This window comes from Pseudomonas sp. SJZ103 (assembly GCF_007828335.1).
Taxonomy (GTDB): domain Bacteria; phylum Pseudomonadota; class Gammaproteobacteria; order Pseudomonadales; family Pseudomonadaceae; genus Aquipseudomonas.
Genome location: NZ_VIUN01000010.1, coordinates 1 through 55316 on the forward strand (window position 1 = coordinate 1; position 55316 = coordinate 55316).

Genomic DNA, 55316 nt, shown 5'->3' on the forward strand with positions numbered 1-55316 from the left:
TTGAATTCTTCGGGATAACGCGGGTTGCTCATGGCACCTCCTGATTGGCCTCATTTTAAGGCATGGAGGTGTCTACGAAACCCGGGGCGATTCAGTATGACGGTGTAAATAAACTTACTACCCGATCACTCATAGCGTTAGAAGCGGGAGAAGCAGGTGGTTGGTGGGTGCGTACCTGGGACACACTCCATCTTTTTTTTGCAGGATTGTTTGATGTGAAGGACGACACGGGAGAAGTAAAGGCCTGAATCTGGATTGATGATATCCAGCCGTGATTCACCTCACTGACAACCTCAAATGATTCATGTTTCCTCTACAGGCAACGGAGTATATCGGTGAGACCGCTGTGGCATAGTTCAGGGTCATTGTAAGTTGGTTTACCACCGGACTCGACAGCTTGGGACGAAATTGGCTGTTGGCGATTCTAGGCATGGTTGGCCTAAGCCTTATTTTTGGTCTCGTTGATTTCATGACAGACCGTACGGGCTCTGTTAATCAAAGAAATCAGAAGCCTATAAAAGCTAAGAAACGGTCTTTTTTTAAATCCTGGCGAAGGGCAGGACTGGTTCTGTTCGTTGGTAGTTATGGTGTTTTCATCATCCTGTGCTTGATCTCAATGTCACTCGCGATGGTAATTATGCCCTTTAGCGATGCAGGACGAGAAACCGCTAGGGAAGACGTTAAGCAGGGTTTTAGTGATTCCCCCGTCGTGACTCTAAAACTACCCGGATCTGAAGAAGTCATCCAGTTCCGGATCATCCAGTGCTCGGATAAATTCTGCGGGCTTTTTGCTAACGGCAGGGCATATACCGTACCAGTATCAGCCGTCACCTGGGCGGTCTCAGGTATGCCGGGTGTCAAAACTGGCGGTTGATCTAAGCGATGTCCGTTCTTAATAAAATCGGATATGCGCTACTCATGGAACGGCTGAGAAACGCTGCAGCTGCCCACCATCAACATTACGGTACGTACTCATTCATCGCCGTCTGACGCCCCTGCGAGCGGCTCGACCAATTCTGGGCCCTGATTACGAACACTACCCACAGCCTTGCTTACCTTGTACCAATGAAAATCGGTAGCAGGCCGGCAGTGATCCATCGCGATTTCCCGCGCACGTTCAGGTGAAATATCTGAGGCGATCCATTCGCGGGCGTGCTCAGGAGCCAAAACCAGCGGTTTCCGATCATGGATATCTACCATCCCTTGATCGCTGGCGGCGGTGATGATGACGAAGCCGTCGCGAGGGTCTGTATCCAGGCCCTGGTGAACTTCAGCTAAACCAGCGAAGAACATCGGAGCCTGCTCTTTCAGGGTTATGAAGTAAGGCTGCTTTTTCTTTGGATCAGCCGGATCTTTGACCCACTCAAACCACCCGTTTGCCGGTGCAAGCACGCGACCGTTTGGCCAGAGCTGATTGAAAAACTTCCCAGTCATGACTGTTTCAACCCTGGCGTTTATCGGGTCAGGACGCTTTCCTTTCGCCCAAAATGGTGACCATCCCCATTTCACCTTATCAACGCTCAATTGGTCGTCCACTGGCCGAATAATTTCCACCCGAGTCGAGGGTGCGACGTTGTATCGCTCTACTGGCCAAAGATCGTAGCCGTTGATCACCAACTGCTCTGGCGCGAGCTCCTTCAGGTAGTGCGCCTAAGGGAAGCACAGAGAGAAGTGAAAGGTAGTCACCCCCCCAAACCGTCAACTGAAAGAATTGGTAAGGTGCAACTGGAATTGTTGCACTCATAGAGACCACTCATTTTATCCAGGGAGTGGCACGCCATACCCCATCTCCCGGCCGAAAAAAACACAAAAAAAGGGCCTAGATTTTCATCTAAGCCCTTGATTTTGTTGAGTTCGCGGCGGGAAACCAGGGATTCGAACCCTGGGAACGCTATTAACGTTCGCCGGTTTTCAAGACCGCTATGTAAACTTAAGCAGGGCGCAATCTGGAAGGGAGAAGGAGTTCCGTTACACTCAGCAAGCGAACGGGCCACAAACCCTGCTCTATAAGGGTTAGGTTTTCAGTTTCGGAACTGATCTTGTGACCTTGCAGCATCCTGTCAAACGAATAGGCTAACCACCAAGCGGAAAAGGATCGTTTGTGTAAAACATTTAAAAGACCTGTTATTTCCTTTGCCCTGGTGGTTTGCTTTGTTTGATATCTTGCCGCGGGCGTCTCCCCTGAATGATGCCGTATGCATCCTCCAAAGCACGCATCGCCGTCATAAGATTATTTCGTATAACCTCTTCACGCTCTACGGCGTCAGATGCCTCCTGAGTTCTATGCGATGAAGCCTTCCGTTTTGCCAGGTTCCCGAAGCTCCCTATCACCATGGGGGCAAGCTCCACATCAATCAGCCATGGTGACCGCGTGCGAAATGGAATAGGTGAGCTCCGTCGCCCATCGTGAAGAATTCGAAGCTCGACGATCGAAATATCCATAGGCATTTCAGTATGAAATTGAAGGCCGTGATTAAAAACAGTCCAGCCAAATCCATTGAAGTTTCTTAGCGCAGACTCCTTACCTAGAATTACGGCACATACAAAGTAAGCAGTTGCTACAGAGCCATCAGGGCTGGCGTGCTTCGCCAACTCCAGAAACTCGAAAGAGCCCGGATCAATTAAACTTATCAAAAAGCCCTGCTTTAATGGATTAACCGATTTACCGGACGCCGACCTCTGAATCTCTTCCATAACAAGATCATATCTTTTTTCGCGACTGCTTATTCCCCGCAACTCATGAACAACTTGGGGAAGCGAACGCCGAAGCAAATCGCGCGCATTCGGATCATCGTATCTTTCAATCCAAAGTTGAATTTGATGCGCAAGATTTTCAGATGCAAAGCCTTCGAAGGCTCCACGCGCAGATAGATTTTGCAGAAACTCACACAAATACAAAATCTGCGCTAGCGCCGGATTATTAACTTCATTTGCTGTCAAAGCACTGGCCTCTAGCCAACGATCGACAATTGTAACTAATGATGCGCCGTACCCGCCCCTTAATACTGCCTGAGCACAAACGAACGATAACGTCCGACGAACACCATCCATACCCATCAAGCGAAGATCTGCGTTGGAACCGGTGACAGTTAACAACTCTCCGATAATTAGTCCTACAAACCCTAACGCCGCAACATTACTAAGAGGTTTTTTATCGAAAACTTTGCGATCAGTGAAGTCTTCTATCGCCCATGTATTCATAAAAGACGTAACAGGCACCACCGCACTAGGCAATGCTAGCATCCGTGGAAGCAAGTTGCCCAAGACGTCTTCCGAGGCAACTAAAATAGATGGAAGATCAGTATTTGGACCACTACTTTCTTCCCAGATAACGCGCACCTCATTCATAGAGAGAGGGCGGCCGAGATCAGCACTGTCTATCGCACGCGATTTTGCGCGTAAGTCTCCCATGCGCCCAAGGCTACGTACTAAATCACCAGCATCGACATTGACAAATCTAAATTTTTTCATGATTTTTTTCCGAATATTTTCTTGACGGAAATTTTCTCTTCGTTTTGTTTCGCGAGTGCGGAGGCAAAGAATGGATGAAGAGGCTTTTCGTGATAAATAGTCAGCGCAGTTTTGGCTCGCGTAACTGCCATAAAGGCGACCCTTCTCTCATGCTCTTGAAAGTCGGCAAATTTGTCTGCAGCGACAACATGTGTACACCGAAACTCCAGACCTTTAGAGGAATGAACAGTGCTCACCCATACCGAAAAGGTAGGATCAAAGTCTCTATCCATCGCATTAGTAACCACGCCGGCAAGATCGGCAGAAGTAAGAAGCTGCTCAACTACCTGTTTAAGCTGAACGTGATTCGGAACCAGAATACCAATAATCTGGTTGGGATACACGGCCAACTGCTTCAGTACTCTAGGAATTAACTCTTCAATTTGATCGGGCAACTCAAAACCTGGAACGACCTCAACATCACCAGGATCCCCTTTGTATTGATGAGTTCCAAGCATTGATTTGTGATCAAATTTTCCAGCCATAATTTTGTCGGCGACCTCAAGAATTGCCGGAGCTACACGATAGTGAAACTGCAAGGTTATAGACGAGCCCCACCTGTGCGTTTGAAGCCATGTCGTTCCAGTGGAACCAGAATTGTAGATACCCTGCCGTAAATCGGCGGCGCAGCACAAGTTTTTCGCGAAATACTTAAATATCTGGAGGTCCTCTTCTGAATAATCTTGCGCCTCATCAATAAAAAGCACCGGATAAGTATCACGACCTGCACCGGACTCCATCAACTCACGTATGGCAGACTTTAATACTGCATCTCTTTCAGGGTAAGTTTCTCCAGCTTTTCGTCTTGGCAAGCAAGCATGATCGCCCAATAACTGCTCAAGCAATTTGCGCTGAGTTATCACACGATTTTCGGGGAACGAATAAAGACCAGCACCTGTGCGCACAAACTTCTGTAACAAGCTGGTAAAGCAGATTATATAGAATTCTGAATCAGGTGAAGCCAATATCAAGTGATTAGCTCGCAACAAAAGCAGATTTGTCTTACCGCTTCCAGGAGGCCCCGTAAGAATCAAATCTTTAAAAAGGTCCTCCCCCAAAACCTCAAGCTGCTCGTCGAGCAACTCATCTTCATCGACCCACCAAGTATTCGACACTTTAGACCTCCGCTGTCTATTGACTAATTAGCTCTTCAACTATAGTGATAATCCATTCCTGAAATACATCTGAGAAGCTTTCCAGGCTCTCCAGAGTAGGTCCAAGATGAGTCCATCCAACCTCTGTATCAGCAAGTCTTTTCGAGGCCCTAGCATACACGTCAATAGTATTTCTGTCTTCGTGAAGTGCAACAGCCACTTGAATTCTAAATGGCAAATCAAGACCTAAATTCGGCGCAGGACTGAAAGTATAAGTAACAGCAGGGTTCGGATATACTAATCCATTAAGATCTGTGAGCCTCGTCGGCATGACACCACTAAGTTCAACAAGCGCGATATCAAATTGCGTTTTGGCATGCTTTACAATTGTCGACAACCGAACTTTATTTAAACGCTGAGTCTCAGAGTCATGAATAACGTTAACCCGACCCAAAAAATCACCGAGTTTAAGCTTCCGTTGGAGAGCCTCTTTTCTTGAGTTAAGCGTAGGTTTATGCTGCCCTTGATCCGAGAAAATGAAGTCGTCCCAGCGGACCAACTCTAGTCTCTCAATTGGATTTTTTAGAAGACATCGAGTCGCAAGGTTACATAGATGAGGGTCAACCTCCTCACCTGCCACGACAACCGCTTTATTATCAATAGCAACAACAAGATCAGCATGTCGCGATGTTGAATCATCAAAGATCGGTTTGCGGGCGATCATATCATGTAAAACAGCACCAATCTGATAGAAGGTTATGGCTCGCCAACCATCCAAAGTATTCTCTTCACGGCCATGAATCATCTCAGGCGGACTATATTGGTGGGTACCAATGAATGCTTTTGAAGCTTGAACAATCGTAGCTGAATCGTCACCATGCGGTTTCATGACTCCGAAGTCGAGCAACATCAACGACGAGAAGTCGTCACTTACGTGAATATTGCTCGGTTTGATATCGCGATGCGTGAAGCCCCAATTTTCAAGTTGAATCGCGGCACGGGCCAACTGTTCAATTAGTACACAGATTTTAGAGCGTGGAATTAAATTAAGTACATCGGAAAGCGGACGACCTGCAGCCAGATCCATCGCTACAAATAGCTGCCCTGTCTCCTCACAACTCCCGGCATCCAGTACACGAACGATATTTTCGTGTTGCTTATCTATGAGCGACCGCTCTCGATTTATTCTGATTATTTGTGCGTCACGACCATAATGTTCAATTAAACCTGGGTGAAATACTTTTATAACTGCTATAAGGGCGTCCTGCCTAGCCTCCATAACCACGGCCGACTTTCCATGAGACAGATATCGTAAGAGTTCCCAACCAGCTAGAGGGCCACCTTTCAAAAGCGAATCTGAAAAAACTTTGGCTTCAGCAGAATCCATTTTGCGCCCCTAATATAGCTAACATATGCTGTAGCGGAAATGCTCTGCCACGACCATAACCTCACACCCGCTACTTGCGGCTTCCTCCAAGCCACCATTATCACAATGAACAAAGCCAAGCGAGTCCATGTCGTCTCGAATCTTCTGAACAGTAGTCCCTGGTGCGCTCCAATAAAACTGGTAATGCGCAAAAAGATCCTTGCACATCGAGCTATAGCAAACCGAATAGTCGCCAATAGGCTCAATCAAAATGCGTGATGATGAACTCGTTAGGTAGCCTGACGCGATCAACGCGTCACCCGTGCAGAAAAGCGCCCTTTCGCGATAGCCAACACCGAAGCGATCCACGAACCACTCGTTAAGAGCCTGGTGGATCGCCAGAGGCATATCCCTTGGTCTCCTTGCCCTTTGAAGGTTTGGATTGGGGATTATTCCAGTAGCACTAGGTAGGTATCTTGTTGAATGTGCGCGAAAAAGTCTTGGAACGTTTGAGACCATTTCTCACTCCTTGGTGATTGGTAGAGACATCCGGTTTCTCCTAGCTTGATGCGTTTAAGCGCTTATCTCACGGGTCAAGCATTCCGCTCAGGCATCAGTATCATCTCATACATTGATCGCAATCAGATTAGACAATCTGAGAAGGAACGGAGGGACGATCTCTTGGTATCTCTCGCGATCGAAGCGCTCTCAGGTGCCTACCAGTTCAGCCGCCTTTACTTACCTTTGCCCCTTAGGCACAGTCGTCTCTTAGATAATCAACCAAATCGGAGTTGATCGGAACCACAAATTAAAAAGATCTGCTATCTTCAGTTAGCCACAATGGTGACGGCTAACAGGCCGACAGCGAAGGTACAAGAAGGCATCTTAAGGTCTACAGAAAGCCAAACTTCAAAGTAGGCTTCCTAGAGCCAAATATCATATGCTTGAATCCATGGAGGAATATTGATGTCAAACTCTGATCTACTCCCCCCACTAATATCAAAGCTATATGAAAACCAACTGGCTCTCGAAGCTTCAATTATGGAGCTTTCAAAATGGATGGAGCAGCGTGGATCTGTAAACGTGTCTGACAATATACGCGGAGCTCTAAACACTCTCGACGAAAACGAAGAGTTTATCAAGGTAACTCTGGCTGCCCTCATAGCGCCCGACTGATGTCGCCGCAGCACGATTATGCGGGCCTCCATAGCTTTTCAGCTTAACGAGCAGAGAGCCGACCTCCATCTAGACGTCGGCCACCGCAATTAAGCCACTGATAACGGCGATTCCAGAAATATTTGAGATCTTACATCACACAAGAATTGGATAACGCAACTCCTGAAACACATCTAAAGACTCGCAAGCATTCCGCCTGATAGCGGATAATCGCCCTACACACCAGAAACTTAGGTCGATTACCGTATGCATTATCCTTCCTTAGTAAGCGTGCTCCCATCAATATCCAAAATACAGATGGGAAGCAGTAGCTACTGCTCAAGTACGAATAGGAAGGGACACGACAGGCTCTAAGGCCTCAAGCAGGACGTGAGCATCAAGAATATCTTGATGCAGTTGCGGGTGATTAGATGCTGACACTGTAACCACGAGTGCATATCGGATCTTTTCGGCACTGCTCAACGCAGCTCCTCCAGCATCACGAGCATTATAATGGACATCAAATACAGGTTCTAGAAGACTGCTACCACGAAAATTGTTTTCATTGTGCAATACCGTTTCCCACTTCCCGAGATCCGATCTCAGCTCCGCCTCATTTTTGAACACAGCCGCGGGAAAAAAGCTATAAGGTGTTGCGCTTTTTGAAGCGCCTTTCCTCTTTTCCTTATGAGGTCTAAAGGTAATACCCAAACCGGCCTTTGTGTAAGCACCCGCATCTTGAGGATCGACAGGACTTGCGTAGCAAAATGTAGCTCGCAATGTCACATTACCTTGCAACCCTAGTAATGGAAGCGGTATAGGTGCGCGCAAAAATTTCCCGGGCCGTAACTCTCCCTGGTAAATAATGCGAGCAACACCCTCGCCACAGGTTATTAACTCATTTAGTTCATTAGGAACGCGGCCCCAGCCAATATCATCAGCGCCGAGCCCACCATTATTTTCACATCCATGTATGAGAAGAGCTTTAATGGTAAGAGGATGAACATCCGCACCTAATATGGCCCGAATACCAGTTGCTGATCTAAGTGCTAAAGGAGCCGCAAAGCTCGTACCCAATGTAGCAGAAAGGCTGGGACGAATACCCGGAGCCACCACATGAAAATATTCTTTGGGGGAGCCACCAAATGCAACCAAGTCAGGCTTTCTTCGACCCGGGCTCCGGCCTGGCCCCTTGGCACTGTAGGATGCTCGACTCCAACCAGATGTGGAGTGGTCCGCGGCGCCGACAGATAGTGCGTTAACACTGTCAGCAGGCACCTGTATACGATTTAATAAAGCCGCCTCATCCCTTTCTCCATTATTGCCCACGGCCACAGTCATGAGCGTCTCACCATCGCTCAAAATAGTGTCGAGCACCGCCGTCCAAGCATGTACATCGCCGTCCTCGACAGATAAATCTGGACCTAAACTCAAATTGACAAACTGATACTGACGCGAGAGCAATACCGTCTCTACGTGACCAAGAGTGCGATATAGCTCATAAGGATCCTCTTCATTTGATCTGGCATCTAAAACTCGGTGGTGATCAATTGGTGCATAGGGGCGTAACGCCACCCCGTTAGGCTCAATTGGACCGAATAAAAATGCCGAGGTCACCCCTAGCCCGTGATCTAGAAATCCCGGAACATCATAAGCATTTTCATCAGACAAAAAATAACGTCGTACATAATTATCAATGACGGTACCCGATGGAAGACCACCATCGAGCATAGCTACTCTAGGCTCTCTGGATAATGGCTCTCCCCCAGGCAACTGAAAACCTACTGTGAGAGGAAGACTCCTTGCAATCGGGCGAGCGCCCCGTATCTTCGGCATAGAACGTAGGACACGTATTAATGTAAACTTTGCCAATTCACTTAAGCGCCCAGAGTCTCCTTCTATTGCCAGAAATATCAATCGTCCTGCTTGAAACTCGAACTCACCATTTACTTTAAAACCACAATCAGCGGCGTAGGTGGCAAACAAAGCCTTAAGATAACTAGGGCTCATATCTTCAGGAATATGAAGTCCGGCCTCGAATACATAGCTATCAACTGCGTCAGTGACTTTTACTCGATCATCAACATCCATAGCTGAAAACGATTCAATTTGAGCAAACTGCGCTGCTGCTGGCGTACCATCTACTAGCCCGCTCACGATAGATGTAAAGCTACGAAGAGAAGATCTATAGCCTGCAACGAACATTTCTGTCGTTTCAGCCTCTTCAGTTGCTTTGATTTGAGTCATCCGGCGCGGACGAATACGAATAGTCCTTGATCCAACGGAGCTTAAACCAGCCTGCTCGAGCAACTGCTTTGGAAAAAATGACTTTGCCAAATATGCAGGGTGCAACGTCAATTTAGCCACTACAATGTCATCAACACATGCTTTGGCTGGAAGACTAGAGAAAACATTATTCGCTTCTTCAATTTGTGGCAACAACGCTTCTTTGGCTTGGGCAAGAGTGTATGGATGAGCCTTCGTAGGCTTCCCCTTCTTAGGTGCATCAATCGGATAAGTCAGCAACTCACCCCTTCCAATCAAATAACGTGCAGCCATTATTTATGCCCTCTTCCTTGTCTTGGGGATGGTCCAGCATGTTTACGAATTGTATCCCTAGCCACACCTGTAACTTGACTAATTTTGGTATGCGAATGCCCAGTTTTTGCAAGCTCTATCGCCAGTTTCAATCTATCAGACTTACTAAACTCTGCCTGACCCTGACCTATAACATCACTAATCAGCTCATCAATTGGAGCAGTTTGCAACACATGACCTCGACGAAGCGCGTTAACTGTACGCTCTACATCTGATAACGAGCTTCCATGTAAAACCTTCGCAAGAACAGGCAACCAGGGTTGAAACACATCTAAATCTCTTTCAAAAAATCTAGGCAATGCCGCTTCTATTGCTTTTTCATCGGGCGCTCCGAAGTGAAGCACCGCATCAAACCTGCGCCATAAAGCCGGATCTACAAGCTCTGGATGATTAGTTGCAGCCAATAAGAGCCCCGTATCAGGCCACTGATCCACTTCCTGCAATATTACGGTTACAAGTCGCTTTAGTTCACCAATATCAGATTCATCACTACGCTTTTTAGCAATGGCGTCTATTTCATCAAGAAGCAGCACTGCTGAATGTTCCTTAGCATAATCGAGTGCAGTTCTAAGATTATTCCCACTTTTACCCAACAAGCTACTCATGACCGCCGTGAGGTCAAGAACCCAAAGTGGCTTACCGAGGCAGTACGCAATCCATCGAGCAGAAAGTGTCTTTCCGACACCAGGAGGACCTACCAACACAGCGGATCGTGTCGGGCTAATACCTCTAGAGATCAATCGATCACTCATCTGCCTTTCACGAATCACGCCCTCAATTGAACGTAACAAGGCAGTCGGCAACAGAGGTGCCGACAGCCCCTCACGATCATCAAAAACGCGAATCAGTGCCAAGCGAGAATCACTATCAACTGGTAGTTCGCTTGGTTGCACAATACTAGAAGAAGATTCTCGGCGAAGAAACGAACTGCCTGCCGACCGTGTTTGGGTGCTTTTAAGGCTTTTATCCAATCGTGATGCCAGCTCTGGGTGCTGACGCCGATACTTTCTAACTAGCTTAGCCAGTAAAAGCCTAACGTCCTCGTGAGACTCACTCGAAGCAAGCCTTGCCAAACTGGCGAAATCACTCTCAAGTTCAGAAAGCTCGCCTACCGCTTCTTTAATATCTGCTGCCTTCATTACAAAAAAGCCCCTATCCAATTGGCTAATTCTAAGCTTGCAATGCAAAACTCGTCAATTGAAGAAATCCCTCACCGCCTAGCTGGGCATCAGCCAGGCGTTTAGCTGTATTTATATACAGCATTCTGGAGCCTTCCCTACCGACGATCAATTCAGGTGAAGGCACCATCCGATAAGCGGTTTATGAAAATAAACCTCCGAATGCTGCCGGATCCCAATTCATAATCAGAAGCTCCCTGCTAATCTCAGCCTTTCCCTGCCGCTGGTTCCCCAAGCTGTAACGTATGTCCAACTCCTCGACATAGAAGCCTTCAAAAACGCGCCGGATGTCCACATGGTCGTTGATGCTGATCATTACCTTACCTTTGCACCGACGCATGAAGTCGGCCATGCGCTTGTAGTTTTCAAACGAAAAATCCACGCCATAGCCTGCTGTTTGCCAGTACGGAGGATCCATGTAGTGAAAGGTGTGGGCACGGTCATAGCGCTCGGCGCAGTCCAACCAGTGCAGGTTTTCAACATAGGTGCCGGACAAACGCTGCCAAGCTGCTGATAGGTTCTCCTCAATCCGCAACAGATTGATCGCCGGGGCCGTGGTCGCAGTACCAAACGTCTGCCCCGTCACCTTGCTAGCAAAGGCATGGTGTTGCAGGTAGAAAAACCGAGCTGCGCGCTGGATGTCAGTGAGGGTTTCAGGGCGGGTCATCTTCTGCCACTCAAACACCTGGCGGGAGCTTAGCGCCCATTTGAATTGACGCACGAATTCCTCAAGATGGTTCTGCACGACTCGGTACAGCGTCACTAGGTCGCCGTTGATATCGTTCAGAACTTCAACCGGCGCGGCCTGGGGACGCATGAAGTAGAGCGCGGCGCCGCCGGCAAAGACCTCGACGTAACATTCGTGGGGTGGGAAGAGAGATATAAGGCGATCGGCCAGGCGGCGTTTGCCGCCCATCCAAGGGATGATGGGTGTAGACATATAAAAGCAAGACCTTTGCTGTATGAATAAACAGTGCTAGGCTCATTTCGCTTTGTGCACGAAGCAGGAGCCTTGGCTGGACTTGCAGGGGAGTTCTGCGGGAAAGGTGGCCGTGTTGGATGTTGACGCATCCTACCCGGCCGCTCCTTTTACTTCGGTTTAGAAACTTCTTTTGCGTACGCCTGGCAGGCTTGCAGGGCGATCAATCCTTGGTCGCCGACATCGGTGATGCCGATAATTCGTTGAGCATGCGCTGGGTCAAGTTGGGCTCGACGGGCTGCATGAACCACGCCGAGGGTGCCGGGGGTGGCAGACACGTTGCAGCCACTGGCTGGGGCCTTGGAGTCGAGAAGGACTGACAGCCGCACATCAGCAGTAGCAAGGCGGTCACGCAACAGAGCTTGATTACGTTTGGCATCGGACAGTTCTCGGGTGTGCTGTTGATCGGAGACGGCGAGTTGTTGCTCTGTGGCCAGGCGCTTGTCCTGTTCGGTCTGCTGCTGGCGGAGCGCGGCGTGGGTCAGATTGTTTAGATCGTCAGCCTGAAGCGCGGCCTGGCTCGCGAGCTGCCCCGCGTAACGCCAGGCTTGGACCTGCCAGGCCGCACCGAACGCAATGGCCATAGCGATCAACAAGACTGCCAATTTCTGTGGCGTGGTCAGCATTGCTCCTCCTCCCAATCAGGCAGGTCGACGGTCTGCCCGACCAACTGGTGGGTGCAGTCATCGAGAAACTGAATACGCCCGCCGGTCACGAACGAATGGCAAACCCTCGAACCGTCCGACCAGGTGTATCGGACCAGAATGCTCGGCGTGAACGTTGGCGCCTCCACATTGCCATTCCACCCCCACCGTGGCCCTGGTCCATTCCCATGTGAAACACCATGCGCGATGTCGCAACCTGGGCATGAAAAATACAAACGATCCTCTCCGGCTTGCGCCAGGCAGCGGGACACTCTCCGTAATGCCGTCATGACAGCGCTCCACCCGCCAAGCGGTACTGCTGGATCAGATCATCAAGCCGGTGTTCCCGCTGGCCATACCCTGCACCAGGCAGGCTTGCCCAAATATTCCGACACTTTGCGATCGCGGATTCGACCCGGCCGGCATGCACGTCCGGTAGTGCACGACATTCGCGGATGTGCTGCAAAGCCAGCAGGTCCTGGCTGATCGGGCTGAAGTCAGGTAGGGCCAGCAGCGTTCGGTAATACGGCCAGTCCTTGAGCATCTGCTGATACCGGCCCGAGGCGTTTGAGGTCAGGCCCTTGCTGTTGATGACCTTCGAGCGGCGTCCCTTTGCGAAAGGGTGATCGCTGAAATCTGTGAAGACCTCAGGCTTTCTGTCGATGCCCGTCACGATGACGTCGTAGCCATCCAGGGCAGTGGCCGGCGATGTGCTGGTCCCCTCGGACCAAGCGAGCATGTCGAGGAAGGCCAGCGCATTGCGGCTGCCTGCCTGGGTGGTCGATAGTCGTGCCATAGCCTTTTCTCCAGACGAAAAAAACCCGCACAACGGCGGGATCAGAGGTAAAAACCAACTCAATCGACTGAGATGCATACGGTGCTGTATTCAAACGAATTGGCCAGAAAACCCATGGCGATGAGAAGTTCCGTCCCGTTATTAATTGACAGCCTTTGCGGTGGGGCACATCGCTATCATCTGCGCCAAATTTCGCCACGAAGGAGCACGTAAATGGTGCAAAGGCCCGCCAAAACTACCAATCGCCACGGATGGGTTTGGGTCTATAAGAAAATCAGACGCTTTGGATTCTCTCGGTTTACTGCTTGCTACAGAGCAACCCGTTACGTTCTCACAGGAGATACAGGAACTTTCCGATTCAAAAATGGCTGGGAAAAATTCCGCTTCCGCCGCTAATTACGGGTGGTGGTGGACTTGAGGTTTACCTGGCCAACTATGGGAAGGTCGACGGCGCCGTAAAGGTGTCACCAGCAAACCGGCCACCTGCCGCGAAAGCGGCATCCCATAGCGCTTTGTCGAGAGCGTCGACGTCTGCATAGGTTCGCCCCGACACGGTCAGATCCTCGCAGTAGCCGCGATAGAAGATGTCCGAGGGGCATTGATTGGTCAGCGCGGAACCCGATCCACCATTACCGAAAATAACGCTCCCGGCCGCTGCCGCGACCGTATCACCGCTACCAGCGGACGCTCGCATTGAAGAGTACCGATTGGCTAAGGCGTTGGCACCGCCGACGACGTTGTAAAGCCCGGAAGCCTTGCCTGTATTTCCGGCTCCACTCATGTACCCCAGGAAGTTGCCGCCGCTGCCGATCTCCATGTACCGGTGACCGGTTGCGAGTGCTGCACGTGTCCGGTGCGCCCACACCGAGAAATAGAACAGGTGGGTCTTGTTAGCGATGATGTAGTCGCGGATCGCAGCTGCGACATTGATCTGTGAACCATGGCCACTCACCGTGTTGTTCACCTGGCTGTAAATGGCGTGCAGGCCCTTCTTGGGCGTCCGCTCGAACAGAGCGTCAGCTGCGACCGCATTGCTGCTGAACACCCCCGCCAAGCTGCTCTCAGTACCCGCACCGAGCACCGCTGCCGCTTCGGCGTAAGCGATATTGGGGATAACAGCACCCGCTGCCGGCACTCCGCTCACACCACCCAAGCTATGCCCCAAGTCGAACAGATACAGCGACCCGGCACTTAGCAACGCGTCGGAGCGCAGAATGGGCAACGTCGTATCGGTGAAGGTGATGCCATCCAGTACGGTTTTTTGTCCGGCCATTACCAGGACCTCCGGTTAATTTCATAGGCAATGCGACGAGCGATATGCCCGTTGCTGATCGTGGTGTTGTGAATGATGTCCAGCCGCAGCGAACGCGGAACCACGCCCTTAGCCACGTCGTCGAGATCGTCGGCGCTGCCGTCGTTGAACTGCATCAGCCACTCGCGGATCTTGATCACGCGATCGCCGTACTCGGTGGTCGCCCAATCTTCCAGCGCGACACAGCTGTTATAGGTGGCGGTACCAACACCCTCCCCCGTCGACGTGCCCGGTGTCGGGTTACCGCCAAGCGGCGGCGTGATGATCAGATAACGCTTTTCAACCGTTTTCTGCACACCCACCATCGCCCGGATGTCGGCCTTGATCTGCTCGATGTTGTCGAGGTTGTTGCGGCCCATCCAGATGATCTCGGTGTAAAACCCATCACCGGGAACGTCGGGCACAAACGGCGACTTGGGCGCGCTGTATCGGGCGTCTCCGGCGGTATCCCGAGCAAACGTGTAAACGTCCGACTCGTCGCCTGTCTCACTGTGCGTGCACGTCAGCGTGCCGTGGATGCCACCCAACGTACCTTTCAACGTGTAGGTCCCCGAGTTGGTCGCAGGCGTGGACAGCAGCAAGGTGCTCAAGGCTGTAATCGTCACCGAACCCGAGGCCGGGATCTGGTTGTCCGTGACGGTCAGCAGTGCGGTACCAGCACCGAAACGCGCGGCGATCTGGCGAGACGTCTGGCCGCCAATGCCGCCATTCACAATGGTCCGCGCACTGATCAGTGGCGCCAGTTGCTCCCGCCAAGTGACCTGGCTGCTATTGGCTGTCAGGGAATCTCCCACACAGAGCAGATCGTGCACCGGCTTGAGGTACTCAATCCCTGTCACATCGGGAATATGAATATCAAAGTTGCCTACGGTTTTGCCGGCAGTGGTGATGCCCAGGGCAATGCGGCCAACCGCATCGACGACGGCCCAGACATAACCGGACTCTGGGCTCAGTTGAACCGCAATGAAACCAGACAGATCGGCCCCCAGCGCTTTGCGAGGGACGGCACCGGTGCCGAGCAAGAACTTTCCGGTAACGGTCCCGTCCACTCGAAGAGCCAGCCCAATCCGGCCCAGGGTATCGATCACTGCCCACGCGTATCCCGACTGAGGGTCCAAAGCCTTGGCGATGAATCCGTCGAGGTCGAGTTTCAGCGTGTTGCGATCGACAGTGCCGTCACGCAGCATGAACTTGCCAACGAGCGAACCATCCACCCGGCACCCCAGCGCCATGCGTCCAACCGAATCGACCAGCGCCCAGGTGTAACCGGACTCTACGGCCAATCGAACAAAGCGCAACTCCAAGCCGTTAAACGTGCCGCTCTCAACCGCAGAGGTGCGCACGTCGATCTCTGCGATGTAACTCACTGACGGATCATCGGAGACGTGCCTGGCCTCCGTGGCACTGACCCGCACATACAGACTGCGCGATATATCTGGCGAGGTGGGTTCGACGTAAAAAGACTGGCCGTCGACCGTCGCCAGAAGACCTGCAGCGACGGTGGCATGCACTTTTCCATCGACCATATCGCGGTTGAGGCGATCAATTTCCGCATTAATCATATCCACCGGATCACTGGTACCGATGCCCTGCAGCAGCGGCGCTCGGTACCCCGCATAGCCGATCTGAATATCGATGCGGGCCGCTGTGGTGTAGAAGAACACCCGCGCACTGGCATCGGCATGCATGGGGTTGGCCAGGACAACGGTCGCCGCTGCATCGGAAAACAGCGGCGCCAACGTCTCACTCCCGGAGACAAGCACCCTCACCGTTGCTCCAGGCAATAGCACGCCGTCTTCAGCCCTTGCGGCAAAGAATTGAATAGGTTGCATGATGAGTCTCTATCAGGTGTTGAAGGTGATCGCCGGGGCGAAGTTGAGTTGACTGCGCACACTGCTCCAGGTGTCGTACGCTGCAGCGCAGAGGTAATACGTGGTGTCTGGCGTCAATCCCGTGATCTGCCCGGTGCGTGATACGCCTTGATAGCCGACCGTTCCTGCGGTTGCCGGATCAAAGTCCTCCTCTGTCGAATACACAAACACATAGCCCGCCGTGTCTGCAGCTGCACTGGCGGCGCAACTGACATCCGCGGTGGTGGTGCCCGTGAGCGTAGCGGCGGTACCGGTAACGGGCGACGGCGCCGTATTGGTGACCAACACCGACACCAGCGGTGCCTGGCCTGCAGCGTTGCGCTCGATAACCTCCACGCGATAGCTGCGAATGAGCGCGCCATCCACCAGCGCATCTTCACGTTGGTACGTGAATGCCGTGCTGGTGGTCGCCACCTCTCGCAGGAGGGCATTACTGCCCGCGTGACGAACACGTACCAAGCGATCCTCGGCACGAGCTCCGGCCACCCAGCTGACGGTGAAGTACGGCGCCTCGAAGGCACCCACCAGGGCGAGGTTTTGCGCGGTATCAGGCGCTACCCGAGCCGGAGATAATATGACGCTGTAGGCCGTGACATCCGCCAGATCCTCAAGCGCTCGACCGAACACGTTAAATGAGCGGAACTTGACCCATACGGTCTTGCCGACCTGGTCGGACGTGTAGCTGTACTTCCAGACCGCATCATCCAACCGCACGAATGGGGAACCAGCCGAGTGGCTGGACACCGATGTGCTAAGGCGCCCGCGTCGCAGATAACTCAGCTCATAGCCTCCGATGCCCGTGAGCACCGCATCGCGGTAACTCAAGAGCTCGCCGGCCACCCAACACAGCGTGGCGCCACTGTCCGCCTCTGCAGTAGTGGCGGCAGCCAGCTCCGTCGCCGCTGCCAGTTGTACCGACAAAGTGTTGACCGTATCGGGATCGGTTCCAGCGGCCAGCGCCGTCGTTAGTTGCCCCATGCGCGCCCTGCCGTAAATCGTCTCCGCTAACCGATAGCTGTCGCCATCAGCGCTGATCCAGATCTCACAACCGCCCCAGGCCTCACCCACACCGGCAACACCGCCCCAGATCTGCAATGTGCCGGCGGGCAGCAAGCTCTCGGGTGGGTTGAACATGATGGGCGCCAGGACAGGACCAGGGGCAACGTTCTGATTGCCCTGATAACCGCTCTTACTCTGCACCGGGTAATTCGGGGCACTGCCGACACCCAGCAACGCATCCTCGGCCACGATCGCCAACTTACCCAGCTCGTCCTCCTCAACCGAAATCAGCCGGACCAGGCGCTGATGCAGGTTCAAGCCAGGCTCAGTGATCGTCACCAGGTCCATGGGTTCGAGGAGCACATGCTGCCAGCCGAGGGAGAACTCATATTCATTGCGCACATACAGCTTGCGTTGCACCAACAACTGCGCCGCATGGGCGCCGATGGCGATATTGCAGATCTCGTATGCCTTGATGGTGTCCATCGGCTTGGAGCCAAACTGCTCAATGGCAGCCTGATCAGGCGCACGCACCACGTCCGTGTTGTACTCGTGATCGCGATCGAGGATTTCCAGCGACACTTCGTTGTAGCTGTCGGCCTGACTCTTGATCTTGAGCGAGACCGGCGGCTCACCGTCCTCTGAAAGGAAATCGTCATCGGTCAGATCCGCCACTGGCGTGATGTTCGGAAACCACGTCACGCCATTGCCCGTGACGGCCTGGTCGCCGTAAGGGATCACCTTGAGTTGACCAGCAGACCACACCATCTCGCTGTTGGTCAGCTGCAACCAACGCGTGATCGCCTCATTCGCCGGCGCCTGCTCGTCGAGCACCGGACTCAAGAGTAAGTTTTCCGCCAAGCAATAGTTGCGGTAGTTCGACATATCCGCGACCCATGCCGGGGTAAAACCGATACCGTCCAACGGATCGAGCAACAACCCGGGTAGGAAATCGCCCGGGTTGGCATCCGGCAGCCCGGGCACCTGATAACGCCCGTCCACCTCGAAGGTATGATTCTGGACGCCGGCGTTGTCGTTAAGCAGGTACCTGCTGGAAAAAACGTAGGCCGTGTCAGCGTAAGCAATCGCTTCGGCCGGGTGGCGAGTTTGAAGAAACCCCCACACCGCCTGATCATGAGTGCCACTGGCATAGTTCAAGCCAATCTGCGCCAATGAGGAAAACACCTCCTTGTCGCGGAAGACTCGGTGTATCGCCCCCAGCGGGCCCCGCCCGACGGCCAAAATGATAGCCGCGTAGTAGGTGTAGGTCGTGTCTTTTTGGGTGGCCCCGCCGCCGCCTTTACCCCCCGACTTTTTCGTCGTTGTTTTGGCGACTGCTTCGAAGTCACTGTAATAAATGAGGTTAGGGCTGATGCGATTGCGGCCGGCGATCCAGGCGATCGGCTTGCCACTCGCACTGCTCTGGATCTGCAACGCGTTGATACGTGTCGCACTGTTGGAAATGGTGCTACTGCTGCCCCCCATCGCTGACTCCATATCGGTTAAGTGTGTAATAACGCACGGTGTGGCTGGAGAGCCGCTCCTCGCGCATGTCCGCAAACTCGACGCCGATGTCCCGATAGGCGTGAATAATGCGGTGCTCATCGACCACCACCGCGCCATGGCTGAAGGTCCGGCCGAATTTCCAGACCGTAACATCGCCACGCTGTGGCGTATCGATCTGCCGGCCATACAACTCCAGCCAGCCCAGATAACGCTCCTCACTGCGATGCAGGTGCCAGTCCTGGGCGTACGCGCCTGGATCAATCGAGGGAATCAACCCGGCGGCGTGATACACCTCAATCAGCAACCAGGCGCAATCGACACCAACGCCGAGCAGGTGCTGCCGGTGTTGGTACGGCGTGCGCAACCAACGCTCGGCCTGCGCGACCACGGCATCACGCTGCAGCACTTCGAACGGGCTCATACCGATGTCTCCGCGACAGGAATGAACGGCATACCCCGGTACCGCGCCCGGTTGCCGAACTTGTTGGTGCAGGCATCCAGCGTCCGGGGGCAACCCGGGTAAATCAGAAACTGATCACCCGCCACTGGAACACCTGGCAGTCCCAGGATCATCGTCACAGCGCCATCTGCCGTGAAACGGCGTACGGTTCTTGTCACACCTGCATTGGCACCGTTCACAAAACGAATCACGCCCTGGTCGAACCAACCCTGAGAGGCGGGCACATTGGAGTTCACACGCAGGGCCGTGCTGCCGTTTTGGACCACACCCACGGTTTCAAACAGGGCACGATTTACTCCACAATCGGCGCTGTACACCGTGCGCAGGCAGGAGGGCTGATAGACGCCCCGGGGCACCTTGGTATCCAGTAGCTCGATCGGCGACTTCACTGTCACCGTCGCCTGCTCGCGGTCGGCAGGATCCACCTCGGCGACACGGCCGATAAAACGTGTGACCGTGCCCACCACGGGCGAACGCCAGTCCGCCATAAACGCTCGAACGAGATTCAGGGTGGCCCCGTCAAAACCGCCGCCGGCAATGAATGGAAGCAAGGGCTCGCCGAACACGGTGTCGTCCATGCCGGCGGTAAAGGTCACGTTCAACGTGTCGACCTCAATCCCGCGCACCGCACGTACGCCGGTGCGCTTGATCAGCGGCCCGCTGGCCGAGTAGTTCTGTCCGGCATAGAAGATCTGCAAACCCGCATCGGTGTAACGCAGCACCTGGCCGCTGGCCAGGGCAATCGTGTACAGATCCGCCATGACGAAACTACGCGCCGTGGCCAGAAAAGCTTTCAGTTCAGGTGTGGCATCGATCATGGTTTGATACTCGTGAACGCGATGTTTTTGAGTTCCCATATCGCGCGATAAGGCTGAGCTCCGTCGAGAGAGTCAGCCTCGAAAGCGCAGCGAAAATAGAACGCCCCGCTCCACACCAACGCCGCGTTGACGGGCGGGGCCACCGTAAAGGTGATGCGCCCCAGCTCATCCACAGTGAAGGCTGAGGTAGGAGCACCACTGACAGTGACGACGTCCACATTGACGACGCCGTACACAGGCTCGACCCAGTGACCGATCTCCCGGGAAAGCTGAAATGTTCGCGTGGTGCCGTCCCCGGTGCCGAAGCGCTGAAGCGTTACCAGGTGATCGCTACGATCAAAGAACAGGAACTCACCGAATTGCCCTTTGCGCTGATTAAAGAACTCAATCAGCCTCGACCATTCATCCAAGCCGGGGCGCTTGCGCACGGCGTTGTAGCTCAGTTGGAAAGACCACAGCGGCGCAGGGTAGTACGCCGTTGTCCGGCGTCGACCACTGGCAGCTTTCTGCACACCAGTACTCCACTCAGGCGCCTTTTTTGAAAGCAGGGTTTGCCCGGGCAGGCGCGGCAGAACGCCTTCAACCGCCGCGCCCATATCGGGGTAACTGGCGATCCAGCGCGCCGGCCAAAAAGGTCCTAACGACATCTCGCCCCCCTAAGTTTTGATGGCGCCGTTGCGCCGCATTTTTTGCATTTCTTCAGCCAGCACCCGGGCACCACGCCGAATATCAGCAGGTGACATCCGGCCGCTGCTGTCGTGGTAGTGATAGCTGTTGCCAGAACCGCCCAACTGCCCTTCCCCATTGGCTACCTGGCGGATGACATTGGCGTATTGCTTAGGCAGCACCATTTCCTGCTCGTGGAGTTGAGTCATGGGGTTGGTACCGGCGGGTATGTCATAGCCACCCTCGGCCGAAGCGACGTTTTTCACCAGGCCGAATACGAATGCACCGGCAGCCACTGCTGCCGCCGCGCCGAGGATCGGACCAATGATCGGAATGGCCGACATGGCTGCAAAGGCACCGGCCATGGCCTGCCAGGCACTGGCAATGATGTTTTTGATCGTGGCTGCGCCCCAGATCGCTACGGACATAGCCGCACCGCCTGCCTCTGCAGCAGTTCGAACGCCAACACCCACCACCGTCGCACCGGTTTTAGCCGTCTCACCGAACATCCAAGCCATCAACGGCTTGGTGACCATGTTCTCCACGAACGCGGTCCCGATGCTGGTGAAGATCCCGCGCAAAAGGCCCTGAGTGCTCATGGTGCCGCTGATGATCCCGGTAAGCCCGCTCGACCAGCTGGTACGCAGGCTGTCGACCATGCCCGTCCAGTTGCTTTGCGACTCGAAAGTTTGCTGCCTGCCAATCACCGCCATGCTGTTGCGGTGGGTTTGCTCCAGCGCCAGGATCTGCTGCTGGACCTGCTGCAGGGCGACCGGGTTACGATCAGGATCCTGCTCCAGCAGCGCTTTACGCTCGGCCAATGCCTGGGCTTCGATCGCATACCGTTGCTTTTCAAACTCAGCCTGGGCTTGCAGCAGTTGGCCTTGGGTAATCAGGTTGGTCTGCAGATCCAGCTGGGCCATCTGTTCGGCATTGGCAATATCGGTAAGCCGCGCCTGCTGATCGGCAGCCAGCTGCTGCTGTTTCATGTTGGTGATTTGCTGCTGCTTTTCGCGCTCGACAGCGACCACCTCTGCCGCAGCCTTGCGGTATTCCTGGCTGTCCTGGCCATAGAGTTGCCGGCTGCGCTCCAGGGTCTGCTGAGCGATCTGCAGACGCGCGTCCATATTGTTGCGGTACTGCTGCGCCTGGGCTTGCAGATCGGCAAAGGCTTGGCCTTCGTCCTGCCGGCGCAACGCATTCAATGACGCAAGGTAATTACGCTGAACACTCAAGCGTTCGGCCGCGCTCAAATCCGTACGTTTGAGAATGCCCTGCCAGTACTGCATTTCCTGCTGCTGAGAAAACTGCAGGAAGGTGCCTTGCTCTGCCTGCTGCTGGGCGTGAGCCACTTTCTGTGCATCCAGCGTTTCTGCCCATTCACTGACCCGTGATTTGGTCCTCGCCGGCGCGCTCACCGGGTCATCCGCTTTTTTAGGGGGCGTAGTGGACTCAACCACTTTTTTCCGATGCTCGACGGCTGCCGCGTAAGCCTGTTCCAGTTTAGTTAACTGGGCGATCTCAATGCCGTAAGCGGTCGGACTTGTCCTGCCCTGCTGTGGTGCTTTGGTCAGGGCTGTATTGCCGGTCGCGGCCATCTCGGCCACTTTGCGCCGCTGCTCTTCGATGCGAGCGGAGCGCGAACGCATGCCGGCATCCACCTCCTCCAACTTGTTGGACACCAACTGCATGTTTTCCAGCAGCAGGCGCTCTTCGACCAGCGTGGCTTCCAGCTGGGCCTTGCCGCCCCCACCGCGCGGGCCGGCAACGACGGTCCCTAACATCGCTTCGTAGCGCGCGACGTTAGCCGCCACTTCATCAACGGTAAGACCTACTCCCGTCATGCCTTTCAGCAGATTGTTGAACCAACTGGCAGTCTCCGACAGCCGCTTATTCAGGCTGATAAAGACCGGTTCAAGGATGGTGCCGATGGTGACCTGCAGCTGGTTGCTTTTGGAGTCGAGTTCGGCCTGGCTGCCGGTCAACCCATCGGCCGCCTTGGCAGCATTACCGACCTGGGCCTCGGTCTCTTTCATGATGCCGTTGTATTCGGCCGTGATCTTTTGCGAGTCCGACAACTTGTCACGACTGGTGCCGATGCTCTTGGCGTACTCGTCCCACATTTTGGCAACATTTTTGGTGACGCCGGCATTGTCCACCAACACCGAGTTTTCGTTTTTCAAGCCCTCGGTGGCCGACACCACAGCTTCCGACATGCTGAGATTGGCTTGCCGGTTGAATGCTGCAGCGTCTTTTAAGCGATTGATCACCGCCACCGCTTGGTCGACGTTGTAGCCACGGCTGAGCAGGTTCTGCAGCGCTTTGGCCGCGTCACCAACACTGAGCAAACCACCGGTGGCGAGCTTGTTAGCCTCATCCATGGCCCGGCCGATGCCAATACCGGCGTGGTTGGCCACAGCTTCAAGGCCACGATAAGCCGCCTCCTGCTGGATCGCCGCGTCCTTGCTGTCGCTGACGACTTGCCCGAGTTTGAAAGCGCCCAGACCGAACACGCCCACAATACCCGCCGCAACGCCCGAGAGGCCCGAGCGCATGATGGTACTGACGCCGGAGAAAGCTTCATTCACTGCCGGACCAAAGCGAGAAAGCCGGGTCTGACTGCCGACCATCTCGGTGTTGATAGCCTGCAGCTCGCGACTAAATGTCGTCCGAGCGTCTCGCATGTTGCGCTCGATACTTTCAATCGCACGGTCGAAACCCTGAGTACCGGCGGTGAACTGGTACGCAATATTCCTATCCATACACACTTCCGCTAAATAGTAACCAGTTGAACAACAAGCCTTTTTCAAAAGGAAGGACGCGCCCACCCAAAGAAAGGGACCGAAGGAATAGATTATTTCTATTCACGAAGCGGGTTTGATCACCGCGTAAAGGGCATTAAAGGGAGAACGATAATTTCGACAAAATCTAACACTGCATTTCAATATGAATACACAGCACCTACTATCGAAATGCCACCACTCTAATAAAACTAAAAAAACTAGCTAAAACTTAGGAGCACGCATGAAAAAATTGGCTATCGCATTTACTTTCGCCGCCATAACAAGCGGCTGTACTCAACTGGGGATAACCGAGCAGAAAACGGTCATCCACAAAGACCTAAGCGACAATGGAGAGCTTTCGATCGCGTCAATCCCAACTCAACTTCGCGGCGCATACGTAACAAAAAAAACTAATAACTCGACACTTTACACTTACTGCGCAGAGCCCTTCGCCGATGTTGCGGCTTCTAACTCACTGAAAGCAACGGCTGACGCTAACAACAAATTAAATACGCTGATCGACGCCCAAGCCTCAAGAACCAATAGTGACGGGTCGAACCAAACAGCCTCAGCAAAAACAGATCAGCAAATACAGCAGGTGGTGAACGGCACCTTGGAAACTATCAACACCATTGTAAAATTGGAGGGGCGTACACAATACGTTCTCCTTGCGAGAGAAATGATGTATCGCACATGCGAAGCCGCCACTAATGGTTGGCTTGGTAATACGCCTGAGGATATTGCCAAGAATGTATCCAAGGAGCACACCCAGGTCGTGGATGCACTTACCACAATGTTAGCCGCAGAGAAAGAGAAGGCCGTAGCAGAGTCAAATACCGCCGTTGCTGCGGTAGTTAAAGCAGTAGAGTCAAAGAAAGTAGACAAGTCCGTTTTACAAAAAATGACTGCTGCCGATGCTTACGGAGTGATGCGCAAAGCATTACTAGATGAACTGGTAAAGTGCACTGAAAAAGCAAAAACTGAAAAAGACAAGTCCGGATGCCAATCGAAATTTAACGACCAGTACAAAAAACTACGCTGAGGAACGAGCCATGCCAGTATTTATAGAGCAGCTTGAGCATATGTTGGACAAAGGGAGCGAAGCGCTTTTTGATCTTGCCGGAGGGCTTTACCCTGGAAAAATAGCAGCCTTAGTTGATGACTATGTAGTTATTGAACTAACGTACAACGATAAAGTCGTGATGTTGCATAGACACATAAACGCTGTAGGTTTCATAACGGGCACTGGCCTTGAAGATTAACGGCCGCTCGCATTGCACGAGAAGGTATCCAACGCACTCCGTAGGTGCTCAGGTAATTCATCACGCAGGTCGCCAGCTAAGCTGGCAAGATTGCTCGCCAGATCGGGAGCGTTTGTAACGTCCTGCCTCGGTGTATACCCCATGTAACCGGCCACAAGGATGTGAGCTGGGGGGTGATGATGCCAGTATTTAGTCATATGCCCTACCATGACCATGTCCCAATCACGCCGAAGCGTGACCGGGCTCTGGCCAGTACTGGCAATCAGGTGAGCGTAGAGTTGGCCCCAGTCGAAGGGGCCTGGCCTTCCCCCGGTGTCGGCTCCATAACTTCCAGGCCCGAAGCGCTCATAACAGCATCCAACGCGTCACGCATGTTGCGAAGGTCCAGAAGGGCTGCCACCTCTGCCCGCTCGATGTCTGGGTAGTTCCGACGCAGCGCTGCATGGGTAGCATCAATCACCGTCGCGATACTGTCCCGGTCCATGTTGCCGGCCATCACCGCGTTGATCCGCTCCAACAGTTGCTCCAGATCCCCCAGCGCCAGGGGTGGGATGACGAGCGTTTTCCCTGGAAACGGGAACGAAACGCCGGGGACATTCACGACCGTCATTCGTTGGCACTCCAGTAGCACACCTCGCCGAACTCATCCGCGTAGCCGGTGAATTCAAAGTCCGGGATGGTGTAATCGTCCTGTTTGGTGGCAATCCCCAGCTTGTTGCTGACAAAATTCGGCACACGCACGTACACAGTCTTGCCCTTGTATTTCAGGACCAGCTCGCCCTGGAACACCGGCATGTCACCCATGGGCAGGTTTTTCACCGACAGGCTTTTACCCGTCGTAACGGTGTAGCGGTAATCAATGAATACCGACTTGGCCACGTCTGCAGCGGCAAATGCATATTCCCCCGTGGCGGCATCAAAGGTGTACTGCCCAACTGTCGGTGCGCTCAGTACCCGTACGTAGGGGATCGCACCGGCGCCCCGTACCCCAAGATCACCCGAGAGCGTCCCGCCGGCTGGAGGCTCCACGGTGATGGTGGCCCCTGCCGGCACCACTGTGGGCTCCGTGGAGTGATGAACTAACACCTGGCCGGTGGTCAGAGTCTGCCCGAACACCAACTGATTCCACTGCAGCAGGCTGATCTGGGCGGACTTTGCCTTGCCCGTCAGCTTGCCCTGGCCCCGTGCCGCGTCGACCGCAAACTGCTCGCTGCCGAACAATTCCTTGGAATCAAACGACAGATCCACCGAGGCTTCTTGCATGATGCCTAGCAGGATGGGGGTCGGTGCGGAAATGGCATTGCCATAGGCGTCCATCAGCGGAGTCGCGTAAAACAACCCGCTGCCGAATGCGATTTGCATAATGTGTTCCTCAGTAAAAGGTAGGTCCGGCCGTCAGGTCGCCGGTGTTGCACAGGTAGGTGAATCGGTAACGCACCATGCAGTTGCCGGCGGTGTTGTCGCCTTCGTCCTCGATCCAGTCGATATAGAAGCGCTGCACCCGATCCGCCTCTTCAAAGGCTTCCTCTGCCATCAGGACCGCATGCACGGCCACCTTGACCAAGTCAGCTACCTGATCCCAGGCAGCACCTGTGACCGTGTCCTCCCGGGCGATGATTTCCACCGTCAGCTCGAACTGGTTGCGATCCAATGCAGCGCTTTCGCGTTCACAGGTTTCAAGGTCAGGGCGCAGCACGATCGCCGGAGTCATGTCCCGTTTGATTGCCTCAGTCCGACTGCGATACACCCGGTCTGCCGCCAACGTACCGGCGCCCAGAATCAGCGCCTGCGCCTTTGCGACGATGCGTTCTTGAATCGAGGGCATGAGGGTTAAACCTTGGTGAGGGAGGCCAGGCTAAAGGCGCCGTCATCGATCATCCGGCGGTCACGAACGCGAAAATTCACGCCGGCTACGGTGATCAGTTTTGGGTTGTCGATGCCCAGGCGCTCGGCCTCGGCGGTGATGACCAGGATCTCGTAACCGGTCGACTGGCTGTTGATACCGCCCATGCCGTGGATTTCGTCCGGCATATCCCGCGCGGCCAGAAACGGCTGACCATCAACCATCCCGCCAACGTCGAAGTCCTCAAGGAAGCCCTTGAGATCTTCGTCAAACATCAGGGCTCACCTTGGCGGGCTTGCGTCCGCCCTCACCCGCAGCGGAAGGTTCCGGTGCTGACTCGACCACCAACACTTCCAACTGGTGGCGAAAGCGCTGGGCCACGTCATCAGGCAACTCGATCACGCCCCCCGCACCGGTCAGTTTGTCATCTGGCCCGCGAAAGGAGCCGGATAGCACCGTGTAGGATTTATTCGGCATTACGCTCTCCTGCGACCTTGTCCAGTTTCGACAACCGCTGCCCCAATGCCTTGTCCGGTTCGCCGGGGATCACAATCACCTCCCCGGCTTTGAACTGAACAGGCGACACAATGGTGTAGCGGCCCTTCTTGTTTGCGACCGGCTCCAGGTTGTGCGCACGCGCACTGGCCTGGGCCGCATTCAGGATCAGTTCACCCCCATAAAGGGTGATCGTCTGTTCCACGCGGTATTTCGGCATATCAATGCCCTCAATGAGGTGTCAGGCCGAAAGGCTTACGCCACCAGTTGGTTAAGAACGGCGTACTGCCAACGGCCAAAACCCACATTGCGCCAGGTGTCGACACCGTATTGATGGGCATCGTTGTCGAACTCGAACTCCGAGCCTTCGGCCTTGGCCTTCATGGCCACGTCGGTTTCCTGCTGGCGGATGAACGCTTTCAAACGACCGTCCGTGCGGAAAGTCACGAATCTGTCCTGCCAGGCGTTGAGTCGCACGTTGCCCACCACGCGAACAACCACGTTGTCCGGCATGACGATCTCGCTGATGTTGGTACCGCGCGGCACGCTGAGCGCCGTCTGCGCAACGCTCAGCAGGTTGAACGGCACCATCACCAGAAACTCGCGTGCCAGTTCGTTGATGGGTTCGCCCTGGTCATCCTTGAAGCTGGTCAACTGGGTGACCGATCGGGCAACCGCCTGCTGAAACTCCTCAACGCTCGGCCGGCTGGGCGTCCCGTGAAGTGTCGCTGGCAGTTCGGAGATGTCGGTGGTGATCTTGTTGGACTGCACGCCGCTCTGGCCTTCTTCGTGGTCGGTATCGAAGAAGTACTGGCCGTCATAGCAGGTCTGGCTTTCACCGTTGAGCAGCAGCACCGACAGCAGTCGCGCCCAGTGCGCGTTGGTGCGGTCGGCCAGCTCGCCCAGGCGGATGCGCAATTGTCCGGTTTTATCGCGGCGCAGCTCGGTGACCAGCACTTCGAGGGTGGCCTCAAAATGCAGGTTTTCGATTTCGAGATCAGCGCTGATAAAGCCCTTGGCGTGGCGACCACCAATCCATTCACGCAAGGTCGGCACCATGCCGATCCATGGATAGGTTTCTTTGGCCTGGTCGGAGTCGAACAGGTTGGACACGGCGTCGATCCAGTTCGACCCCACATTCTGCTCGAGCAGTTCGTAAAACATGCCGATGATGGCACGACTGGAAAGTACTTCAGCACCCATGGGTGATTCTCCTGAGGAAGGATACGGTCAGAGAAAAGTATTAAAAACGGGTTGAGCGAAGCGTCAGGCCGCCACGGGGACGGCCTGGGCGGTGAACTTGACGATGCCGACGCCAGTACGCACGAACCGGTGAACATGCCCAATCAGGCTGTTACCGGCGGCGGTGAGCAGAAACGTGCCGCTGTCGCTGGCATACACCGGTTTGCCGATGTCGGTGATTGCCAGCGCAGTGACGGGCAGTTCAACTTTGCCCTCTTCGCGAAGACGCACACGCGCTGCTGCAGCGGCACCGATTCGATTGTCGACGCCGCGATCGGCGAAGCCCACGAACAGATCGCCTGCCGCCAGAGGTCGCGCAAGGCCGTTGGCCGCGACAATGCCGACCGCCGAGCCTTCGAAAATCTGCACGCCGGCCGCAACCGACAAATCGTTAATGCCCCCGATCTCGTATGCGCGGGGGGTATCAAGTGTGAGAGGCATAGGATTCTCCAGAGCCATGGGTGGAAAGGGGTTACCCGGTGCTTACTTTTTCAGAACCTTGACCAGGCCCCGCTCGGTTGCCTTGCGGTAGCCGTGATAGGCCTCGAAGGTGCCAAACTCGGCACGCAGTTCCTTGTCGCCGTCCCAGGTCGCCTTGGCGCGTTCCTCCAGCGGCGCCTCGGGGTCCTCCTTCACCGCCTCAGGGGCTGCCGGTGGCGTCAGCACGTTGGGCACTGGCGCAGGCGCCTGGGTACGAATGTCGGCCAGGGCACCGGCACGTTTGGTTTTTTCGGCGCCGATAACCTGCGCCGCCGCTTCGGCACCGCTGGTTTTGCCGTCGAACTTGAGCGTGGCAATCAGCTCTTCGTGTCCGGGCAGCGCGGCGGCTTCCACCGCCTGGATGCGTTCGCACTCAGCGCGGGCACCGGCGGCGGCACCAGCGGCGTGCGCGTCGTGTTCCAGGCTGGCGAGCAGCTCGGCATGATTCGCGGCCAGGTATTCACGGTTAATTACGGGTTTATCTGCAGTTGGAGCGGGTGCGTTACTGTTGGTGGTAGTAGACATAGGTCTTTCTCCAGAAGAACTGCTGTTGAACTCAGCGATGAGTTGTTCAAGGGTGGATTCACGGTCGGCCATACCCAGTGCCACGGCATCGGAGCCAATACGCATATCGCCCTGGCCGAAGTCGGCCAGAACGGTTTCAACGCTGAGGCCACGGTAATTGGCGACGTCCTCGACAAAGATGTCAGTCAGCCGGTCGACATGGGCCTGGGCCACAGCACGTCCTGATTCAGTGCTGAAGTCAGGGCGCTTTTTCGGGCTCTGGCTGCTGACGATCTCAAAACTGCCGTCGTCGTCGCTTTTGCGTACCGTCAGCACCGTACCGATGGAGCCCACGGCGCCGGTGCGGCTCATAACGATTTCATGGGCTGCTGCAGCTATCCAGTAGCCAGCGCTGGCCGCGTTACCGGACACGTACGCAACCACCCGCTTGGGCGAGGCGCGGATCATCTGGCCAAATTCAGCAATGCCGCTGGCAATACCACCGGGGGTATCCATCACCAGGATGATGGTGTCGGTGCGCGGATCGTCGACGGCGGCGGTGAACTCCTTGGCCAGCACATCCAGTGACGTCGCACCGGACAGCGCCGTAAACAAGTTGGCGTAGCGGAACACCGGGCCGGTGACGGGCAGCAACGCCACATTGCCGCGCTGGGTCACCGCGCGGCTGTTCTGCAAGGGTTTGCCCTGCCTGGCCTCCAAGGCTTCCGGGCCTTCATGCTCCCTGCGGGCGATGGCGGTGATGGTCTGCAGCATGTCCGGGGTGATGGCCCAGGGCTCACGTGATACCAGGTCGAACGCCGTCACCCGGTGCACGGGAGGTGCATCGGTTGGGTTGTCGCTCATAGTTAGGTCCGTTCAGGAAGATCAGGATTGGCCGCAGGCTCATCTTCGGGGCGAGCCGTTGGTGAGACAGACAGGCCGTCATCGCGCCTACGCTTCACTTCAAGCGCACGCTGTTCGTGGTTCTCTTCCCAGTCGCTACCGTCGTAAAGCATGGATTCCTTGGCGAGCGTGCTGACGCCAATATCGATGCGCTTTTCGGCGGCATTGATGTCTTTGAGCGGATCAACAGTGCCAGGACCATCACCCACCCATAGCGACCCGCTGTACGCATAACGCAGCAACGGGTGATCGAAAAACCCGGGAGCCTCGATGTCTCCCTGTGCCACGGCCTCTTCAAGCCAATGCTCGTACACGGGCTGGCAGAAATGCTGGCCCAGGAAGTCACGGCAACCGCGAACGAACTGCCAAGCCTCCATCACCGCAGCACGCGCGGCGGTGTAACTGGCGGTAAAGTGCTTAATCAGCACCTCATAGGGCAGCTCAAGGGCCATGCCGATCTGCCGGAGCATGGCGAGCACGAACGGATCGAATGCCATGTTCGGGCGACCGGGTGATGCGGTATCGATCGACGCACCGTCATCCAGCTCGGCGACAATGCCGCCACTGAGTGAGCCGTCCCAACCGCCCTGGTCCCGGCCGGCGGGTTTATCGCCACCCACCGGGGTGTTGCCGGTAACGGCCGACGCCAGAGGACTCAGATTGCCGCCCTGCCCCGGCTTGATGAACACAGCGAAGAACGCAGACACCACCGCCGCTTCCAATTCAGCATCGGTGTAGCGGTCCAACTGCTTAAGTTTCTCGATCACCGGTGCCAAGTACGGCACACCGCGTGGCTGGCCCACCCGACGGCGCCGGTACACATGCAGCAGCACGCGACCGCCACGCTCATTGAAGAACGGACGGTCATCCCAAACGCGCTCTTTGACGCCGAGTGCCCCGGGGTGACTGCGCAAAATGTGAGCCTTGATCGGTGCACCATCGGCGTCACGCTCAATGCCGGCGGTGAGGGCTTCCGTGTCGGCCTTGTTGCTAGGGTTACAAACCCGGTCGGCCTCAATCAGCTGGATGCACGCCGAGTAATGCTGGCCGGGTTGTTCTTTGTGAGTCAGCAATGTAAAGACGTCACCGCTGCTCAGCACAGATCGCCAGGTCAGATCCTGCAGACCATAGAAATTCTGCTCGCGGGTGATGTCGCAGCTGGTGGTTTCCGCCCAGGACTTGAACAGCGATTCGGTTTTGCGCTGCCACTCCCTGGCCTGGTCTTCGTCCCAGCCTAAAATCGAGCGATTGACCACCGACTTAAGCGCCAGGCCGGTGCCGACCGTTTTCGTCGTCACCGTATTGATCGCACCACCACCGATGGGGTTGTTGCGTTCAAGGTCTCGGCAGCGTTCGCGAAGCGTGGGCAAGTCGGGCAGCAGATCTGCTGCCGCACTGCCTGCCGTCGGGGTCCAGGCGCTCAACGTGCGCTTGGACTTCGACGCGCCGCTGTAACCACCCAAGGCGGTCATGGTCAACCGGGCGTGCATGCGCTTGGCGCCGCGCTCGGGGCTGAGCCAGGTGATGGCCTTATCCAGCAGCGTCGGCTCTGGCACTTTCGGCGAGCGGCTCATCGCGGCGTAATCCCACGCAGGACGATCCCACGAGGGCGACCGCTCTCCAGGCGATCAACTTGCTGTTGCCAGTAGTCGATCGTCTTGGTGATTTCGGCAAGGTCGGCGTATTCCAATTGCCGGGTGCCGATGCGGTAGCTCTGCTTTTGGCTGACCTTCATGCTCGCATCGAGCCAGGCTTCCAGCTGGCCCTGCGCTTGTTCCAGGGTGATAGCCATGAATTAATTCCTGCGTTGGGAGAGCACGCGCATTGCACTACGGCGCCCAGAAACAACTCTCCCGCCAGAGGGCGGGAGATTGGGTGGTTCGACTGGTGGTGTCGGTTCCGAACTAGTCCCGTCCGTTTCGGGAACAGGTTCAGCCTCGGATTGATCCGGCTCGGGTGGGTCAAACAACGCACCCTGACGGATCTGTGCATCGAGCCCAGCCCAGTCTTGCTCCCGCATCAAGTGCGTTTTCAGAGAGCGGGCCGCGTGCAACGCGTACGTCTCGCAGTCGGTACCTTCGTTGGGTTGGCCGGCCTTTTTCTGCCAGACCTTGCGGTAGTGGTGCCGCCGGCTGGGCGCCTTCACTTCGGCGGTGATTTGCCGGAAATAATCCGGGCGCACCGTTTTGTAAAAGTGCATCCGACCAGGGCCGTCACCGGTCAATGGCAGACGGCCCTCAATCCACAGATCCTTGGCCCGCGAGGTACCGACAATGTAAGGGCGCAGGCCGTACTTAGAGGCCTTTTGCTCTTTGTCAGTGTCGACGCCCTGCCGAGGTGCGCTGAAGATCTCCCGACGCTCATCGTCGCGTGTGTTGCCGCGCTCGCTCGCGCCCTTGATCGCCATCACACCATTGCGCTGGTGCTTACGGCAAAACGCATACGCTGCGTCCTGGGTGATGGTGCCGTCCGAGGTATCCAACGAAGTAGCCAGCACCCTCAGCTTGGCGCCGCAGGCGTGTGAAATCGGCGCAAACAGCATCTTTTCCAGATCCAGCCAGACGCCCTGGTCAGGCAGCACCACCTCGCCGTAGATCTCGCCCCAGTAGATCAGCCAGGATTCCTCGCCTCGGCCCCAGGCCCGCATCACCACCGCCAGACGATCGTGCTGCACGTCGACACCGGCGGTGATCACCAGGCCCCCCATGGGCACAAACATTTCCGGGTAGTCCTCCGCTCGCTCAGCCAGTTTATCGGCCTCAGGCAGATCGGATTTGTACTCGTAGGCACGGCCCTGTTTCTGGTTGACGAACTTGATCAGCAACGACAGGTTGCCAATCGACGCCTGGTGTTCGGCGTTGAGTTTCTCCCGCACGATGTCGGCCAGGCTGGTACCGGGCAGGCACGCGTACAGTTCGTTCAGCTCAATGAATCCGGCACGACCGGCAAAGGGTTTGGTGGGCACCCAACCGCAATAAGGGTCGCCCGCGTCAATCGCGTTGAACACCGTATTGCGGATGTTCTCTTTGCGCTGGTAGTCGTCCCAAATCTCGCCACAGTGAGGGCAACCGTAGCCGGCGGTCTCTGGATCGGCACGGCCGTAGATCTCGTGTGGCTGGGCGTCCTCTTCAATGTCGAGCCACTTGATATGGGCGAAATCCAGCACATGCGACTTGTCGCACGCGTGGCAGATGATCGGCAACACCCGGCAATCGGTCTGGGCCAGGCGCGCTTCGGTCTTGCTCGCGCCCTTGATCGCCGGCGTACCGCCCACCAGCATCTTGGAGCCGGGGTAGCGCTTGCCGCGCTCCTCCAGCAGGGCGATCGCATCACCCTGCCCCTTCACGTCGTCGCTAGTGTCGTCAGGTTCCTCCACCACCGACAAGCCCACCGAGGACGTGGACTTAACGTTGCCGGGAGAGTTCGATGCCACCAGTTTGAGGAACCCGCCCGGGAAGGTCTTATGGTCCCAACGGTTGCCAGAGGTGCGGCTGACGTCGACCGGCATCAGCTTGGCCACCTCAGTGTTGGCCGTCACACCAAACTTGAGCTTTTCGTCATGAAAGTTTTTGCCGTCTTTTTCCTTGGCGAACAGGATCATGATCGGACGCGGCAGATTGTGGATGAACTTGAACAGGTAGCCGATCAAGAACCATGTCCAGCCGATCTGCGCCGCCTTCATCAGGTCTACCTCGCTCACCCGTGGATCGTCCAGAGCGGCGGCAACGCCGAGAAAGTAAGGCGTGTATTGGAAATCGTACAGGCCATGCAGCACGCCGCTTTCAGCCGGCAGGTAAAACTCGGTACTCAGGTAGTGCGCGGTCGGAATGTCACGCGGCGGGTTGAATTTCCCCGCTGCTGCCGACAAGCTCCGCGCCAAGTTTTCGCGCGTAGCCTGCAATTCGCTCGGTCGTAGGTCCAGCAACTTTGGCCACCACTGTTCGATCTACCGTGAGTTTCTGCACGTTCTCGATTTCCTGAATGATGCGTTCAAGGCCGCCCAGGTATTCCCGGTTTGCGAAACTGGCCCAGTCAGACAGCGCACGCTCTGCCTCACCGGAGGGGATCAGTGAGCGCAGTTTTTCGTAATACACCAACCGCCCGTTGGCTGACTTCTGCTGCAGGTCATCGATCCGCGCTCTGTTGAGTTCCTCAAGCTGGCTGCCCCCGCGCCCAGCGGCTTTCGCGCGCAAGTCGCGGATGTAGGCCGTTCGGATCTCGTCCATGCTTGCCGTTTGCCAATCCAGAGTCAGGCCCTTCAGCACGTCGCGGGCATTACGCTCGCTCATGTCCAGGTGCTCGGCGATTTCATGTTGGGTTGGCATGGTCTGGTCCTGATGCTGGGAGGGAAGCGGAACCCCCCATGTCGGGTTGAATCTGCAAAAAAGTCGGGGTTCGAATTACCCCGATGGCCCCGCTGCCTGGAAGGACCCATTCATTTTGGGTCGTAGGTCGACCTGTCAAGCCAAAACCCCGACAAATCATTGAAAAATCGCCACTTTTTGAGGAGAAATGCACGAAGCCGACAAGAGGTCAGCCTCGCTCCATCTCCCGTGCCAGGGCACGTCGGAACAGCGGCTCGAACTCGGCCTCCGCTACGCGATTGGCTACCCCGTAGAAGTCAAAGCGCCGCCGATACGTCGGGCGCTTGACGAAGATCAGGATGGGCCGAGCCCCGTTGCCGATCCGCTGCCAGATACCCAAAGGGCCGGTGCCGTTACCAGGCCGACCCACGAAATAGTCCGGTGCGTTGCGGTTACGGCGTCGGCTGCGCTGAGTGCGGTTGGCCATGAAGCCCGACACCCGCTCAGCTGCTCCGAGTGCGGACAGGATCTGTACGATCTGGCCGCGACTGATGTTGCCGTTGCCATCCATCCTAGCGCGCCGACCAGGGACGGCGTACATGTCCGCTGGCATCAAGCCGTAGTGGATCAGCGCTTTCTCAAATCGCTTGTGTGGCCGGTTGCCACCGTCAATGTGCACCGGCAGGTACTTGGACGCGGGCACGCCTGAGCTGGCTTCGTCCTTGATCCATACACGGGCAAACAGGCGGCTGGTCGTGGCACTGCGCTTGAAGACCGAGTTGAGCGTCCACCGTGTGGGCCTATCGAAGACTCGCTCAAGCTCGGCCTTCTCAGCTGCCTGAACGCGTTCGGCGGTGAAGGTCAGCGCTTTGGCAGCGGCTATTGGCACCTTCGACTTGCTGAGCCCACGCATCTCCCTGACGATCTTGTCGATGTTGTCACGCATCTCAAGTCGCATCATGGTGATTGCCTCTGGATGTTTATGGTCCAGCTTCACCGTTGGCTTGTGCTTCACGCAGACCAAGGCGCTTGGCAGCCCAGCGCTCGTACAGCCCGATCGCTACGTCTGCGCCTGCCATGGCTGTCAGGCATCCCAGTGCGCCGGACGTCCAGATCGACATGCCCGCAGCGTATAGAAGCATGATCGCCGAGACCCCGCACACCACGCAGGCGCCGGACCGAAGGGCCAATCGGCGGATCAATGCCCAACCACGCGTCCCTTCCTTGTCCGCTCGCCACATCTCGCCCGACACACCGCCCACCAAGGCCAAGACGATCACTAACCAGATCGGCATTTCTGCCAGCGCTTGCTGTTCGTTCGTCATTGCCTCGCCCCTTACACGAAAAAGCCCTGCACTGGGCAGGGCTTGAATGGGAAGTTAGTCAGATTAGGTTTGAGGGATGGGGACCTCATCAACGCTAATGCAGTGCTCAATATCCGTGATTTTCTGGAGAGCTTGCTCAGCAGTTGAATACGCGCCAAACATTCGCCCTTGATAAAAAACAACCCATGCAAATTGGATGTCCGCTTCACCAGAATGCCCAACGACCAACGTCTTGAATCTTTCAGCCAAGTCGTCGACATGCATCTGTGCCATGCCACGCAAAACCATGACGCTCTCCCTGTGTGTAGTCAGAGGCCCTATTTTTCGGCCTTCGACAATGTGAGCGCAAAAAAAAACCGACTCAATGGTCGGGTTAAGACCACTCCTCAGTCCAGCCCCCAAATGAGAGGGATGGAGGGCGGACTGAGGAATGGCGGCGCAATCATATCAGAGCTTGCTGAGAATTCATCATCGCGTCGACGCGCCAACAAAAAGCCCTGCACTAGGCGGGGCTCAAATCATTATCATGCTAATGGATGGGAAGCACATTGCTGTGCCGACTCAACCTTTTGCTTCTGTCGAGGTAGTTGTATCCAGCGTTGGTAACACGCTGAATACGTACATTCGGAGCCTCCCCATCAGCGTTGACACAGCCCATGTCGACAAGCAGCTCAATGTGGCCATCCACAATAACGGCAGACCACCGGCCTAGCTGCTCAGGGGAGAAGCGACCACGAATGTCCTTCGCTGATGCATCAATCCTCCACTCCTCTGAGTCCTGAATGCACACCTCTAGGATTTTCACCAACAGCCTCTGATCTCGCTCCATCTCTTAGCTCCAAAGGAAAATTTATCTGTACGGAGTCGTACGCCTGAGGAGAAATGAAAAAACCCGGCGCGAAGGCCGGGTTTTTGGTGAGGTCGCTGGTTGCGTACCTCTTTGAACATGACTGATTTATACCCCTCCAGTCCGGTGGCAGCAAGAGCTCAGCGCTGCCACCCTGCAATCAACGGCAATCAACGGCAATACACCAGCAATCAACGGACATATAACGTCACTGGCTCTAGCGCCGCAGGCATGGACCCTCTTGTCCCACTGATCTCAAGAGAGGCGCGACGTCTGAAACACCGATAAATCAAAGCGGCGCCCTTCCGTCCTACTATTTATTACTTTTTCCATGTAAAGGGAGAATTAATAAACGCTGCGCGTGTGCGCGCGCGTATGTGGGTGGGTGCGTCACATGCGGGAAGATTGAAAAAAGGTGGGACGGTGGGCCATCATCAATTAACACGCGGCGCGCAGATGGCCCACTAGCCAAAACACTAGCAGGCCATACAGGGACGGGAGGCGCCATCAGGCTACGCGCTCCAGCAACATGCCTGCGATTTCCAGATGTGCCGAGTGCAAGCGCGCATAGAACTGCGTCCGACCACACCCGCAGTGCGCCCATTTCTGGCGTTCCACACTTTCACAGTTCAGGTAATGCTCCTGCACCACTTGGGCCAGATGCCAGGACAGGTGCTTGTTTACGATCACCTCGATGTCTGCACTCCATGGCAGCAACATCTTTGAACCGCCGCGTGCGCCACGAATCAATTCACCCCGGCAATCGATCAACTGACCCAACATGCTGCTGGCAGATCCGTCAGGACCGCCGCCGTGCATATCGAGCGCCCACAGCTTTAACATCTCATCCATTTCAGGAATCAAAATGCAGTCTCCTGTCTGGGCACCGCCGATCCTCGCTTCCACTCCGGCGGTTTCACATACTCATAGCTGCGCACACCACGCACACAGTTACCCTTGCGCCGCCGGGGCCAATTCATCCGATGCATAATCTTGCCGATGCGCATTTGTTCGGGTCTACCCCAGTGGCTTGGGTCGATGTTAAGCGCATGCTCAAGCAAGTGCGCGCCTGTCACCGTATCGCCAATATGCTTGTCGGCCAGGTAGCCGACCACCAGGTCTTCCCACATATCAGCCTGATAACGCTGATCCTGCTCAGCCGCAAACACATCAGCCTCATCGCGCTCCACCCACCATATGTCACCTGCGCGAAAACAGGCTAACGCTTCGGCCCAGAGTTGATCTCGGTCGGTTCTCAGGCCCTCAAGATCAACTTTTGTACACATCACCGGCCAGTAACGGCGGTTGCCCGTATCGTCCTTCAGGTACTCATCCTGGTTGGTCGTGCCGATAAAAACGCTCTGCCGGGGAACATCCAGCATCCGCCGGCCATAGCTCTCGCGGTAGGTATCGATGGGCGATGAGACGAACTGCTTGGCTTTGGTCGACTCTGCTTTGTTCAGTGAGTCCAGTTCGGCCATCTCCACAATCCACTTGCCCCGGATCGCCTGATAGGCGTCTTTGCTGCTCAGGTCAAATGACGTATCCATGAACCACTCGCCACCCAATACCCGCGCAGCCGTGGATTTCCCCTCGCCCTGCAAGCCTTCCAAAATCAACATTGAGTCAGCCTTGCAGCCAGGTCGACACACGCGAGCCACCGCAGAAATCATCCAGCGCTTGCCCACCTTGCGGGTGTACGAACTATCCTTAACACCCAGCCGATCCTGCAACCAACGTTCAAGGCGTGGCAGGCCATCCCACTCAAGGCTTTCTAGATACTCGCGCACCGGGTGGTAAGCGTTGTCATTCGCCACCGCACTTACAGCCTCAACCACGTGGGCAGTCTTCACCCGCAGCCCGTAAACATCAGCAAGCCACAGCGCCACCCTAATATCGTCCAGATCACTCCAGTCGCCCTTGCCCCCACCATATGGAGGTGTACGTAACTTGCGGGTCTTTGAACTGAACGAATCCCAGGCGATTACCCCGGACCAGCGTTTATCATTACCCAGAATCAATGCCACATTGAACGGATGTACGATCAACCCGCCTTTTTCGGAATACTGCAGCTTCTCGCGCCATCCCTCATCAGCAGACGGACGCACCACCGCTAGTACCTGACGGCGCACCGTATCTAGGCCCTCAGCGCAGTGAAGATCGTTGAAATCGGTCCAGCCGTCTTCCCGGTTGTTGTCGAATACCGGTATAACCACCTGGCCACCAACCACCACCGCCGCATTGCCAGCCTTGATTACCCCCGCGTTATACGGGTGCCCATTCACCACTGTCTTCCAATCATCATCTGCGCAAAACACCAGCTGCCGGCCGGGATACTTTGTGCGCATGGCTTTTGCCACCGGCAGCAGGTTGCCGGCGTCAAAGCAAATACATACCGTCAGCGAGGTCGCCATGTGCAGGCTGGCGCCGGTCGCGTATCCCTCAGCAATCAAAATCACATCGCCCGGCTCGGGCTCTGGGCCGATCAGATGAAACGCCCCTTCTTTCGCCAAACCGTACGGCCAGTAGGTTTTGTTCCGACCTGTAGCAGCCTGCTTTTCCGGGTACAGCACTTGTAGCCCGACAATATCGCCTTTCACATTGCGCATCGGCACAAAAGCCGTACCGCTTTTCGCCTTGTAACGCATACCGATACCGACTACCCGCTTGGCATCCAAATAACGCGAACCGCCCTTTTCAGATAGGTGCTTCCACATACCAGCAGCGCGCCGGGCGGCAGTGCGATGCTTTCGATCCTCGGCCAAGGCGGCCTTACGCTGCCCCTCCTCGGCCCTGGCGCGCATCACCGCTCGATCTTCAGCGCTCAGCCGCCCGCCCTTAGGCTTGATCTTCTGCCAACTGCCTTTTTCACCCTGACGCCAGTCGCCAAACGCGCCGCAATACAGTGTTTTGCAGTCACCAGTCAGATGGTCATAGATCACATACCAGCCCGTTTTCTCCGGGGCCTTATCACCGTCGCACTCGCAACGCGTTCGCTTACCAATCACCAGTGGCGTTTCTGGTTTAAGTCCGTAGCCCTGCAACTGGGCCAACACATCATCAAGTAGTTCGTGATTAGTCATGCCCGTACCCCACGCCGATCTACCAGGTCCTGGCAGTCAGTGCAGCGCGTACAGCCGCGATCAAGCATTGCCAACCGGCGAGCCTCTAGGATGACATCCCCGCAGTCCACGCACTCGAGCGTACATTGGCCTGGATTGGGAGTGGGCCGGGCGGCCATGGCCACTGCGAGATTAAGAGCAATGACGTTATCTGCCACATCTGCGTTGTCAGACATAGTGCAGATCCTCCGCATGCATCTTGCGGAGCACCGCGCGCAACTTGAACACCGCCTGCACCATGCGCTCGGCTAGCAGTTCAAACTCAGCCAGTTCGTCATCGTCCAGTTTGTCATCGGACAATGAGGTCGATACATGCGTGGCTAACTCCCCCTCACGAGAAAGCAACTCGCCAATGCCTGCCATTAGCGACTGCGCCGTGTCGGTGTCGCTCAACTCGGAAACGTCGATTCCCACCCAACCGATGGGATGCAGCAACGCGTCTACGATGCGCGGATCGCGCGTGGCATCCAGCACCAATTCAAGATCGCCAATGTTAGGCGTGTGACTGGTGTTGGTCAGGCTCAGCTTATGATTGAGGGTGGTGGCGTTGCCGCCGTCGATAGCGGCAATGGCAGTGGCTCCGCCCGGATAATCACGTGCGGCGTGAAGCAAAGCTTGCGGTAGAGTCAACAGCGAACGCCGTGCGCGCTCAATGGAATTGAACTGTTTACGGTTCATGGCAAAACTCCAAAAACTCTGCCAGTGACCGCTGCATGCCTGTTTGGTACAGTTGTGCTGTGGTCACTCACAGGTGGTCGCATGCAGCCGGTTGCTCTGTGGTAGAAAACCCGGCTGCACCCCGATGGCAAGGCACACGCTCCGCAGTGCCCTTCCGTTGCAGCCTGCAGACCGTGGTGGGTTAGCAGGCAACCCAGGGCATCCGTGCCTTGGGGGGCGGTGGAACGGCGCGTTGTATTGGTTTGCTCCGCGCCGCTCTGCCTTTTACTTCGTCAAGCGGCCTGCTGGCTTGACGCTTTATCTGTCGCCCTGAGCTTTCCATCTGTAAGCACTTGAACCTGGTACTGGCGTGACTGCGGCGGCTCAGAGCCCCATTGCGATACTGCAGCGGGGGAGACTTTCAGAGCCGCAGCCACTTTAGATTTCCCTCCGAAGAAGGCGATTACTTCTGTCGTGAGCATGGTGCTCTCCTGTTTGCCTGCCCAATACAGTAAGTACACTTAACTTATTTGGCAAGCAAATGAAGGACTCCAAACAAAGTAAGCCTTAAGCTAGCTTAATGAATACTCCAGCAGAAAGAATCGCATACGCCATTTCCAAGTGCGGAAAGAAAGCCAGCGTCTTGGCCATAGAGTCCAACCTGAGTGCTGCCAGAATTAGCCAGTTAGCCCAGGGAGACGGGAGCCTCAAGGCTGAAAATCTTTTCCTATTCGCACGCGCTACCGGGTTCTCAGCACAGTGGCTTGCCGAAGGCATAGGGGACAAATATGACGCCGGCGCCCTCGAGGAGGGCCATGTGCTGATTCCCCAATTCACCGCCAAGGCGGGTGCAGGCCCGGGTCACACAAACCACCACATAGAAGACCTCGGCGGCCTAATGTTTAGGAGAGACTGGCTTACCCGAATGGGCTTGAAGGAAAAGAACCTCAAGGTCATCTACAGCACAGGAATGAGCATGTTCCCGACCATTGCTGATGATGATGTGCTGCTGATTGACGAAGGCCAGCGGGAGCCATTGAACGGCAGAATCTATGCAATTCAGCGCCCAGACGGAGACATCAGCATCAAGCGCTTAGTCCACACGCTCACCAACGGTTGGATAATTCGAAGCGACAACGAGGACAAACGCGCCTATCCGGATGAGAGCGCTACCGATACAAGCATTGGTCATCTACTCATCATCGGACGGGCCGTATGGCACGCTGGAGCCCTCTAGCTGTAGGTCTCTTAACAAAATAGCTTAAGCATCCTTGACTTAAAAAGTTAAGAGAACTTTAATTGCCTCACTCTCCCACCACAGAGCGAGGCAATCCCCATGCAAACCGCAACCTTGCACGTACTCCCAACGTGCCCACCCAGCCGTATTTTCGAGGTGCGCCGCCTAGCCGTAATCCACGGCTGCACCTTCGCACCCACCAAACGCAAAGCTGCCACCAGCCACATGCCAGCGCCCTTCAATCCAGATGATGGAGGGCGCGCAGCATGAGCAGACTGTCTCTCAATGCCGGTGCGTATATTCGCCTGCAGGCCCAGGTAACCCTTAGCGGCACCTTCAATCACACCCTTCACTCGCGTGATGGCGGCCAAACCGTAACGGCTAAGGTCGAGATCTATCAGTGCACCGCCGGCATCACAGTATTGGTGCAGATCTGCGGGACGCTCAATTCCGTCACCCTCGATAAGCACCGCAAAAACAACGCCACGCGTGTCGCTAGCTTCATTGAAGGTATCGCGAACGGCCTCAGCCCTACCGGCGTGCCCGATGTAGATGAGCATGAGGCTGTCGGTGATATAGAGGCCATCCTACGTCTGGCAATTCGACGTGGGCGCGGCATTTACCATCTGATCGCTGACGAACTGGATCCCTCTGTACAGATCCAGCGCAACCCACGTGGCGGCTACATCGCCAAGCTTGAACTCGACGCCGCCGGATGCGCGCTCACCCTGCCCGCCGACAACCAGCGCGCCTACGCAATCTTGGCTGAAAACCTCAACCAATTCCTGCAGGGCTACCGCAATAGCCTCGCAGCCGCCGCGTGAGGTGTCGTCATGAGCCTATCCCTCAAACGCGTAGCGGAACGCCTAGGTTTGGGTCACCGCGAACTGATGAAACGCATGCGCGACAAAGGCTTGCTGGATCAACACAACCTGCCAACCAACCCTGCCTTGACCAAAGACTTTTTGGTCACCCGTGAGAGTCGCTGGTTTCACGAGAAGCATGGCATGCAATACAAGCGCACCACGCGCGTGACCGACATTGGTATTTCCTGGCTGGCCAGGCAGATCGGCATTGAGCGCCCAGCCCCACCCGCCGTGCCTGACCCGCGAGAAGTCGCGTAATGAGACAGCCTGAAGCATGGCCGCGCCAGTACGCCCGCCAGATCACGGCGATGCGAACCCGAGAGGAACGCATTGCCGCGCTGGCAGAAGTACCGGAGCACCTACGCGATCTGGTACGCACGCACGTTGAGATCGCCTGGAACCACCCCCGAGGGAACACACATGGACCGCAAGCTGATTGACACCGTACTGATCGAGCTGCTGAACCTGCCCGAAGAACGTCGTACGCCCGAAAAAATTCTGGCCAACCTCACACTGGCCGCCACAGCCGCCGGCGTTTCCCTCACCATCACCGGCGCACCGCTGCAAATGGAGCACCTACAACTAGCTGCAGCTCTCGACCAGCTCGTCATCGATCTCGGCCCCAACTACCGGGCGCGCGCCATGCTGCGCCTTGGCTACGGTATTGAGGGAGTTGAGCTAGGTGCCGTGCTGGAACCGCTAGACAGCACCTCTCCACTGCCGCGTTTCGTGGCGTTCGGCAACACAGCACGCACAGCCCTGGCAGCTATCAACCGCGATATTCGAGCCAGTAACCAACCCCATGCCAAAGCAGCGCCGCAACGTAAGCCCGGAAAGCTGACGCTCGGCACGCTCAAGGCCCAAGTAGATAAGGCGAACGCAGCATGACGGCTTCCTTACAGCGCGAACTGCGCCTGCCGATAGCGCCCAGAAGTCAAACCGTTGACCTGCTGTACCGAACCCTCGGGGATCTGCTCGTCCCCGTCGAACAGGTACGTGAACGTTACTTCAGCAATCTAAACCAAGACAACTTCACTCGCGCACTGACAAGTGGCCGTGTAGCGCTGCCCATCACCACTCTGGATACCAGCGCTAAGCGCCCCCGTTTTATCGATATCCGCCATCTGGCGATCTTCATTGATACGCAGGCCGATGCCGCAGATGAGGTGCTGACAAACACTCAACCCCAGCCAGACGAGAGATGACATTTTAACCGACACACTTCGATAACAGCTGAACCACCGCAACCGCTGCACCACCAGCCATGCGGAACACAACACTAGGAGCAAACCAGATGACGGCATTAGAAACTCTCGCCTTGATCAGCTTCGTAATTGCACTCGCCATCCTGTATTGGGTCGGGTACCGAGGCGGCTTAAAGGACGGCTGGAGCGAAGGCTACGACGACGGCCACGCTAAGGGCTACATCCAGGGCATTGAGGAGGGCGAGTCGTCGTCCGCAACTGCTCTCGAAAACGCCACACGGCGATGTGAGCGCCTGGAACTGATTTTGATCAGGGAACCCCAGGACCGTCAGATCCTTCTGGCCATCGCGGGGAAACTCAAGCTGGCCGCCGATTTCTTCCACGCCATCAAATCGGAAGGCCACGCGACTCAAGCACTCATGTTGCGCGACCACGCTTTGAGCATGGCCGACGAGTTGAATGCCTTCCGCCAGGAGGATGTGACATGAGCCGCGCCATCCCGATGCTGCGGCTGACGCCTCAAGCCGCTGGAACGCTACAACAGCAATACACAAAGGCGATCAAGGAACTGCACGACATAACTCGCCGCAACCGAGAGTTCGACCGTCAGTTGAGAGCGCTCATCGGCTACAACAGGCTACGCGATCTGCACAAAGCAACAGACGACGCCCTGCTGCTGGCCGACCTCGTGAAGGAGGCAGCATGAACTGGATCCTCACCCACACCGGCAAGCGTTTTGACCTGTTCGAACCTGACGCCGACATGATCGATCCACGGGATATTTCCCACTCACTGGCACACCTCTGCCGCTTCAACGGGCACACCCGCGAGTTCTACAGTGTGGCGCAACATAGCTGCATCGTCGCCGAGCTGGTACCGGAAGAACACAAGCTCGCTGCCTTGCTCCACGATGCGCCAGAGGCGTACCTAGGCGACATGACCAAGCCACTTAAGCAGTGGATACATGCATACCAAGACTTCGAAGACTGGGTTTGGCAACGCGTGTGCCAGCGCTTCGACATCGCTGCAGAACTTCCTGCTTGCGTTCACCAGGCCGACTTGATTGCGCTGGCCACCGAACGCCGCGACCTCATGCCAACCGATCCGGCTATCTGGGATTGCTTGGTCGGCATACAACCCATGGCTGAAATCATCCGGCCATGGCCTGCCGCAGAAGCCAGACTTACCTATCACCAGCGCCTGATGGACCAACTCACCATCGAACACCGGAGGAAAGCGGCATGAAGAACCAACAGGAAAACACCGGCGCCGAGGCCGCTTTGCTCCGTATTACCAGTGGTGTCGACACCTCAGAAACAAACAGTCTCTGCTGCGCAGCAGCAGGCATTATTGCTCCTTCCAGCGCACCAAACGAGGCGCTTATACCCCTCGAAAAGCTGCGCGGCGCAGCGGTCGATGATGCAATGCTAAACGCTCAGGAACGCCCACCCGCGCAGCCTGTCATGGGGTATACGCCCCGTTCAGCCGCCAAATCCATAGAGGCTGAAATTCTTTCGGACGAAGAGCTAGCCGACCTTACGGGCTATAAGCAGCGTGCCCATCAGCGAAAATGGCTTAGCGACCGTAATTGGGTTTTCATCGAAAGCCGTGGGGGCCGCCCTTTAGTCGGGCGTATGTACGCTCGCATGAAGCTCGGCATGACCAATCCAGCGCTCGTTGAACAGAGCGCGCCGCCGATGCGACCAGTTTGGACGCCTGACTTCTCCAGAGTGAACTGAGATGCGGCCTCGGAACGCGGAAAATAGGGACCTGCCGCCTGGAATGGTGCGACGTAAACGTCCTCGCAAGAACGGCAAAGTGTGGGTCGGCTATTACTACAAAGACTCAACAGGAAAGGAGATCCCGCTAGGAGGGGACCTGAGTAAAGCGCGATTGAAATGGGCCGAGCTTGAGGCCAAGGAAAAGCCAGCAGACCTGACGATGATGAAGGGGATCTTCGATCGGTACGCCCGCGACGTCATTCCGAAAAAAGGAGAGCGTACACAAAAAGACAATCTGGCCGAACTAAAACAGCTACGTCCCACATTCGATGGGGCTCCCATTGATTCAATCACGCCGGCAAATATTGCCGGGTATCGCGACGCACGCACCGCCAAGGTTAGGGCCAACCGGGAAATCGCCCTTCTGTCACACGTGTTCAATATGGCACGCGAGTGGGGCCTCACTGAGCGGGAGAATCCTTGCCAAGGAGTGAGGAAGAACAAGGAGGTGCCACGCGACTACTACGCCAATGCCGTGGTTTGGGATGCGGTTTATGGGATGGCTGGGCCAGAGCTTAAAGAAGCAATGGATCTGGCCTATTTGACCGGCCAGCGCCCCGCCGATGTGATCATCATGCGTAGCGACGATACCGAAGGCGATTACTTCCTGGTGACTCAGGGCAAAACCGGGCAGAAACTCAGAATTCTGATGCGAACAGAAGCCGGAGAAAACAGCCTCGGGAAATTGGTTAGGGAGATAACAGAAAGGAACGTACGCCACCCTTCCAAATACTTACTGATCAACAAGTACGGGAAACGGATGACGAAGGGCATGTTGCGCTTGCGCTGGGACAAAGCACGGGAGAAAGCGCAAAAAAATGCTCTGGATCAGGGCGACCCTATGCTCGCGGCGAAGATCGGCGGATTTCAGTTTCGTGATATTCGGCCCAAGGCGGCATCGGAAATCGTCGATATTGGCGACGCAAGCCTGCTCCTGGGGCACACTAAACAAGAGATAACTAAGCGGGTCTACAGGCGGATTGGTGCGACCGCCAAACCCTCCAAATAGGCAAAGTTTCGGAACTCCTACCCGAAAGTTTCGGAACGCCTCTCAAAAACCGTCGTGTTCCACCCAAACCACAGAAACACAAAAGCCCCGCATTGCGGGGCTTTCGTTTGAATCTTGGCGGGAAACCAGGGATTCGAACCCTGGAGACGCTATTAACGTCCGCCGGTTTTCAAGACCGGTGCATTCAACCACTCTGCCAATTTCCCGTTTATTCCGATGACGCGATGAAGCGGTACAGCAAGGTGCAACTGGAGATAGCCTTAGATAAGAACCCTGGGAACGCTATTAACGTTCGCCGGTTTTCAAGACCGGTACATTACAACCACTCTGCCAATTCCCCTTGTGCGTCACAGGATTATGGTAGCCCATCCTGTCTCAGCGGGCGCCATAATACCCGAATGAAACACACTGTCAAACTCTCGCCATAGCTTGTTACAGAGCGTCTGTTATGATCTTTGCGACTGAACGTTTCAAAACCGAAGGAGTGTCGCCATGCGCGAACAGAATTACGCAGTGAATGGTAACGCGCAGGCTGAGCAGCTTGAAGTCAGCCGCGTATTGCGCAACACCTATGGCTTGCTCGCCCTTACCCTCGCATTCAGCGGCGTAATGGCGTTCGTGGCCCAGCAGATGCACGTCGGCTACCCGAATATCTTCGTCGTACTGATCGGTTTCTACGGACTGTTCTTCCTGACCAACAAGCTGCGTGACTCGGCCTGGGGCCTGGTATCGGCGTTTGCCTTGACCGGTTTCATGGGCTTTATCCTCGGCCCGATCCTCAACCGTTACCTCGGCATGGCCGGGGGTGCGGAAGTGGTCAGCTCGGCGTTTGCCATGACAGCCCTGGTGTTTGGTGGTCTGTCGGCCTACGTGCTGATTACCCGCAAGGACATGAGCTTCCTGGGTGGTTTCATCACCGCAGGCTTCTTCGTGTTGCTGGCGGCGGTGGTTGCGGGCATGTTCTTCCAGATCAGCGGCCTGCAACTGGCGATCAGCGCGGGTTTTGTGCTGTTCTCCTCCGTGTGCATCCTGTTCCAGACCAGCGCCATCATCCACGGCGGTGAACGCAACTACATCATGGCGACCGTCAGCCTGTATGTGTCGATCTACAACCTGTTTATCAGCCTGTTGCAGATATTCGGCATCATGAGCCGCGACGACTGATTTACTCGCTGCATAAAAAATGCCCCGTATCGACAGATGCGGGGCATTTTTGTTTTCACTGCATTAGTACTGGTTGGGTTCCATTTCCAGCTCGACCTTGAAACGCTGGGTGATGTCCCGCTGGATACGTTGGGCCAGGTTGGCAATATCGTGCCCTGTGGCGCCGCCATAGTTGACCAGCACCAGCGCCTGCAGGGCATGCACACCGGCATCGCCGTCACGAAAGCCCTTCCAGCCGGCCTTGTCGATCAGCCAGCCTGCCGCCAGCTTCATCTGCCCATCCGCCTGGGGGTAGGCGACCAGGTCCGGATACAGCGCCTGTAACTCTTCAGCCAGGGCCTTGGACACCAGCGGGTTCTTGAAGAAGCTGCCAGCATTGCCAAGCACTGCCGGGTCAGGCAATTTTTCGCTACGGATGCTGCAAATCGCGCGACTGACATCGCTCGGTGTCGCCTCGGTAATCCCCTGCCCCGCCAGGCGCTGCTGCACTGGGCCGTAGTCGAGCTTGAGGTGGCTGACGCGGCTCAGGGCGAAGCGTACCCGCAGGATCAGCCAGCGTCCGGTTTCGTGCTTGAACAGGCTGTCACGGTAGGCAAAGTTGCATTCCTCCAGGCTGAAGTCGCGCAGTTCGCCCGTCTGGCGGTCCAGGGCGGTCAAGCCGGCAAAGACGTCCTTGATCTCCACGCCGTAGGCGCCGATGTTCTGCATGGGGGCAGCACCGACGGTGCCGGGGATCAGACTGAGGTTTTCCAGGCCGCAGAAGCCCTGTTCCAGGGTCCACACTACAAACGGGTGCCAGGCTTCGCCTGCTTCGGCTTCGACCACCACCTGCACGCCATCATCCTGCAACACACGAATGCCTTGGGTGGCCATGCGTAACACCAAGGCAGGAATGTCCTGGGTCAGCAGCAAGTTGCTGCCACCGCCAATCACGAGCAAGGGCAACGCCTGGGTCGACGCATAGGCCAGTGCCTCGCGCACATCGGCATCACTGCGGGCCTCGGCGAAGAATTGGGCACGCACATCAATGCCAAAGCTGTTGAATGGCTTGAGCGACACCTGCGCCAGCACTTGCAAGGTCATAACCGCCCCTTCAATTCGATCACCAATAAATCACACGCCTGCTCGATCAGGTCCAGGACCCGTTCGAAGCCTTGTTCGCCCTCGTAGTAGGGATCTGGCACCTCGTCCACTTCAGCGTCATAGCGGCGCAGGAACAGGTCCAGCTCCGCCTTGCCCTGGCCGGGCTGCAGGGCCTTGAGATTGCGCAGATTGCTGTTGTCCATGGCCAGGATCAGGTCGTAGCGCGCAAAGTCGGCGCGGGAGACCTGCTGGGCACGCTGGGCCGACAAATCGTAGCCGCGTACCAGCGCCGCACGTTGGCTGCGCTGGTCCGGCGGGTTGCCGATATGCCATTCGCCGGTGCCGGCGGACGCTACGCCGACCTGCCCCGCCAACCCGGCTTCGCGCAATTTATGGCGCAGTACGCCCTCAGCGGTGGGCGAGCGGCAGATATTGCCCAGGCAGACAAACAGAACCTCCATCAGGCCCCCAACAGGCGACGGACGCGCTCAAGATCTTCCGGGGTATCGACACCCGCAGGCGGTGCTTCCAGGGCGTCCCCCACGTGGATACGTACGCCGTGCCAGAGGGCTCGGAGTTGCTCCAGGGATTCGGTATTTTCCAACCAGCACGGGCCCCAACTCACGAAGTCATGCAGAAAACCGGCACGATAGGCGTAGATGCCGATATGGCGACGGTACGGCACGCCTTCCGGCAACAGGTCAGGGTTCCTGGCGAAGGCGTCACGCGCCCAGGGCAAGGTCGAACGGCTGAAGGTCAGCGCCAGGCCGTTGACATCACTGACCACCTTGACCACGTTCGGGTTGAACAGGGTGTCGATGTCTTCAATCGGCTCGGCCAGGGTCGCCATACGCGCTTCACCATGGGCAGCCAGGTTGGCGGCCACCTGGTCGATCACGCCTGGCGGGATCAACGGCTCGTCGCCTTGTACATTGACCACGATGGCGTCTGGCGCCAGGCCCAACTGCGTGGCCACTTCGGCCAGGCGGTCGGTGCCGGAGTTGTGATCTTCACGGGTCAGCACCGCTTCGGCGCCGAACCCTTTGCAGGCTTCAATGATGCGCGGGTCATCAGTGGCCACCACGACACGCTCAGCGCTGCTTTTGCAGGCCTGTTCCCACACCAGCTGGATCATCGGCTTGCTGCCGATCAGTTGCAGCGGCTTGCCCGGCAGACGTGTCGAGGCGTAGCGGGAAGGAATGACAACGGTAAAGGCTGTGGTCATTTATCCAGGCGCTCGTCGGTGGTCAGGGTGCGGGCTTCGCTTTCCAGCATCACCGGGATGCCATCACGGATCGGGTAAGCCAGGCCGGCGCCCTTGCTGATCAGCTCGGTTTTATCGGCGCTGAGCTTGAGCGGGCCTTTGCAGATCGGGCAAGCGAGGATGTCGAGCAGTTTGGTGTCCATGAGTGTTTCCTGGATAGCAGCGTTTAAGGCAAAAGACGGGCGGGCAGCAGGCGCATCAGCTGCGTGTCGAACCAGGCGACGAACGCCGGCGACGGCACCGCATCCACCGCAAGGTACCACCAGTCGGGCTGGGCAAAGGCGCGGCACTTCACCGCGTCCTTCTCGGTCATGACCAGTGGCAATGACGGGGTAAAATTCAAGACCTCGGCGCTGTAGGGCGCGTGGTCGGCAAAAGCATGGGGAATCGGCTGCCAGTGTAGCGTTTCAAGGGTGTTGAAGAAACGTTGCGGGTTGCCGATACCGGCGACCGCATGTACCTGCTGCCCCTCTGGAAAGTGCGCCACCGACTTGCGCTCGCCACTGTGCAGGTTGACCAGTGCGGTGGGCTGCAGGCAAAACGCAAAGCCATCGTCGCGATCCGAGCCGGCACCGTTGTAGAGCAGCGCATCAACACTGTGCAAACGCTCAACCGGTTCACGCAATGGCCCGGCCGGCAGGCAACGGCGATTGCCCAGGCCTCGGGCGGCGTCGATCAGCACCAGTTCCAGGTCACGGGCCAGGCGGTAGTGTTGCAGGCCGTCGTCGGAGAGGATCAGGTCGAGGGTCTCGCTGGCGAGCAGGGCCTTCACCGCACGACTGCGGTCGGGATCGATCATCAGGGGCACGCCGCAGCGTTGCACGATCAGCAAAGGCTCGTCACCCGCCACCGTGGCGCTGTGGCTCGCCTCGACGCGCCATGGCAACTGCGGTGGCTTGGCGCCATAGCCGCGACTGACCACACCGACGCGCAGGCCACTGCGTCGGCAGTGCTCGATCAACCACAGGATCAACGGCGTCTTGCCGGTACCGCCCACGGTGATGTTACCGACCACCACCACCGGCACCGGCGATTGATAGATCTCGCCCTCTCCTGCCAGGAACCGCGCGCGCTTGCGCTGCACCACCCGGCGATACAACGATTCCAGCGGACGCAACAACGCGAGCCCCGGATGGCCCTCGTACCAGGCCTTGAGCAAACGATCGGACATGGCCATCAGGGTTGGCTCGCCGCCTCGACAGTGCTCATGCGCAGATGGCTGAAACCGAGCTTGCCGGCAGCGTCCATCGCGGTGATCACGGCCTGGTGCTGGGTCTTGCCATCGGCACTGATGGACAACGGCATCTTGGTATTGCCGCCGGACTCTTTTTCCAGGGCGGCGATCAGGCTGGCGAGGTCGTTTTTCTCCAGCAACTGGTTATTCACCGAAAACGCCCCGTCGGCGCTGATGGCGATGTCCAGTTGCTTGACTTCCTGGTCTTCGGCCGGCGAACCACTCACGGCTTCCGGCAGGTCGACACGCAGTTCGGTCTGCCGGGTGAAGGTGGTGGTGACGACAAAAAACAGCAGCAGGATAAACACCACGTCGATCAACGACGCCAGGTTGATGTCGACATTTTCCCGTCGCTTGCGGCGAAATTTCACGCTTTGCCCCCAACCAGGTCCACGTCACGGTCGCCCTGCACCACTTCCACCAGCTTGATGGCTTCCTGCTCCATACCGACCACCAGTTCATCGATGCGCCGCTGCAGGAAACGGTGGAAGAACACCGAAGGAATACCGACCATCAGGCCCGCCGCTGTAGTAATCAGGGCCTTGGAGATGCCCCCGGCCAGTACGGCCGCGTTGGTGGTCAGGCCCGAGCCCATGAACGAGCTGAAAATATCGATCATGCCCAGTACCGTCCCCAGCAAGCCGAGCAACGGCGCCATGGCCGCGATAGTGCCGAGGGCGTTGATATAGCGCTCCAGTTCATGGATTACCCGGGCGGCGGCCTCTTCGATGCACTCTTTCATGATCTCGCGACCATGCTTTGAATTGGCCAGGCCGGCGGCGAGGATTTCACCCAGCGGCGAGTTGGCGCGCAGTGCCTTGAGTTTGTCCTTGTCCAGCTGCTTGTTCTTGATCCAGCCCCAGACCTGCCCCAGCAGATGCTCGGGGGTAACGCGACTGGCACGCAGGGTCCACAAACGTTCGGCAACGATGCCGAGTGCGGCGATGGAGCTCAAGATGATGGGCAACATCATCCAGCCGCCAGATTTGACCAATTCCCACACAGTGAATGTCCCCTCGAAAAAGTGCGTCACTTTACCATATAGGTTCGGCGGCGGGGTTCGTCGGCCATGGACCCGTCTGTCCCAGGCGCCGGTCTTTGGTAAGGCTGGATCAGGGTAACGTTTCGCGCCAAAAACGGCGTTGACTACGCGCAACAGTCGGTGGCTGGAAAGCCCCTAGTTGCACACGCACCGCGCCCTGCTCGGCACTGTCGTATATCTGGCTGCCCAGTTGCTGGTAGCGCTCCACCACCTGCGGGTGAGGATGGCCGAACGCATTGCCACGCCCCCGAGAAATCAGTACCGACGTGGGTGACAGCCGCTGTAGAAAAGGCCATGACGACGAACTGCGGCTGCCATGGTGAGGGGATTGCAGCCAATCGGTGCGCACGGCCAACGATGAGGCGAGAAATGCCCGCTCGGCAGCCCGATCAATATCCCCCGTGAGCAGCAGGCGCTCACCATTGGCCTTGACCTGCAGAACACAGGACTTGGGGTTGCCATCCGTCGCATCAGGCCACTGCCACAGCTCGAATGCCACACCGTCCCACACCCATTGCTCACCGCTGACACAGGGCTGGGTTTCGAGAAACGCGGGCAAGCCCTCGGTTTCACCGCCCACGACACGCCGGATCGGCACCCCTCGGGCAACAGCCGACGCCCCGCCGGCATGATCGGCGTCGGCGTGGCTCAGCAGCATCATATCCAGCGTCCCGACGCCGAGCTTTTTCAACGCGGGCACTACCACGCGGGCACCGAGATCAACCGTCCCCGAACGCGGGCCGGCATCGTAGAGCAACGTGTGATGGCGGGTACGCAGGATCAAGGCCAGACCTTGCCCGACATCCAGTTGCACCACCTCCACCCGCCCATGGGGCACCGGCTCGCGGGGTGGAAACACTGCCAACAACAGCAGCGGCCAGCCCAGTGGCCGAAACGGCACGCCTTTGGGCAGCAATAAAAGCATCGCGCCGACCAGGCTGATCAGCCAGTACCCCAAGGGCACCTCGGCCGGTATCCAGGCAGGCATTTGCCCAGCGAGCCATGCCAAGCCCCGGAACAACCCGTCAAGCGCCCCACCCGCCAGCCACAACAAGCCTTCCCCCAGATACGGCAGCGACAACAATGCGCTCCCCAGCAACGCCAGTGGCAACACCACCAGGCTGATCCACGGCACGGCAATCAGGTTGGCCAGCGGCGCACTCACGCTGACGGGCAAACCGAGCACCAGCAACACAGGAAACAGACCAACGGCAATCAAGCACTGAGGACGTGTCCATGCCTGCCAGACACTCCACGGCCCCAACCGCCCACCAAATCCCACGACCAGCACCGCGACAGCCATAAAGGACAGCCAGAATCCGGGTTGCAGACTGGCTAGTGGCTCCAGGATCAGCACGCCATTGAGTGCCAGCAACAACGGCCACCAGAACCCCAGATGACGAAAGCGCAAACGCCATAACAGCACCAGCCCCACCATGACGCAGGCCCGTTGCACCGGCACGCCAAACCCTGCCAGCAGGCCGTACCCCAGCGCGGCGGCAAACGCCAGGCCACACGCCCACGGCAGCCACGGCCAGGTGCGGGGCCAGCAGCCGTAGCGTGCAAGTAGCGCGACCAACCCGTAGATCAACCCCGCCAACAAACCAATGTGCTGGCCGGAAATCACCAACAGGTGCACCGTACCGGTGTCCTGCAACACCTGCCAGTCTTCGACCGCCAGCCCGGAGCCATCCCCCAGCACCAAGGCTGCCAGGCCCGCCTCGCGGCCTTGGGCGTCCACCGCCATCAGACGTTGCCGGACAGTGTCACGCCAGGCATGACGAGCCGGCGCCAGGCGCTCACCATCCTTAACCGAGCCGGTGGCACCAATGCGCCGGGCCAGCAGCCAGGCCTCCTGATCAAAACCGTGAAAGTTGAGCAGCCCGGCAGGCCGTTTCAGCGTTACGGCCAGACGCCAGCGCTCGCCACTGCGTACCGACGGCCCACCGTGCCAGGAGACACGGATACGCTTGGGCAGCCGGGCGTTGCGCGCCTGGCTGTCGGCCAGCTCAAAACGCACACCCGTCTCTGTCTGCTGCGGCAACCCGGTTACACGGCCTTCCAGCCATCGCGTCTGGCCATCCAGCACCGGCCGTAGTCGATCATCCAGTGCCCACTGCGCACTGATGCACGCCCAGCTCAAGCCCAGCAGGAAAAATGCCAGTGGAGACGTACGAAATGGCAATAGCATCAATGCCAGCACCAGCATGGCTATCAGCCATCCCGTCGGCGGCAACGTCGGTAGAAAGCGCAAGGCAAGCAACCCCAGCGCGAGCGCGAACATCCCTGTCTTCATGAACCCTCCTTTTCAAGTGATCCACTCAGTCTTAGACGAGGGCCCAGGACGTCCTATGATGTTTTGTCACAAAGTCTGAATTTTCTGTTTATAGAATGCGGGCATACTTGCCCCTCGAACTGACCTGGACCCCTTATGCCTCGGCGCTTATTCAAACGGTACATGCCCGACCCCACCAGTATCAGGGAACACAAGTCATTACAGTTTCTTGGCACGTTGCTGCACGACCCGAACCTCTGGCACCTGAATCGGCACTCAGTGGCACGCGCCATGGCGGTGGGTTTGTTCGCGGCTTTTATCCCGATTCCGTTGCAGATGCTATTGGCGGCGGTGCTGGCGATCATCGTGCGCGGCAACATGCCCATCGCCGTCAGCCTGGTCTGGCTGACCAATCCGATCACCATGCCCGTGGTGTT

At 56.6% G+C, this 55316-nt stretch carries 62 protein-coding genes and 1 tRNA gene (1 of these 63 running past the window's edge); 16 read left to right on the forward strand and 47 right to left on the reverse strand.

Annotated elements, in window-relative coordinates; all coding sequences use genetic code 11:
• The first annotated feature begins 415 nt into the window (after nucleotides 1–415).
• Entirely contained in the window at nucleotides 416–874 is a 459-nt protein-coding gene (locus FBY10_RS20355; protein WP_145337711.1) for a hypothetical protein, read from the forward strand.
• A gap of 98 nt (nucleotides 875–972) precedes the next feature.
• Here the strand turns inward: FBY10_RS20355 and FBY10_RS20360 are convergent, their stop codons facing one another.
• The 5 genes from FBY10_RS20360 to FBY10_RS20380 all read right to left on the reverse strand — a co-directional run bounded on the left by FBY10_RS20360 (nucleotide 973) and on the right by FBY10_RS20380 (nucleotide 6378).
• Nucleotides 973–1614, reverse strand: coding sequence for an SOS response-associated peptidase family protein (locus tag FBY10_RS20360; RefSeq protein ID WP_256663564.1), 642 nt, complete (start codon nucleotides 1612–1614; stop codon nucleotides 973–975).
• Between the two features lie 510 nt (nucleotides 1615–2124).
• Nucleotides 2125–3471: a hypothetical protein gene (locus FBY10_RS20365; protein WP_145337710.1), complete on the reverse strand. Its 1347-nt coding sequence runs from the start codon at nucleotides 3469–3471 to the stop codon at nucleotides 2125–2127.
• Complete coding sequence (locus tag FBY10_RS20370) at nucleotides 3468–4625, reverse strand: ATP-binding domain-containing protein (RefSeq protein WP_145337709.1); 1158 nt, start codon at nucleotides 4623–4625, stop codon at nucleotides 3468–3470. The genes FBY10_RS20365 and FBY10_RS20370 overlap by 4 nt, the downstream gene beginning before the upstream one ends.
• Before the next feature lie 16 nt (nucleotides 4626–4641).
• Nucleotides 4642–5991 (reverse strand): protein kinase, encoded by a 1350-nt coding sequence (locus FBY10_RS20375; protein ID WP_145337708.1) that lies wholly within the window; start codon nucleotides 5989–5991, stop codon nucleotides 4642–4644.
• An 18-nt stretch (nucleotides 5992–6009) separates the two neighbouring features.
• Entirely contained in the window at nucleotides 6010–6378 is a 369-nt protein-coding gene (locus FBY10_RS20380; protein WP_145337707.1) for a hypothetical protein, read from the reverse strand.
• A gap of 558 nt (nucleotides 6379–6936) precedes the next feature.
• Between FBY10_RS20380 and FBY10_RS20385 the strand changes: the two genes are divergently transcribed.
• Nucleotides 6937–7146: a hypothetical protein gene (locus tag FBY10_RS20385; RefSeq protein WP_145337706.1), complete on the forward strand. Its 210-nt coding sequence runs from the start codon at nucleotides 6937–6939 to the stop codon at nucleotides 7144–7146.
• A 318-nt stretch (nucleotides 7147–7464) separates the two neighbouring features.
• Here FBY10_RS20385 and FBY10_RS20390 read toward each other — a convergent pair whose 3' ends face one another.
• From FBY10_RS20390 to FBY10_RS20455, 13 genes are all read right to left on the reverse strand, one after another.
• Entirely contained in the window at nucleotides 7465–9684 is a 2220-nt protein-coding gene (locus tag FBY10_RS20390; protein WP_145337705.1) for a S8 family peptidase, read from the reverse strand.
• The gene (locus FBY10_RS20395) at nucleotides 9684–10862 is read right to left on the reverse strand and encodes an AAA family ATPase (protein ID WP_145337704.1); all 1179 of its coding nucleotides are present in this window, start codon (nucleotides 10860–10862) and stop codon (nucleotides 9684–9686) included. Before FBY10_RS20395 ends, FBY10_RS20390 begins: the two co-directional genes overlap by 1 nt.
• Before the next feature lie 181 nt (nucleotides 10863–11043).
• Entirely contained in the window at nucleotides 11044–11841 is a 798-nt protein-coding gene (locus FBY10_RS20400; RefSeq protein ID WP_145337703.1) for a DNA adenine methylase, read from the reverse strand.
• Nucleotides 11842–11990: 149 nt separating this feature from the next.
• Nucleotides 11991–12503, reverse strand: coding sequence for a lysis system i-spanin subunit Rz (locus FBY10_RS20405; protein WP_145337716.1), 513 nt, complete (start codon nucleotides 12501–12503; stop codon nucleotides 11991–11993).
• Nucleotides 12500–12814, reverse strand: a complete 315-nt coding sequence (locus tag FBY10_RS20410; RefSeq protein ID WP_145337702.1) for a DUF6527 family protein — start codon at nucleotides 12812–12814, stop codon at nucleotides 12500–12502. Before FBY10_RS20410 ends, FBY10_RS20405 begins: the two co-directional genes overlap by 4 nt.
• Nucleotides 12811–13320, reverse strand: a complete 510-nt coding sequence (locus tag FBY10_RS20415) for a glycoside hydrolase family 104 protein (RefSeq protein ID WP_145337701.1) — start codon at nucleotides 13318–13320, stop codon at nucleotides 12811–12813. The genes FBY10_RS20410 and FBY10_RS20415 overlap by 4 nt, the downstream gene beginning before the upstream one ends.
• Before the next feature lie 433 nt (nucleotides 13321–13753).
• Nucleotides 13754–14593 carry a hypothetical protein gene (locus tag FBY10_RS20425; protein ID WP_145337700.1) on the reverse strand — a complete coding sequence of 280 codons (840 nt, stop codon included), beginning with the start codon at nucleotides 14591–14593 and terminating at the stop codon, nucleotides 13754–13756.
• Complete coding sequence (locus FBY10_RS20430; RefSeq protein WP_145337699.1) at nucleotides 14593–16464, reverse strand: hypothetical protein; 1872 nt, start codon at nucleotides 16462–16464, stop codon at nucleotides 14593–14595. The genes FBY10_RS20425 and FBY10_RS20430 overlap by 1 nt, the downstream gene beginning before the upstream one ends.
• A 12-nt stretch (nucleotides 16465–16476) precedes the next feature.
• Nucleotides 16477–18987: a phage tail protein gene (locus tag FBY10_RS20435; RefSeq protein WP_178116778.1), complete on the reverse strand. Its 2511-nt coding sequence runs from the start codon at nucleotides 18985–18987 to the stop codon at nucleotides 16477–16479.
• A complete protein-coding gene (locus FBY10_RS20440) occupies nucleotides 18971–19429 on the reverse strand; it encodes an NlpC/P60 family protein (RefSeq protein ID WP_145337697.1) in 459 nt (152 codons plus the stop codon). Before FBY10_RS20440 ends, FBY10_RS20435 begins: the two co-directional genes overlap by 17 nt.
• Nucleotides 19426–20286 (reverse strand): DUF2163 domain-containing protein, encoded by an 861-nt coding sequence (locus FBY10_RS20445; protein WP_178116779.1) that lies wholly within the window; start codon nucleotides 20284–20286, stop codon nucleotides 19426–19428. The genes FBY10_RS20440 and FBY10_RS20445 overlap by 4 nt, the downstream gene beginning before the upstream one ends.
• On the reverse strand, nucleotides 20283–20933 hold the full coding sequence (locus FBY10_RS20450) for a DUF2460 domain-containing protein (protein ID WP_145337695.1): 651 nt from the start codon (nucleotides 20931–20933) through the stop codon (nucleotides 20283–20285). The genes FBY10_RS20445 and FBY10_RS20450 overlap by 4 nt, the downstream gene beginning before the upstream one ends.
• Nucleotides 20934–20942: 9 nt before the next feature.
• Nucleotides 20943–23714: a hypothetical protein gene (locus tag FBY10_RS20455; RefSeq protein WP_145337694.1), complete on the reverse strand. Its 2772-nt coding sequence runs from the start codon at nucleotides 23712–23714 to the stop codon at nucleotides 20943–20945.
• Between the two features lie 262 nt (nucleotides 23715–23976).
• On the opposite strand from FBY10_RS20455, the gene FBY10_RS20460 reads away from it, so the two are divergent.
• A complete protein-coding gene (locus tag FBY10_RS20460; RefSeq protein ID WP_145337693.1) occupies nucleotides 23977–24777 on the forward strand; it encodes a hypothetical protein in 801 nt (266 codons plus the stop codon).
• Between the two features lie 10 nt (nucleotides 24778–24787).
• Nucleotides 24788–24997, forward strand: coding sequence for a hypothetical protein (locus tag FBY10_RS20465; RefSeq protein WP_145337692.1), 210 nt, complete (start codon nucleotides 24788–24790; stop codon nucleotides 24995–24997).
• A gap of 262 nt (nucleotides 24998–25259) precedes the next feature.
• Here the strand turns inward: FBY10_RS20465 and FBY10_RS20470 are convergent, their stop codons facing one another.
• The 20 genes from FBY10_RS20470 to FBY10_RS20570 all read right to left on the reverse strand — a co-directional run bounded on the left by FBY10_RS20470 (nucleotide 25260) and on the right by FBY10_RS20570 (nucleotide 41201).
• A complete protein-coding gene (locus FBY10_RS20470) occupies nucleotides 25260–25607 on the reverse strand; it encodes a hypothetical protein (RefSeq protein WP_218571041.1) in 348 nt (115 codons plus the stop codon).
• Nucleotides 25604–26359: a hypothetical protein gene (locus FBY10_RS20475; RefSeq protein ID WP_122719265.1), complete on the reverse strand. Its 756-nt coding sequence runs from the start codon at nucleotides 26357–26359 to the stop codon at nucleotides 25604–25606. The genes FBY10_RS20470 and FBY10_RS20475 overlap by 4 nt, the downstream gene beginning before the upstream one ends.
• A 10-nt stretch (nucleotides 26360–26369) precedes the next feature.
• Nucleotides 26370–26822, reverse strand: a complete 453-nt coding sequence (locus tag FBY10_RS20480) for a hypothetical protein (protein WP_145337691.1) — start codon at nucleotides 26820–26822, stop codon at nucleotides 26370–26372.
• A gap of 5 nt (nucleotides 26823–26827) precedes the next feature.
• Nucleotides 26828–27115 carry a hypothetical protein gene (locus tag FBY10_RS20485; protein WP_074844124.1) on the reverse strand — a complete coding sequence of 96 codons (288 nt, stop codon included), beginning with the start codon at nucleotides 27113–27115 and terminating at the stop codon, nucleotides 26828–26830.
• Nucleotides 27108–27317 (reverse strand): hypothetical protein, encoded by a 210-nt coding sequence (locus FBY10_RS20490; protein ID WP_145337690.1) that lies wholly within the window; start codon nucleotides 27315–27317, stop codon nucleotides 27108–27110. Before FBY10_RS20490 ends, FBY10_RS20485 begins: the two co-directional genes overlap by 8 nt.
• Complete coding sequence (locus FBY10_RS20495; RefSeq protein WP_065927362.1) at nucleotides 27307–27555, reverse strand: hypothetical protein; 249 nt, start codon at nucleotides 27553–27555, stop codon at nucleotides 27307–27309. The genes FBY10_RS20490 and FBY10_RS20495 overlap by 11 nt, the downstream gene beginning before the upstream one ends.
• Nucleotides 27556–27590: 35 nt before the next feature.
• The gene (locus FBY10_RS20500) at nucleotides 27591–28538 is read right to left on the reverse strand and encodes a Mu-like prophage major head subunit gpT family protein (protein ID WP_145337689.1); all 948 of its coding nucleotides are present in this window, start codon (nucleotides 28536–28538) and stop codon (nucleotides 27591–27593) included.
• A 63-nt stretch (nucleotides 28539–28601) separates the two neighbouring features.
• On the reverse strand, nucleotides 28602–29018 hold the full coding sequence (locus tag FBY10_RS20505; protein WP_145337688.1) for a cytoplasmic protein: 417 nt from the start codon (nucleotides 29016–29018) through the stop codon (nucleotides 28602–28604).
• A 42-nt stretch (nucleotides 29019–29060) separates the two neighbouring features.
• Entirely contained in the window at nucleotides 29061–30425 is a 1365-nt protein-coding gene (locus FBY10_RS20510) for a S49 family peptidase (RefSeq protein ID WP_145337687.1), read from the reverse strand.
• 2 nt (nucleotides 30426–30427) lie between these two features.
• On the reverse strand, nucleotides 30428–32038 hold the full coding sequence (locus FBY10_RS20515) for a phage portal protein (protein ID WP_145337686.1): 1611 nt from the start codon (nucleotides 32036–32038) through the stop codon (nucleotides 30428–30430).
• Nucleotides 32035–32256: a DUF6148 family protein gene (locus FBY10_RS20520; protein ID WP_145337685.1), complete on the reverse strand. Its 222-nt coding sequence runs from the start codon at nucleotides 32254–32256 to the stop codon at nucleotides 32035–32037. Before FBY10_RS20520 ends, FBY10_RS20515 begins: the two co-directional genes overlap by 4 nt.
• Nucleotides 32257–32259: 3 nt before the next feature.
• Nucleotides 32260–34332, reverse strand: a complete 2073-nt coding sequence (locus FBY10_RS20525) for a phage terminase large subunit family protein (protein WP_218571042.1) — start codon at nucleotides 34330–34332, stop codon at nucleotides 32260–32262.
• The gene (locus FBY10_RS20530) at nucleotides 34295–34789 is read right to left on the reverse strand and encodes a hypothetical protein (RefSeq protein WP_092484766.1); all 495 of its coding nucleotides are present in this window, start codon (nucleotides 34787–34789) and stop codon (nucleotides 34295–34297) included. The genes FBY10_RS20525 and FBY10_RS20530 overlap by 38 nt, the downstream gene beginning before the upstream one ends.
• A 208-nt stretch (nucleotides 34790–34997) precedes the next feature.
• Nucleotides 34998–35729: a hypothetical protein gene (locus tag FBY10_RS20535; protein WP_145337684.1), complete on the reverse strand. Its 732-nt coding sequence runs from the start codon at nucleotides 35727–35729 to the stop codon at nucleotides 34998–35000.
• Nucleotides 35730–35748: 19 nt separating this feature from the next.
• Entirely contained in the window at nucleotides 35749–36093 is a 345-nt protein-coding gene (locus tag FBY10_RS20540) for a phage holin family protein (protein WP_065927355.1), read from the reverse strand.
• Nucleotides 36094–36156: 63 nt separating this feature from the next.
• Nucleotides 36157–36381, reverse strand: coding sequence for a hypothetical protein (locus FBY10_RS20545; protein ID WP_115485959.1), 225 nt, complete (start codon nucleotides 36379–36381; stop codon nucleotides 36157–36159).
• Nucleotides 36382–37447: 1066 nt separating this feature from the next.
• Entirely contained in the window at nucleotides 37448–37792 is a 345-nt protein-coding gene (locus FBY10_RS20550) for a hypothetical protein (RefSeq protein WP_145337683.1), read from the reverse strand.
• An 8-nt stretch (nucleotides 37793–37800) separates the two neighbouring features.
• Nucleotides 37801–40023 carry a VapE domain-containing protein gene (locus FBY10_RS20555; protein WP_145337682.1) on the reverse strand — a complete coding sequence of 741 codons (2223 nt, stop codon included), beginning with the start codon at nucleotides 40021–40023 and terminating at the stop codon, nucleotides 37801–37803.
• A gap of 207 nt (nucleotides 40024–40230) precedes the next feature.
• Entirely contained in the window at nucleotides 40231–40740 is a 510-nt protein-coding gene (locus FBY10_RS20565) for a phage regulatory CII family protein (RefSeq protein ID WP_053130835.1), read from the reverse strand.
• Between the two features lie 272 nt (nucleotides 40741–41012).
• Nucleotides 41013–41201 (reverse strand): Cro/CI family transcriptional regulator, encoded by a 189-nt coding sequence (locus FBY10_RS20570; protein ID WP_053130838.1) that lies wholly within the window; start codon nucleotides 41199–41201, stop codon nucleotides 41013–41015.
• A gap of 98 nt (nucleotides 41202–41299) precedes the next feature.
• Here FBY10_RS20570 and FBY10_RS20575 point away from each other — a divergent pair, with 98 nt between their 5' ends.
• From FBY10_RS20575 to FBY10_RS20630, 10 genes are all read left to right on the forward strand, one after another.
• Nucleotides 41300–41956, forward strand: coding sequence for a LexA family transcriptional regulator (locus FBY10_RS20575; RefSeq protein ID WP_065927349.1), 657 nt, complete (start codon nucleotides 41300–41302; stop codon nucleotides 41954–41956).
• Between the two features lie 266 nt (nucleotides 41957–42222).
• Nucleotides 42223–42780: a hypothetical protein gene (locus FBY10_RS20580; protein ID WP_145337680.1), complete on the forward strand. Its 558-nt coding sequence runs from the start codon at nucleotides 42223–42225 to the stop codon at nucleotides 42778–42780.
• Nucleotides 42781–42789: 9 nt separating this feature from the next.
• Nucleotides 42790–43080 carry a phage antirepressor KilAC domain-containing protein gene (locus FBY10_RS20585; RefSeq protein ID WP_065927347.1) on the forward strand — a complete coding sequence of 97 codons (291 nt, stop codon included), beginning with the start codon at nucleotides 42790–42792 and terminating at the stop codon, nucleotides 43078–43080.
• A 162-nt stretch (nucleotides 43081–43242) separates the two neighbouring features.
• Nucleotides 43243–43710 carry a hypothetical protein gene (locus tag FBY10_RS20595; protein ID WP_145337679.1) on the forward strand — a complete coding sequence of 156 codons (468 nt, stop codon included), beginning with the start codon at nucleotides 43243–43245 and terminating at the stop codon, nucleotides 43708–43710.
• A complete protein-coding gene (locus FBY10_RS20600; RefSeq protein WP_145337678.1) occupies nucleotides 43707–44027 on the forward strand; it encodes a pyocin activator PrtN family protein in 321 nt (106 codons plus the stop codon). The genes FBY10_RS20595 and FBY10_RS20600 overlap by 4 nt, the downstream gene beginning before the upstream one ends.
• Nucleotides 44028–44116: 89 nt before the next feature.
• A complete protein-coding gene (locus FBY10_RS20605; RefSeq protein ID WP_074844090.1) occupies nucleotides 44117–44515 on the forward strand; it encodes a hypothetical protein in 399 nt (132 codons plus the stop codon).
• Nucleotides 44512–44733: a hypothetical protein gene (locus FBY10_RS20610; RefSeq protein ID WP_065927343.1), complete on the forward strand. Its 222-nt coding sequence runs from the start codon at nucleotides 44512–44514 to the stop codon at nucleotides 44731–44733. Before FBY10_RS20605 ends, FBY10_RS20610 begins: the two co-directional genes overlap by 4 nt.
• Nucleotides 44730–45272, forward strand: a complete 543-nt coding sequence (locus tag FBY10_RS20615; protein WP_145337677.1) for a phosphohydrolase — start codon at nucleotides 44730–44732, stop codon at nucleotides 45270–45272. The genes FBY10_RS20610 and FBY10_RS20615 overlap by 4 nt, the downstream gene beginning before the upstream one ends.
• A gap of 251 nt (nucleotides 45273–45523) precedes the next feature.
• The gene (locus FBY10_RS20625) at nucleotides 45524–45766 is read left to right on the forward strand and encodes a DUF4224 domain-containing protein (protein ID WP_071492035.1); all 243 of its coding nucleotides are present in this window, start codon (nucleotides 45524–45526) and stop codon (nucleotides 45764–45766) included.
• Nucleotide 45767: 1 nt separating this feature from the next.
• Complete coding sequence (locus FBY10_RS20630; protein ID WP_145337676.1) at nucleotides 45768–46817, forward strand: tyrosine-type recombinase/integrase; 1050 nt, start codon at nucleotides 45768–45770, stop codon at nucleotides 46815–46817.
• Nucleotides 46818–46932: 115 nt separating this feature from the next.
• On the opposite strand, the gene FBY10_RS20635 is transcribed toward FBY10_RS20630, so the two are convergent.
• A tRNA-Ser gene (locus FBY10_RS20635) sits at nucleotides 46933–47023 on the reverse strand.
• A gap of 286 nt (nucleotides 47024–47309) precedes the next feature.
• Between FBY10_RS20635 and FBY10_RS20640 the strand changes: the two genes are divergently transcribed.
• On the forward strand, nucleotides 47310–47981 hold the full coding sequence (locus tag FBY10_RS20640; RefSeq protein ID WP_048728419.1) for a Bax inhibitor-1/YccA family protein: 672 nt from the start codon (nucleotides 47310–47312) through the stop codon (nucleotides 47979–47981).
• A 63-nt stretch (nucleotides 47982–48044) separates the two neighbouring features.
• On the opposite strand, the gene murB is transcribed toward FBY10_RS20640, so the two are convergent.
• The 8 genes from murB to FBY10_RS20680 form a co-directional block, all read right to left on the reverse strand.
• On the reverse strand, nucleotides 48045–49064 hold the full coding sequence (gene murB, locus FBY10_RS20645; RefSeq protein WP_145337675.1) for a UDP-N-acetylmuramate dehydrogenase: 1020 nt from the start codon (nucleotides 49062–49064) through the stop codon (nucleotides 48045–48047).
• On the reverse strand, nucleotides 49061–49525 hold the full coding sequence (locus tag FBY10_RS20650) for a low molecular weight protein-tyrosine-phosphatase (RefSeq protein WP_131698030.1): 465 nt from the start codon (nucleotides 49523–49525) through the stop codon (nucleotides 49061–49063). The genes murB and FBY10_RS20650 overlap by 4 nt, the downstream gene beginning before the upstream one ends.
• Nucleotides 49525–50289, reverse strand: a complete 765-nt coding sequence (kdsB, locus tag FBY10_RS20655; protein ID WP_065927093.1) for a 3-deoxy-manno-octulosonate cytidylyltransferase — start codon at nucleotides 50287–50289, stop codon at nucleotides 49525–49527. Before kdsB ends, FBY10_RS20650 begins: the two co-directional genes overlap by 1 nt.
• The gene (locus FBY10_RS20660; RefSeq protein ID WP_003174668.1) at nucleotides 50286–50471 is read right to left on the reverse strand and encodes a Trm112 family protein; all 186 of its coding nucleotides are present in this window, start codon (nucleotides 50469–50471) and stop codon (nucleotides 50286–50288) included. Before FBY10_RS20660 ends, kdsB begins: the two co-directional genes overlap by 4 nt.
• 23 nt (nucleotides 50472–50494) lie before the next feature.
• Nucleotides 50495–51505, reverse strand: a complete 1011-nt coding sequence (gene lpxK / locus FBY10_RS20665; RefSeq protein ID WP_131698031.1) for a tetraacyldisaccharide 4'-kinase — start codon at nucleotides 51503–51505, stop codon at nucleotides 50495–50497.
• Complete coding sequence (locus tag FBY10_RS20670; protein ID WP_131698032.1) at nucleotides 51505–51933, reverse strand: biopolymer transporter ExbD; 429 nt, start codon at nucleotides 51931–51933, stop codon at nucleotides 51505–51507. Before FBY10_RS20670 ends, lpxK begins: the two co-directional genes overlap by 1 nt.
• Complete coding sequence (locus tag FBY10_RS20675; RefSeq protein WP_131698033.1) at nucleotides 51930–52565, reverse strand: MotA/TolQ/ExbB proton channel family protein; 636 nt, start codon at nucleotides 52563–52565, stop codon at nucleotides 51930–51932. The genes FBY10_RS20670 and FBY10_RS20675 overlap by 4 nt, the downstream gene beginning before the upstream one ends.
• Nucleotides 52566–52674: 109 nt before the next feature.
• On the reverse strand, nucleotides 52675–54900 hold the full coding sequence (locus FBY10_RS20680) for a DNA internalization-related competence protein ComEC/Rec2 (RefSeq protein ID WP_256663563.1): 2226 nt from the start codon (nucleotides 54898–54900) through the stop codon (nucleotides 52675–52677).
• Between the two features lie 135 nt (nucleotides 54901–55035).
• On the opposite strand from FBY10_RS20680, the gene FBY10_RS20685 reads away from it, so the two are divergent.
• Nucleotides 55036–55316, forward strand: the 5' portion of a protein-coding gene (locus tag FBY10_RS20685; RefSeq protein WP_145337674.1) for a DUF2062 domain-containing protein. 235 nt of this gene lie beyond the right edge of the window; only the first 281 of its 516 coding nucleotides appear in the window; its start codon is at nucleotides 55036–55038; its stop codon lies off the right edge, out of view.

Excerpts from the sequence above, each read along its gene's own strand:
- FBY10_RS20495 (WP_065927362.1), bottom strand. The coding sequence starts at position 27,555 with ATGCCGAAATACCGCGTGGAACAGACGATCACCCTTTATGGGGGTGAA.
- FBY10_RS20550 (WP_145337683.1), bottom strand. The coding sequence starts at position 37,792 with ATGGATGAGATGTTAAAGCTGTGGGCGCTCGATATGCACGGCGGCGGT.
- FBY10_RS20680 (WP_256663563.1), bottom strand. The coding sequence starts at position 54,900 with ATGAAGACAGGGATGTTCGCGCTCGCGCTGGGGTTGCTTGCCTTGCGC.
- FBY10_RS20415 (WP_145337701.1), bottom strand. The coding sequence starts at position 13,320 with ATGGCACGACTATCGACCACCCAGGCAGGCAGCCGCAATGCGCTGGCC.
- FBY10_RS20535 (WP_145337684.1), bottom strand. The coding sequence starts at position 35,729 with ATGATGCGACTTGAGATGCGTGACAACATCGACAAGATCGTCAGGGAG.
- FBY10_RS20455 (WP_145337694.1), bottom strand. The coding sequence starts at position 23,714 with ATGGATAGGAATATTGCGTACCAGTTCACCGCCGGTACTCAGGGTTTC.
- FBY10_RS20545 (WP_115485959.1), bottom strand. The coding sequence starts at position 36,381 with ATGGTTTTGCGTGGCATGGCACAGATGCATGTCGACGACTTGGCTGAA.
- FBY10_RS20470 (WP_218571041.1), bottom strand. The coding sequence starts at position 25,607 with ATGACGGTCGTGAATGTCCCCGGCGTTTCGTTCCCGTTTCCAGGGAAA.
- FBY10_RS20615 (WP_145337677.1), top strand. The coding sequence starts at position 44,730 with ATGAACTGGATCCTCACCCACACCGGCAAGCGTTTTGACCTGTTCGAA.
- FBY10_RS20505 (WP_145337688.1), bottom strand. The coding sequence starts at position 29,018 with ATGCCTCTCACACTTGATACCCCCCGCGCATACGAGATCGGGGGCATT.
- FBY10_RS20465 (WP_145337692.1), top strand. The coding sequence starts at position 24,788 with ATGCCAGTATTTATAGAGCAGCTTGAGCATATGTTGGACAAAGGGAGC.
- FBY10_RS20365 (WP_145337710.1), bottom strand. The coding sequence starts at position 3,471 with ATGAAAAAATTTAGATTTGTCAATGTCGATGCTGGTGATTTAGTACGT.
- FBY10_RS20565 (WP_053130835.1), bottom strand. The coding sequence starts at position 40,740 with ATGAACCGTAAACAGTTCAATTCCATTGAGCGCGCACGGCGTTCGCTG.
- FBY10_RS20580 (WP_145337680.1), top strand. The coding sequence starts at position 42,223 with ATGAGCAGACTGTCTCTCAATGCCGGTGCGTATATTCGCCTGCAGGCC.
- FBY10_RS20575 (WP_065927349.1), top strand. The coding sequence starts at position 41,300 with ATGAATACTCCAGCAGAAAGAATCGCATACGCCATTTCCAAGTGCGGA.
- FBY10_RS20500 (WP_145337689.1), bottom strand. The coding sequence starts at position 28,538 with ATGGGTGCTGAAGTACTTTCCAGTCGTGCCATCATCGGCATGTTTTAC.
- FBY10_RS20515 (WP_145337686.1), bottom strand. The coding sequence starts at position 32,038 with ATGAGCCGCTCGCCGAAAGTGCCAGAGCCGACGCTGCTGGATAAGGCC.
- FBY10_RS20480 (WP_145337691.1), bottom strand. The coding sequence starts at position 26,822 with ATGCCCTCGATTCAAGAACGCATCGTCGCAAAGGCGCAGGCGCTGATT.
- FBY10_RS20540 (WP_065927355.1), bottom strand. The coding sequence starts at position 36,093 with ATGACGAACGAACAGCAAGCGCTGGCAGAAATGCCGATCTGGTTAGTG.
- FBY10_RS20555 (WP_145337682.1), bottom strand. The coding sequence starts at position 40,023 with ATGACTAATCACGAACTACTTGATGATGTGTTGGCCCAGTTGCAGGGC.
- FBY10_RS20640 (WP_048728419.1), top strand. The coding sequence starts at position 47,310 with ATGCGCGAACAGAATTACGCAGTGAATGGTAACGCGCAGGCTGAGCAG.
- FBY10_RS20475 (WP_122719265.1), bottom strand. The coding sequence starts at position 26,359 with ATGCAAATCGCATTCGGCAGCGGGTTGTTTTACGCGACTCCGCTGATG.
- FBY10_RS20445 (WP_178116779.1), bottom strand. The coding sequence starts at position 20,286 with ATGATCGATGCCACACCTGAACTGAAAGCTTTTCTGGCCACGGCGCGT.
- FBY10_RS20410 (WP_145337702.1), bottom strand. The coding sequence starts at position 12,814 with ATGACGGCATTACGGAGAGTGTCCCGCTGCCTGGCGCAAGCCGGAGAG.
- FBY10_RS20660 (WP_003174668.1), bottom strand. The coding sequence starts at position 50,471 with ATGGACACCAAACTGCTCGACATCCTCGCTTGCCCGATCTGCAAAGGC.
- FBY10_RS20450 (WP_145337695.1), bottom strand. The coding sequence starts at position 20,933 with ATGTCGTTAGGACCTTTTTGGCCGGCGCGCTGGATCGCCAGTTACCCC.
- FBY10_RS20595 (WP_145337679.1), top strand. The coding sequence starts at position 43,243 with ATGGACCGCAAGCTGATTGACACCGTACTGATCGAGCTGCTGAACCTG.
- FBY10_RS20460 (WP_145337693.1), top strand. The coding sequence starts at position 23,977 with ATGAAAAAATTGGCTATCGCATTTACTTTCGCCGCCATAACAAGCGGC.
- FBY10_RS20390 (WP_145337705.1), bottom strand. The coding sequence starts at position 9,684 with ATGGCTGCACGTTATTTGATTGGAAGGGGTGAGTTGCTGACTTATCCG.
- FBY10_RS20385 (WP_145337706.1), top strand. The coding sequence starts at position 6,937 with ATGTCAAACTCTGATCTACTCCCCCCACTAATATCAAAGCTATATGAA.
- FBY10_RS20530 (WP_092484766.1), bottom strand. The coding sequence starts at position 34,789 with ATGCCAACCCAACATGAAATCGCCGAGCACCTGGACATGAGCGAGCGT.
- FBY10_RS20375 (WP_145337708.1), bottom strand. The coding sequence starts at position 5,991 with ATGGATTCTGCTGAAGCCAAAGTTTTTTCAGATTCGCTTTTGAAAGGT.
- FBY10_RS20570 (WP_053130838.1), bottom strand. The coding sequence starts at position 41,201 with ATGCTCACGACAGAAGTAATCGCCTTCTTCGGAGGGAAATCTAAAGTG.
- FBY10_RS20490 (WP_145337690.1), bottom strand. The coding sequence starts at position 27,317 with ATGCCGAATAAATCCTACACGGTGCTATCCGGCTCCTTTCGCGGGCCA.
- FBY10_RS20425 (WP_145337700.1), bottom strand. The coding sequence starts at position 14,593 with ATGGCCGGACAAAAAACCGTACTGGATGGCATCACCTTCACCGATACG.
- FBY10_RS20435 (WP_178116778.1), bottom strand. The coding sequence starts at position 18,987 with ATGGGGGGCAGCAGTAGCACCATTTCCAACAGTGCGACACGTATCAAC.
- FBY10_RS20650 (WP_131698030.1), bottom strand. The coding sequence starts at position 49,525 with ATGGAGGTTCTGTTTGTCTGCCTGGGCAATATCTGCCGCTCGCCCACC.
- murB (WP_145337675.1), bottom strand. The coding sequence starts at position 49,064 with ATGACCTTGCAAGTGCTGGCGCAGGTGTCGCTCAAGCCATTCAACAGC.
- FBY10_RS20440 (WP_145337697.1), bottom strand. The coding sequence starts at position 19,429 with ATGAGCCCGTTCGAAGTGCTGCAGCGTGATGCCGTGGTCGCGCAGGCC.
- FBY10_RS20600 (WP_145337678.1), top strand. The coding sequence starts at position 43,707 with ATGACGGCTTCCTTACAGCGCGAACTGCGCCTGCCGATAGCGCCCAGA.
- FBY10_RS20520 (WP_145337685.1), bottom strand. The coding sequence starts at position 32,256 with ATGGCTATCACCCTGGAACAAGCGCAGGGCCAGCTGGAAGCCTGGCTC.
- kdsB (WP_065927093.1), bottom strand. The coding sequence starts at position 50,289 with ATGACCACAGCCTTTACCGTTGTCATTCCTTCCCGCTACGCCTCGACA.
- FBY10_RS20605 (WP_074844090.1), top strand. The coding sequence starts at position 44,117 with ATGACGGCATTAGAAACTCTCGCCTTGATCAGCTTCGTAATTGCACTC.
- FBY10_RS20510 (WP_145337687.1), bottom strand. The coding sequence starts at position 30,425 with ATGAGCGACAACCCAACCGATGCACCTCCCGTGCACCGGGTGACGGCG.
- FBY10_RS20395 (WP_145337704.1), bottom strand. The coding sequence starts at position 10,862 with ATGAAGGCAGCAGATATTAAAGAAGCGGTAGGCGAGCTTTCTGAACTT.
- FBY10_RS20585 (WP_065927347.1), top strand. The coding sequence starts at position 42,790 with ATGAGCCTATCCCTCAAACGCGTAGCGGAACGCCTAGGTTTGGGTCAC.
- FBY10_RS20380 (WP_145337707.1), bottom strand. The coding sequence starts at position 6,378 with ATGCCTCTGGCGATCCACCAGGCTCTTAACGAGTGGTTCGTGGATCGC.
- lpxK (WP_131698031.1), bottom strand. The coding sequence starts at position 51,505 with ATGGCCATGTCCGATCGTTTGCTCAAGGCCTGGTACGAGGGCCATCCG.
- FBY10_RS20630 (WP_145337676.1), top strand. The coding sequence starts at position 45,768 with ATGCGGCCTCGGAACGCGGAAAATAGGGACCTGCCGCCTGGAATGGTG.
- FBY10_RS20610 (WP_065927343.1), top strand. The coding sequence starts at position 44,512 with ATGAGCCGCGCCATCCCGATGCTGCGGCTGACGCCTCAAGCCGCTGGA.
- FBY10_RS20400 (WP_145337703.1), bottom strand. The coding sequence starts at position 11,841 with ATGTCTACACCCATCATCCCTTGGATGGGCGGCAAACGCCGCCTGGCC.
- FBY10_RS20430 (WP_145337699.1), bottom strand. The coding sequence starts at position 16,464 with ATGCAACCTATTCAATTCTTTGCCGCAAGGGCTGAAGACGGCGTGCTA.
- FBY10_RS20485 (WP_074844124.1), bottom strand. The coding sequence starts at position 27,115 with ATGTTTGACGAAGATCTCAAGGGCTTCCTTGAGGACTTCGACGTTGGC.